Origin of the sequence: Streptomyces longwoodensis (genome assembly GCF_001514125.1) — a bacterium.
In the GTDB taxonomy this organism is placed as follows: domain Bacteria; phylum Actinomycetota; class Actinomycetes; order Streptomycetales; family Streptomycetaceae; genus Streptomyces; species Streptomyces longwoodensis.
Window position 1 is genome coordinate 103535 of sequence record NZ_KQ948559.1, and the last position, 56247, is coordinate 159781.

The window sequence follows — 56247 nt, forward strand, 5'->3', positions numbered from 1 at the left end:
GGGTTGAGCTGGAGCGCCTGCCGGGTCAGCGGGACCACGTCGGCCAGGTCGTGGGCGAGGGAGAACTTCGCCAGGGACGGGTCGGTCTGCCCGGCCGGGACGTCGTCGTAGGTGTAGCCGAAGCGGGCCAGGTCGGACGCGCCCATGGGGTTGCGCAGGAACGACAGGCCGATGCCGTCGGTGGGGGAGAACAGCTTGCGCATGGTGGCGTCCCGGGTGGCCGGGGACAGCGCTCCGCTGCTGTTCATCAGCCAGGCCGCGGTGTCGGTGAAGGACGCGCCGCCGCCGGTGAAGGTCTGGTACCGGGTGTTCTCGTCGACGGTGATGTTCTCGCCGCCGCCCCCGGTGCCGGACTGGAAGGCGAACGGCGCCTGCGCCTGCAGGCCGCGCACCACGTGCCGTCCGGCGTCGTCGTCGGTGGTGGTGAGGTAGGCGGTGACCTGCTCGCCGGAGGCGTGCGCGGCGGGGCCGGTGGCGCTCAGCCCGGCCAGGGCGAGCCCGGCCGCGAGCAGCAGCCGGAGGGTGTGGGGGGATCGTCTCATCGGTGCATGCCCTTCTGACGGGACGTCTTGACGGGTCTGCGGCGGCTTGGTTAAGTCTCGGAGGTTGTTAACTCACGATGTGATCTAAGTCATGAGTGAACTGCTCGAGCCAGAGTGAACCAGAGAGTCGAGGGAAGGTCCATGCCAAGAACCGCCCTGCTCGTCTCCACCGCCCTGTGCGCCGCACTGCTCACCCCGGCCGTGTCCCGGGCGGCCGCCGACCCGCCGTCCGTCGCGGTCGACCGCTTCGAGGGCGAGGTGCCGTTCGCGTCCCAGCCCGCCGAGGGCATCTTCACCTGGGGCGGCGACAGCGACGACCCGCCCGCCCTCCAGCTGACCGCCCGCCCCGACGCCCCCGAGGGCGAGAAGGTCCTCACCGGCACCTACGACATCAGCGGCTACGGCGGCTTCACCCACGACTTCGCCGCGGACCGGCCCGCCCACGACTGGTCCGCCCACCGGGGCGTCCGCCTGTGGTGGGAGGGGCAGGGCACCGGCAGGAAGATCGCCTTCGAGATCAAGGACGGCGGCGCCCACGGCGAGGCCTCCGAGCTGTGGACGACCTCGTTCACCGACGACTTCACCGGCTGGAAACAGGTCGAACTGCCCTTCACCGACTTCGTCTACCGCACCGACTACCAGCCCGTCGGCGGCATCGACCACGTCCTCGGGCTGACGCAGATGTGGGGCTACGCCCTCACCCTGCCCGTCGGCGTCAAGGGCCGGTTCGCCGTGGACGGCGTCGAGCTGTACGGCACCGCCGACCAGTCGCTGCGTGCCGCCGTCACCACCGACGCGGCCGTCCACCCGGTGACCGAGGGCGGCGACGCCACCGTGCAGGTCACGCTCACCACTACCGGCGCGGCCCCCGTCGACCAGCCCGTGACGGTCGCCTACGGGACCGCGGGCGGCACCGCCCGCCCCGGCACGGACTACACCCCCGTCTCCGGCACCCTCACCTTCCCCGCGGGCACGGCCTCGGGCGCCACCCGCACCGTCCGCGTCCACACCCTGAAGGACCGCTCCGCCGAGCCCGCCGAGACGATCCCGCTGAAGCTCACGGTGACCGGCGCCAAGCCGCCGGCCGAGGACCCCGAGGTCGTCGTCGACGCCCACGGACTGCCGTACCTGGACGCCAAGCTGCCCGTGCGGCGGCGCGTCGCCGACCTGCTCTCCCGGATGTCCCTGGAGGAGAAGGCCGGCCAGATGACCCAGGCGGAGCGCGGCGCGATGAGCGCGCCCGGCGACATCGCCGCCTACGGCCTCGGCTCCCTGCTCTCCGGCGGCGGCTCCACGCCCACACCCAACACCCCCGCCGCCTGGGCGAAGATGATCGACGCCTTCCAGCTGCGGACCCGGGCGACCCGCTTCCAGATCCCGCTGGTCTACGGCGTCGACGCCGTCCACGGCCACAACAACCTGGCCGGCGCCACCGTCATGCCGCACAACATCGGCCTCGGCGCCACCCGCGACCCCGCCCTCGTCCAGCGCACCGGCGCGGTGACCGCGGCCGAGGTCCGCGCCACCGGCGTGCCCTGGGACTTCGCGCCCTGCTTGTGCGTCACCCGCGACGAACGCTGGGGCCGCTCCTACGAGTCCTTCGGCGAGGACCCCGCCCTCGTCGAGTCGATGGAGACGATCGTCCAGGGCCTCCAGGGCCGCGCCGACGGCAGCGACCTGGACCGCTCCGACAAGGTCCTCGCCACCGCCAAGCACTTCGTCGGCGACGGCGGCACGACCTACGGCTCCTCCACCACCGGCACCTACACCATCGACCAGGGCGTCACCCACGTCACCCGGCAGCAACTGGAGGCGGTCCACCTCGCGCCGTACCAGGAAGCCGTCGACCGGGGCGTGGGCACCGTGATGCCGTCGTACTCCTCGCTGGACATCACCGGGGACGGCCGGGGCCCGGTCAGGATGCACGCCCGCGGCGACATGATCAACGGCGTGCTCAAGGGCCGGATGGGCTTCGACGGCTTCGTCATCAGCGACTGGAACGCCATCGACCAGCTGCCGGGCGACTACGCGGCGCACGTCCGCAGCGCCGTCACCGCGGGCGTCGACATGATGATGGTCCCCTACGGCTACAAGGACTTCGCCACCACGCTGGCCGGCGAGGTGCGGGCCGGACGCGTCAGCGAGCGGCGCGTCGACGACGCGGTCGCCCGGATCCTCACCCAGAAGTTCCGGCTCGGCCTGTTCGAGCACCCGTACGCCGACACCCGCGGGGCCGCGGCCATCGGCTCCCCGGCGCACCGCGCCGTCGCCCGCCGCGCGGCCGCCGAGTCACAGGTGCTCCTGAAGAACGACGGCGGCCTGCTGCCCCTGCGGACGTCGCAGAAGGTCTACGTCGCCGGCTCCAACGCGGACGACATCGGCAACCAGTCCGGCGGCTGGACCCTCACCTGGCAGGGCTCCTCCGGCGCCATCACCCCCGGCACCACGATCCTTGAGGGCCTGCGCGAGGCCGGCGGCCACGTCACCTACTCCCGGGACGCCTCCGCGCCCACGGCCGGCCACGACGTCGGCGTGGTCGTCGTCGGCGAGACCCCCTACGCCGAGGGCGTCGGCGACGTGGGCAACGGCCACGACCTGCGGCTGTCCGCCGCCGACCAGCAGGCCGTGGACACGGTGTGCGCGGCGATGAAGTGCGTGGTGCTGGTCGTCTCCGGGCGGCCCCAGCTCCTCGGCGACCGGCTCCCCGGCATCGACGCCCTGGTCGCCTCCTGGCTGCCGGGCACCGAGGGCGCGGGCGTGGCCGACGTCCTGTACGGCCGCCGTCCCTTCACCGGGCAGCTCCCCGTCACCTGGCCGAAGTCCGAGGCACAGCTGCCGATCAACGTCGGTGACACCGCCTACGACCCGCAGTTCCCCTACGGCTGGGGCCTGACGACGCTCACCCCCGCACCCCGGGGCGGTGCCGCCACCCTGAAGGCACTGGCCGCGGCCGCCCGGGCCGCCGACCGCGCCGGCGCGGACCGGACCGGGGCCGCACTGGTCGCCCGGGCCCGGCTGATCGTCCAGCAGAAGGCGGGGCAGCACATCACCGCCGCCTTCGCCGGGCCCTTCGCCGAGGCCGACCACCTGCTGCTGACCGGACGGTACGGAGAGGCGGTGGAGAAGCTGACCGCGGCCTACCGGGCCGCGTAGCCGACCGCGCCGGGTCACTTCGCCCGGTTCCGCGCCCTTCGGGTAGCTCCCCGATATCCGGGTAGTCCGGGGTCATGAGGCTCGCGACTCCTGCCCGAAGCGTGGGCGCGCTGCTGGCCGCGCTGGCGCTCGCCGTGCTGACCGTGCTCTCGGCGGGCGCCCCGCGCGCCGGTGCCGCCACCGGCGTCTCGCAGATCGCCGAGGCCCTGCGCGAGAGCCCGGTCTACGTCGACCCGGCCGCGTCCGCCCAGCTGTCCCCGGCGGACGCGCAGGCCCTGCGCAAGCGCATCGAGGACGCCGGCAAGCCGGTCTTCGTCGCCGTCCTGCCCGCCGATCACCCGACCCGGAACCTCTTCACCGACCTGCGCACCGCCACCGGCATCACCGGGGTGTACGCGATCCGCCTGGGCGACCGGTTCGACGCCCGCGCGGACTCCTCGGTGCTGCCGAACGCGGCCGTGCGCAACCTGGTCACCAGCGTCCAGGGCGACGGCGACGCGGCCACCCAGCTCACCGACTTCACCGAGCGGGCCGTGGCCCACATGGGCGGCCGGGCGCCCGCCGGCTGGAGGGGCACCTCCGGCGGCACCGGCATCTCCACCACGGCGCTGGTCACCACCGGCGCGGTCCTGGTCGCGGGCGGCGCGGGCGCGTACGCCCTGGTCAGCCGCAACCGGCGGCGCCGCGCCCAGGAGCAGCGGGCGGCGCTGGAGCGGCTGCGGGTGGTCGTCGACGAGGACATCACCGCGTTCGGCGAGGAACTGGACCGCCTGGAGTTCCACCCCGCCGAGCCGGGCGCCGACGACGCGATGCGCGCCGACTACGAGCGCGCGCTGGACGCCTACGACCAGGCCAAGTCGGCCATGGCCGCCGCGACCCGGCCCGAGGACGTCCGCGCGGTCACCCAGGCGCTGGAGGACGGCCGCTTCTCGCTGGCCCGGCTGGCCGCCCGGCGCGAGCACCGGCCCCTGCCCGAGCGCCGCCCGCCCTGCTTCTTCGACCCCCGGCACGGCCCCTCGGTGACCGACGCGGTGTGGAGCCCGCCCGGCGGCGCGGCCCGCGAGGTCCCGGTGTGCGCGGCGGACGCCGCCCGGCTGGCCGACGGCCGCGACCCGGCCGTGCGCGAGGTGGACAGCGACTTCGGCCGCCGCCCCTACTGGGACGCGGGCCCGGCCTACGGCCCGTGGGCGGGCGGCTACTTCGGCGGCTACGGCGGCGGCCTGCTGCCGGGCCTGCTGGTCGGCACGATGCTGGGCAGCATGATGGCCACGCCGTCCTACGCGGCCGCGTACGGCGCCGGCTACGGCGACTTCGACACCTTCGGCGGCGGCTACCAGGGCGGCGACGTCTCGGGGGCCGACTTCGATCCGGGTGACTTCGGCGATTTCGGCGGCGGGGGCGGCGGCGGGGACTTCGGAGGGGGCGGGGGCGGCGGCGACTTCGGCGGGGGCTTCTGACGCCGGCCCGGCGCTGGCGCGCGCGACGACGAGCGCCCGTCGACCCCGCGGTGCGGGGGACGGGCGCTCGTCGGTGCTGCGGGCGGTGCCGGGCCGGCGTCAGGCGGCGCGGATCGCCGAGATGTCGAAGGTGAGCTTGATCTTGTCGGAGACCAGCACGCCACCCGTCTCCAGCGCGGCGTTCCAGGTCAGGCCCCAGTCGGAGCGCAGGATCTCCGCCTTGCCCTCGAAGCCGACGCGCTCGTTGCCGAACGGGTCCTTGGCGGCGCCGTTGAACTCCAGGTCGATGGTGAGCGGCTTGGTCACGCCGAGCAGGCTGAGCTCGCCGGTGATGCGGTAGTCGTCGCCGCCCAGGGCCTCCGCGCCGGTGGAGCGGAAGGTCATCGTCGGGAACTCCTCGATCTTGAAGAAGTCCGCGCTCTTCAGGTGGCCGTCACGGTCGGCGGACCCGGTGTCGATGCTGTCCATCCGCACGTCGAGGGTGGCGGTCGAGCGCGCGGGGTCGGTGCCGTCCAGGTGCAGCGCGCCGGTGAAGTCGGTGAACTTGCCCTTGACGTTGGTCACCATGGCGTGCCGGGCGACGAAACCGATCGTGGAATGCGCCGGGTCGATCGTGTAGTCACCGGTGAGGGCGGCCAGGTCCGGGTTCACGGCGGTGGCCTCGGGGGTGGCGGTGGTGGTGTCGCTCTTGCGGCCGAAGATGCTCATGGGGTGCTCCTTGGGGACGGGAGGGTGTTCCGTTGAATGTTCAACGACCTCAACGAGAACGACCCTAGACCTATTCCGTTCAAGTTTCAACATCATTCGCAGCGTGTCGTCGGCGTGACGCCGGGTGCCCGTCGGACGGCCCCCGGAGGACCGGATAGGCTCGGGGGATCACTCCACTGGGCGCCGCCCGTTCCCCTCTCATTCTCCCGCGCGCGCGGCCCCCTGCCAGCGGGCGCTTTGTGCCACCCCTACAACCGGCACACCCCCTGAGCAGTCGGAAAGCCTGCATCCCGGCCGAGTTCTGTCCGGTGGTACCAGGAAAACGCTCCGGAGACTGTACGGAGTCGACGGCTCGCTTTCCCCGGTGGGCTTCGTAAGGTCACTACATGACCGTTTTGGAAGAGACGACGGGTGAGCCGACCGGTGAGCCGACCGACGCGCGCGGGCGCGTGGCGGAGCTGCACGAGATCCGTGCGCAAGCACTCGCCGGACCGAGCGAGCGGGCGACCCAGGCGCAGCACGCCAAGGGCAAGCTGACCGCCCGGGAGCGGATCGAGCTGCTGCTGGACCCCGGCTCCTTCCAGGAGGTCGAGCAGCTGCGCCGGCACCGGGCCACCGGCTTCGGCCTGGAGACCAAGAAGCCGTACACCGACGGTGTGATCACCGGCTGGGGCACGGTGGAGGGCCGCACGGTCTTCGTCTACGCCCACGACTTCCGCATCTTCGGCGGCGCGCTCGGCGAGGCCCACGCCACGAAGATCCACAAGATCATGGACATGGCCATCGCGGCCGGTGCCCCGCTGGTCTCCCTCAACGACGGCGCCGGCGCCCGCATCCAGGAGGGCGTCTCCGCCCTCGCCGGGTACGGCGGCATCTTCCAGCGCAACACCAAGGCCTCCGGCGTCATCCCGCAGATCTCGGTGATGCTCGGCCCGTGCGCGGGCGGCGCCGCCTACAGCCCGGCGCTGACCGACTTCGTGTTCATGGTCCGCGAGACCTCGCAGATGTTCATCACCGGCCCCGACGTGGTCAAGGCGGTCACCGGCGAGGAGATCACCCAGAACGGCCTGGGCGGCGCCGACGTGCACGCCGAGACCTCGGGGGTGTGCCACTTCGCCTACGACGACGAGGAGACCTGCATCGCCGAGGTGCGCTACCTCCTGTCGCTGCTCCCGCAGAACAACCGCGAGAACCCGCCGCGGGTGGAGTGCACCGACCCGGTCGACCGCCGCTCCGACGCCCTGCTCGACCTGGTCCCGGCCGACGGCAACCGGCCGTACGACATGACCAAGGTCATCGAGGAGATCGTCGACGACGGCGAGTACCTGGAGGTCCACGAGCGCTGGGCGCGGAACATCATCTGCGCGCTGGCCCGCCTGGACGGCCAGGTCGTCGGCATCATCGCCAACCAGCCGCAGACCCTCGCCGGTGTCCTCGACATCGAGGCCAGCGAGAAGGCCGCGCGCTTCGTGCAGATGTGCGACGCCTTCAACATCCCGATCATCACCCTTTTGGACGTCCCCGGCTTCCTGCCCGGCGTCGACCAGGAGCACGGTGGGATCATCCGGCACGGCGCCAAGCTCCTCTACGCCTACTGCAACGCGACCGTGCCGAGGATCTCGCTGATCCTGCGCAAGGCGTACGGAGGTGCCTACATCGTCATGGACAGCCAGTCCATCGGGGCGGACCTCACGTACGCCTGGCCGACGAACGAGATCGCCGTGATGGGCGCCGAGGGCGCCGCCAACGTCATCTTCCGCCGGCAGATCGCCGACGCGGAGGACCCCGAGGCGATGCGGGCGCGGATGGTCAAGGAGTACAAGTCCGAGCTGATGCACCCGTACTACGCGGCCGAGCGCGGCCTGGTCGACGACGTCATCGACCCCGCCGGGACCCGCGAGGTCCTGGTGAAGTCCCTGGCGATGCTGCACACCAAGCACGCCGACCTGCCCTCCCGCAAGCACGGCAACCCCCCGCAGTAACCGGGCGGACCCGCCGCGGCAACCCCGCGGACCCCTCTCTCACGGAGACTGACACCCATGAGCACCCCTGACATCCGCGTCGAGAAGGGCCACGCCGAGCCCGAGGAGGTCGCCGCCATCACGGCCGTCCTCCTGGCCCGCGCCGCGGCCCGTCCCTCCGAGATCCCGGCCCACCGCGGCCGCGTCAAGGCCGGCTGGCGCCGCCTGGAGCGCGAGCCCGGCTTCCGCGCCCCGCACAGCTGGCGCTGAGCCCCCTGCGGCACACCGCAGAACGACGGAAAGGGCCCCTCTCCACCGGGAGAGGGGCCCTTTCCGTCGTCCGTCGTCCTGCCGCGGCGCGCCGTCCTACCGCAGGCGCGCCATCAGCGCGTGCTCGACCAGCGTGATCAGCGTCGACTTGGCGTCCGCGCGGTGGCGGGCGTCCGTCGTGATGATCGGGGTGTCGGGGCCGATCTGGAGGGCCTCGCGCACCTCGTCGGGGTTGTAGGGCTGCTGTCCGTCGAAGCCGTTGAGGGCGATGACGAACGGCAGGCCGCTGTTCTCGAAGTAGTCCACCGCGGGGAAGCAGTCCGCGAGCCGGCGGGTGTCCACCAGGACCACCGCGCCGATGGCGCCGCGCACCAGGTCGTCCCACATGAACCAGAAGCGGTCCTGGCCGGGCGTGCCGAACAGGTACAGGATCAGGTCCTGGTCCAGGGTGATGCGGCCGAAGTCCATGGCGACCGTGGTGGTCGTCTTGTCCCCGGTGTGGGTGAGGTCGTCGATGCCCGCCGAAGCAGACGTCATGACGGCTTCCGTGCGCAGCGGGTTGATCTCCGAGACGGCGCCGACGAACGTGGTCTTGCCCACGCCGAAGCCGCCCGCCACCACGATCTTCGCGGATGTGGTGGAGCGACTACCGGAAATCGACCCGCCGCTAGAGCTTGCGAAGTCCACTGAGCACCCTTTCGAGCAGTGTCACGGCTGGCTGGCCGCCGGCGTTCTCGTCGCCGCCGGGCTGATGGATGGCGACCAGGCCCGCCTCCGCCAAGTCGGCGACGAGGATCCTGGCCACGCCGAGGGGGATCGTGAGCAGGGCCGAGACCTCGGCCACCGACTTGATCTCACGGCACAGGTTGCAGATCCGCTGATGCTCGGGCAGCTGGCCCTGCATCTGGTGCGGAGCCGCGGTGGTGTGCACCAGCGCCTCGATGGCGAGCTGGTACCGCGGGCGGGTCCGGCCGCCGGTCATGGCGTACGGACGCACCAGGGGATTGCTGGCGCCCCCGGCGGGCGCCGGCTCAGGGGTACGGCGGTGCGGCTGCACGGGCTGGATGCGCGGTGCCTGCGGCTGGTCGTACGGGGACGGGCCGGGGCCCTGGGGCGCGTACGGCTGCCGGTGGCTCGGCGTGGAGGGGAAGTTGTACGGGTTCGCCGAGCCGTCGTTCGGGCCCTGGGCGGGACCGTACGACCAGTTGCCCGAAGACGGACCGCCTGGGGGTGTTGCCACTGTCTTTCCTCCTCCGACTGTGCCTGGCACCCGTCGTGGGGTAGCCGCGTCCCGAAACCCTACGGCCTCGGGACGCCAAAACGCACCGTACGTCTGTCAGTTGAGCAGGCTGCCTTGGAGCTCCGCACGAAGGTCGGGCGTCAGGACCGTGCCGGCACGGTCCACCAGGAGGGCCATCTCGTACCCGATGAGGCCGATGTCCGCCTCCGGGTGGGCCAGGACCGCGAGCGACGATCCGTCGGAGATGGACATGATGAAGAGGAATCCCCGCTCCATCTCCACAACGGTCTGGTTCACGGCGCCGCCCTCGAAGATGCGGGACGCGCCTGCCGTGAGGGACGTCAGACCGGAGGCGACGGCCGCGAGCTGGTCGGCGCGGTCGCGGGGAAAGCCTTCGGACATCGCCAGAAGGAGTCCGTCGGCGGAGACCACCACCGTGTGGGACACCCCCGGGGTGTTGTCCACGAAGTTGGTGATCAACCAGTTCAGGTTCTGTGCCGCCTGGCTCATCGGGCTCACACTAACGCTCCTGGTTGTAGGTGCTGTCAGGACCGAAGCCCTGGCCGTTCGTTTCACTGCCTGCGGTGCGGCCTCGCTGGACGCCGCGCCGCAGGTTGCTCAGCCTGCCCCGGACGTCCTCCGGGGCGCGGGAGACCTGTGGGCCTCCCTGGGGGGTGTTCTCGGCGGCGCCCTCGACCAGGTTGGCCTTGGGCACCCGCCGCGGCAGGCCGGAGGAGGTGACCCCGCCCGCCTTGGGCTTGCGCAGCTGCGCGGCCTGCTGCCAGCGCTCGTCGTTCGCCGAACGCCAGTCGTCGTTGCCGCTGTTGCCGTCGGGAACCGGAGCCGGCGTCTCCCGGTGCACGGGCCGCTGGGCGCCGTTCGTACCGTTCGCCGCGAAGCCTCCGCGGCGGGGAAGTCCGGCGTCGGTCAGCTCGTGGCCGGCGGGGGCAGCCGGTCCCGGACGGTCGAAGCCTACGCGGTCCTGCTCGCCCGCGTCAGCGGCCTGCGCGGATTCCGCTTCCGGAGCGTACTGGTCCGGGTAGCCGTTCTGGTAGCCGGTCTGCTGCGGCCAGTCGTCCTGGTAGGACCGCTCGTCGTAGCCGTTCGCGCCGTCCTGGGTGTTCGCCGCCTGCGCGGCCTGCTCCTCCTGCGCCGGCTCCGCATAGCCCTGCTCGGGATAGCCGCCGTTCGCAGCGAAGGCGTCGCCGTGGGAGGAGAAGGTGTCGCCGCGGCCACCCGTGCCGTCGCCGGCGAACGGGTCGGAGAAGGACTCGTTCTGCGGCAGGCCGCCGTTGGGCGCGTAGTACTGCTCGTCGTACGACGTCTGCTGGTCGTAGCCGTGCTGCGGGGCGGGCGGTTCGGCGTAGCCGGTGGCGCCGCCCTCGTAGGAGGCGTTCTGCGGGGCGTCGTAGCCGTTCTGCGCATTCTCGTAGCCGCCGCGGGCACCGTCGTAGGGCGAGGCGTGGCCGTCGAAGCCGTCGTCGAAGCCGTCGCCGTACGCGGGCCGCTCCTGCTCCTGGCGGTCCGGCTCGCCGGGCGACGGGGACTCCAGGGCCGCGCGGCGCTCCTCGCGCATCAGCGAGCGGCCCACCGGGTCCAGGTCGCGCAGGTCGTCGGGCACCTCGGTGTAGCGGCTGTCGTCGAAGCCGAGCTCGGCGGCCGTGCGCATCGGCTGGGCGAAGTTCTCGCCGCCGTAGTTCTGCTCCGGGATGATCTGCGAGACGGTGAACTCGTCGCGCTGGGTCGCCGGTTCGCCGCCGCCGCCGTGGGTGATCGCGTCCGGCAGCATGACCAGCGAGGTGGTGCCGGCCTGCTCGCCGGAGGGGCGCAGCTGGACGCGGATGCCGTGCCGGTCGGACAGCCGGCCGACCACGAACAGGCCCATGCGCTGCGAGATCGCGGCGTCCACGGTCGGCGGGTTGGCCAGCTTGTGGTTGATGTCCGCGAAGTCCTCGGCGGTCAGGCCGATGCCCTTGTCGTGGATCTCGATCATGACGCGGCCGTCGGGCAGCCGGGTCGCGGTGACGCGGACCTTGGTCTGCGGCGAGGAGAACGTGGTGGCGTTCTCCAGCAGCTCGGCCAGCAGGTGCACGAGGTCGGTCACGGCACGGCCGTGGATCTCGGCCTCCGGGACACCGGACAGCTCGATGCGCTCGTACTGCTCCACCTCGGAGGAGGCGGCGCGCAGCACGTCGACCAGCGGGACCGGCTGGTCCCAGCGGCGGCCGGGCTCCTCGCCGGCGAGGACCAGCAGGTTCTCGCCGTTGCGGCGCATACGGGTCGCGAGGTGGTCCAGCTTGAAGAGGTTCTCCAGCTGGTCCGGGTCGGCCTCGTTGTTCTCCAGGTCCGTGATCAGGGTCAGCTGGCCCTCGATCAGCGACTGGTTGCGGCGCGAGAGGTTGGTGAAGATCGCGTTGATGTTGCCCCGCAGCAGGGCCTGCTCGGCGGCCAGCCGGACGGCCTCGCGGTGGACCTGGTCGAAGGCGCGGGCGACTTCGCCGATCTCGTCCGTGGTGGTGATCGGGATGGGCGCGACCCGGGTGTCGACCCGGCCGGGGTCGGTGCGCGAGAGCTGGTCGACCAGCATCGGCAGGCGCTGCTCGGCGATGCCGAACGCGGCGTTGCGCAGCTGGCGCATGGACCGGGACATCTGCCGCGCGACCGCGCCGGCCAGGATGAACGCCAGCAGCAGCGCGACCACGACGGCCGCACCGGTGATGATCGCGGAGGTCTTGGCGTCGGCGGCGATGTCCGAGGCCTCGGTCACCGCCTTGTCGGCCATGTCCGACTCGATCTGCCGGTAGGCCGTGTACTTGAGGGTGGTGACCGCCCACCAGTTCTCGGGCGTGATGCCCTGGGTGGCGAGCGCGGCACGCTCCGAGCTGTCGGTGCTGGTCAGCCCCGACATGCCGGCGACCATCAGGGCCGGGTCCGAGGGCGGCGGCACGTAGTCCGGGTCCTTGGACTTGGCCTCCTGGGCCTGGGCCGCGGCCTGCGTCTTCGTCTTGGCCTGCAGGTCGGCGAGCTTCTGCGCGTCCTGCTCGGTACCGCCGCCGATGTACTCCTCGACGGCGATGCCCTCGAGGTAGGCGTACGAGGAGAGCGCCACCCGCTGCTTGGCGAGGTCGGCCTTGGTGGGGCCGGGGTTGACCAGCAGGTGCGTGCCGATCGCGCGGTCCAGGGAGAGCGCGGCCTTGGTCAGCGAGATCGCGTAGACGGTACGGCCGTAGGAGGTGATGTTGCCGGTGCCGAGACCGAGTTCGTTGGCGAACTCCATCAGCGGGTGGGCGACCTGGACGTAGCCCTCCTCGGTCTGCACGCCCTTGAGGTTGGTGGTGTAGGCGGCGGTGCGCAGCGCCTGCAGCTTGGGCTCGACCTCGCGGAAGAGCTTCAGGCGGCGCTCCAGGCCCGGCTTGGAGGGCATGTTCTGCGCGGCCACGTTGAAGGCGTCCGCCGCCTTGTCGGTGGCGTCGCGGGCGCCCTTCACGGTCGAGTCGTCCTTGCCGGCGCCCTTGAGCAGCGGGGCGGCGGTGGTGTCACGCTCGTTGTAGAGGGCATCGGCGTAGGTGAGGGAGGCCTGCACCAGGCGCGCGGTGTTCTCCGCGTCCTCCGCCTCCTGCCAGGTGTCGATCGAGTTCTTCACCTGGAAGCCGCCCATGACCAGGCCGACCACCACGGGTATGAGCAGGATCGCGTTCAGCCGGGTGGGCACCCGCCAGTTGCGCGGGGACAGCCGGCCGCCGCTCGGTGCGGGCGCGGCCGACGGCTCCGAACCGGGCACGGGGGCGGGCGCCGCTCCGCGCGACGGCGGGGTGAAGTTGCCCCGGGCCGCGGGCTCGGGACTTTTCTTGCTTCGCCTCACTCGACCAACAACCTCTCGGCGGTCGGCACCATCGTCGTGCCGCAGTCTCTCAGAGCCCGGTCAGCCATCGACCATGAGTACGTCATTGACTATTGGGCAGTTCAGGCATTCCAGCACGTCAACCAGTGCTGTTCCAAACACTCGGATGAGTCGATTCCGCGTGATGTAAGTCCCAGATAAAACGGTCATAAAGAGCGAGCCCCGCCAAAAGACGGGGCCTTCGTGCGCGCAGCGAGACCAACCGACCGCACGGTGTGTCGGTGCCGGTCGATTCCTCTGCCGAAACGTTATGAACACCGGAGCCGACCGTGTCAAACGCCACAGTCGGCTCCGATTTGTCTACGGCAACTGCCGTACGCGAGGGACGACTTGAGCGTTACCTCAGCCGGGCCATCAGGGCGTGTTCCACCAGCGTGATCAGCGCACTCTTCGCGTCGGCACGGTGCCGGGCGTCCGTCGTGATGATCGGGGTGTCCGGTCCGATCTGCAGCGCCTCGCGCACCTCGTCGGGCGAGTAGGGCTGCTGTCCGTCGAAGCCGTTGAGGGCGATGACGAACGGCAGGCCGCTGTTCTCGAAGTAGTCCACCGCCGGGAAGCAGTCCGCCAGGCGCCGGGTGTCCACGAGCACCACCGCGCCGATGGCGCCGCGCACCAGGTCGTCCCACATGAACCAGAAGCGGTCCTGGCCGGGCGTGCCGAACAGGTACAGGATCAGGTCCTGGTCCAGGGTGATGCGGCCGAAGTCCATGGCCACCGTGGTGGTGGTCTTGTCCCCGGTGTGGGTGAGGTCGTCGATCCCCGCGCTGGCGGAGGTCATGACGGCCTCCGTGCGCAGCGGGTTGATCTCCGAGACGGCGCCCACGAACGTGGTCTTGCCGACGCCGAAGCCGCCCGCCACCACGATCTTCGCGGAGGTGGTGGCCCGCCCTCCGTCAGAGCTTGCGAAGTCCACTGAGCACCCTTTCGAGCAGCGTCACGTCCGGTGCGCCGCCGTTGTTCTCGTCGCCACCCGGCTGGTGGATGGCGACCAGGCCGGCCTCGGCGAGGTCCGCGACCAGGATCCGCGCCACGCCGAGCGGCATGGCGAGCAGCGCCGACACCTCGGCCACCGACTTGACCTCACGGCACAGGTGGCAGATGCGCTGGTGCTCGGGAAGCAGTCCCATGAGCGCTGCCGGGTCGGCCGTGGTGCTGATCAGCGCCTCGATGGCGAGCTGGTAGCGCGGCCGGGTCCGGCCACCGGTCATCGCGTACGGACGCACCAGCGGCTGGTCGCCCTCGTCCCCGTACGGCTCGGCGTACGGATCATGATGGGCGGTGGGCGGGGTCATGAATCCTCCGGGCGGGACAGCAAGTCTCGGTCAGTCGTGCCGTCTGACGGGGCCGTGGGGGGATTGTGGCGGCCGGACGGTGATTTGGTGAGGCGGGTGGATCCGGAAGCGGTCAGTGGAGCAGACTGCCTTGCAGTTCGGCGCGCAGGTCGGGCGTGAGCACCGCGCCCGCGCGGTCGACGAGCAGCGCCATCTCGTAGCCGACGAGGCCGATGTCGCACTCGGGGTGCGCGAGGACGGCGAGGGACGAGCCGTCCGAGACGGACATGAGGAAGAGGAATCCCCGTTCCATCTCGACGACGGTCTGCGCCACGCTGCCGCCCTCGAAGATCCGGGAGGCCCCGGCCGTCAGCGACGTGAGGCCGGAGGCCACCGCCGCCAGCTGGTCTGCGCGGTCGCGGGGGAAGCCCTCCGACATCGCCAGCAGCAGACCGTCGGCGGACACGACGACGGTGTGGGACACCCCCGGGGTGTTGTCCACGAAGTTCGTGATCAACCAGTTGAGGTTCTGTGCCGCCTGGCTCATCTGGCTCAACTAACGCTCCTGCTGGTGAGTGGGGCTGGGGAAGCTGCCCGTCTGGCCGTTGCCGGCCTGACGACCCTGCGCGATGCCCCGACGGAGATTGGTCAGCCGCCCGCGCACGTCGTCAGGCGCACGCGAGACCTGCGGACCGGCTTGGTGCTGTTGCTGCTGAGCCGTCCCCGGGACGAGGTTCGCCCGGGGCACCCGGCGTGGCAGGCCGGAGGTGGTCACGCCACCCGCGGCCGGCTGCCGGACCCGCTCCGCCTGCCGCACGAGCTCGTCGTTGGGCGAGGTGCGCCAGGAGGCCGAAGCGGAACGCTGGGGGGCAGCCGGAGCCGGAGCCTGCGGCTGCTGCTGGGGGGCCTGCGGGGCCTGGGGACCCGCGGCGGGGGCGTCGCCCTGCTGCCCACCGTGGAACCAGTTGGTCTCCAGGGTGTCGTACAGCGGGGTACGGCCGTCGCCCGGGCCCTGGGCCGGGGGCAGCGCCTCCGGCTCGGGACGGGCCGGCCGCTGCGGGGCGTAGCCGCCCGGCCCCTGGGGCCGCTCGAACTGGCCCGTGGCGGACGGGTCCTGGCGCTCGGGCAGGACGTGCCGGCCGGTGGCCGACGGGTCCTGGCCCGGCACGGGGAACTGTCCGGTGGAGCCGTTGTCGTACGCCTGCGGGGCGGTGAACCGGCCCGGGCCCGCGGGGGCGTTCGGCGCCGAGGTGCCGAAGACGTCCGAGCGGACGAACCCGTTGTCCGACCGGTCGGTGCGACCGGGGGCCTGCGGGGCGTGACCCGCGTCCTGACGGCCGCCCGGGACCGGGAACTGCCCGGTCTGCTGCGGTCCGCCCACCGGCGGGAACTGCCCGGTGTCCTGGGGACGGGGGAACTGGCCCGTGTTCTGGCCGCCGTTGGCGCCCGGGCGGCCGTAGTCGCCCTGGGGAACCTGGCGGTCGTCGATCCGGGGGATCTCCGAGGTGGACCCGGGACCCTGGCGGTCGTCGACGCGCGGCAGCTGCGAGGTGCGGGCGACGTCCGGCTCGTCATGGCCGCGCGGGGCGTCCAGCGCACCGCGGCCGACCTGCGGCTGGGCGTTCTCGTCACCCCAGCTCGGCACGCGCTGCTGGGCGTTGCCGCCGGGCAGCTCGGCCCGGGGACCGCCCGGCAGCTGCGGCCGGCGGCCGCGGCCGGGACGCCCGGCGCCCTCGGTGCCGCGCTGCGGCGGCACCGGGGCACGGCCGCCGAACATGTCCTGACCCTGACCCTGACCGTTCTGGCCCGCCGGACCACCCTGGCCGGACGCCTGGAGGCCCTGCGGGGCGGCCGGGGCCTGCCCGCCGAAGCCGGCACCCGCGCCGGCCGGGGCCGGACGGCCCTGCTGCGGACCCTGCGGACCGCGGCCGTTGCCCTGGCCCGCGCCGGGGGCACCGTCGCGGCCGGGTAGCGCGGCCCGGGGACCCTGGCCGGCGGCCAGCCGGCCCGCGCCCGCGGGACCGGCGCCGAGGGCACCGCCCTGCGCGGGGGCGCCCCCGAGGGCACCACCGGACTGGGCCTGGCGGCGCGCCGCGGCGGCACCGGCGGCGGCCTGCGCGGCGGCGGGGCCGCCGGAGACACCGCCCTGGCCCGGCTTGGGCTGCGGCTTCTTGCCGCCCTGGGCGACGTCCACGGGCAGCATGACCAGCGCGGTCGTACCACCGGAGTCGGACGGGCGCAGCTGGATGCGGATGCCGTGGCGCTGCGACAGACGACCGACCACGAACAGACCCATGCGGCGGGAGACCGAGACGTCCACGGTGGGCGGCGACGCCAGCCGCTCGTTGATCGCGGCGAGGTCCTCGGGGGAGAGGCCGATGCCGGTGTCGTGGATCTCGATCAGGACGCGGCCGTCGGGCAGGGCGTGACCGGTGACCTTGACCTTGGTCTGCGGCGAGGAGAACGACGTCGCGTTCTCCAGCAGCTCGGCGAGCAGGTGCACGAGGTCGTTGACCACGCGGCCGGCGACCTCGGTCGTCGGCACGGAGGCCAGCTCGATGCGCTCGTACTGCTCCACCTCGGACGCGGCGGCGCGGAGCACGTCGACCAGCGGGACCGGACGGGTCCACCGACGGCCGGGCTCCTCACCCGCGAGGACGAGGAGGTTCTCACCGTTACGGCGCATGCGGGTCGCGAGGTGGTCGAGCTTGAACAGCGAGGACAGCTGGTCCGGGTCGGCCTCGCGCGACTCCAGCTCGGAGATGAGCGAGAGCTGGCGCTGGATGAGGCCCTGGGAGCGGCGCGAGAGGTTGGTGAACATCGCGTTGACGTTGCCCCGCAGCAGGGCCTGCTCGGCGGCGAGGCGGACCGCCTCGCGGTGCACGTCGTCGAAGGCCGCGGCCACCTGGCCGATCTCGTCGCGGGAGTGCACACCGACCGACTCCACGGAGGTGTCCACGTCCTGGGGGTCGGTCTCGGACAGCTGCTTGACCAGCTCGGGCAGGCGGTCCTGGGCGACCTTGGTGGCGGTCTCCTGGAGCCGGCGCAGCGAGCGGATCATGGACCGGGCGACGATGAAGGCGCCGACCAGCGAGACACCGAGCACGAGCAGGATCAGCGCACCGGAGATGATGGCCTCGCGCTCCGACTCGGCGCGCAGCTGACGGGCCTTCTGCTCCATGTCCTCGAGCAGCGTGTGCTCGATGTTCTTCATCTGGCTGATCTTGGTGCCGCTGGCGTCGAGCCAGTCCTTCCAGGACCGGCGGTCCAGCGACTGCAGACCGCTGGCCGAGGCGAACGCGCGGTTGGCGTACTTGTCGGCCTGCAGGATGGTCGCGTTGTTCTGCAGGATCGGGCGCAGCAGTTCCTCGGCGCCGGAGTCGCCGTAGATGCTGCGGAAGATGGCGAGCTCGGAGTCCTCGCTCTCGAGCGCCATCTCGCCGTAGGTGCGGTCGTTGTCGGAGAGCTTGCCGGCCGTCTCGTCGTTGGACGGCAGCGCCGAGGCGAGCACGGCCCGCTGCATCGACGAGTACTCCTTGGCGGCGGAGAAGGCCGCCAGGGCGCGGGTGCGCTGGATCATGTCCGGGTTGCTGGTGGCCTCGGCCATGTCCTGGGAGAGGTCGACCAGCCGGCTGATCAGACGGTGGTAGCCCTCGACCGTCTGCATCGCGTTGCCGTCGGCGGCGTACGCGGTGCTGCGGATCTTCGCCAGGGTGCCGAGGTCGCTGACCAGGCCGACGATGTTGTCGCGGACGCCCTGGAGGTTGCCGTCCTTGCTGGAGGTGTCGATCGCCTCGGAGGCGTCGACGAAGGCGGCCAGGGTCTGGTCGGTCTGGTCGCGCACGCCCTTGACGTCGGCCAGGCGGTCGCTGTGCGACAGCACACCGGCCGACTGGTCGCGCTCGGTCTGCAGCGCGGTGGCCAGTTCGGTGGCCTGCTTGGTCATCTCCGTCAGCAGCTTCATGTTGTCGAGCTGCTGGATGTCTTCCATCGACTGGTCGATGCGCAGCGCGCCCAGCGAGGTGGCCGCGACCACGGGGAGGGTCAGCAGCGCCACCAGGCGCGTGGAGATGCGCCAGTTGCGCAGCGCGACCCGGGGGCCGGGGTCGGTGGCACCCTTGGGCGGCTTGACCGGGGGTATGGGGGCGGTGGGGCCCGGGGACCCCGCGCCGGCGGTTCCGCCGGAGCGGCCCGAGGACCCGGAGGTGGCCGACGAGGCGGTCGCGCCGGGGCGCCCGGGGCGGTCACCACCGTCACCGGACGGTGCCGGGCCCGGGTTCTGGGCGTGCTGGGGCGAGGAGCTGACGGCCATGGGGCCAGTCCCGCCGCGCGGCTCCGGCTCCGCCGAAGCGCTGCCATCCCTCTTGAAACGTCCCTGCACTAGCGTCGCAACCTCTGGACCAGGCGCCCCTCCGCGTGAACGGAAGGACGGTGTCGGCGTCTTGAGGGGCGTCCTGAATACGCCCCCCGGTGGTCGTGAGTGACCTGGCGCAGGTTCCCCCTTCTCGCCGCCACTCGGCGCTGGTGTGCGCCCCTGCGCGCCGGCTCGATCCTGCGGCGGTCCGTGGAATTCCAGCACAGTGCCGGATCTCCAACAAGGTGTGTTGGCCGGGCTGTGACATGTGTGACACGCCGTGAGGGGCGCGTCACCGCTCGTGGAAAGTCTTCGGGCAGATAGCGGACAGAGCTGGGCGTTTCGGTGGGGCGCGCCTCGTGTCCCAGTCGCCATGATCAGGAGCGGAATGATGGCTTCAGGGGCTCAATGTCCGTTTGGTGAAGGTCGATTGTCCGTCTGAATTTGCCTGTTTGAACACGAGTAAGTGAGGAAACTCACACGCGCCCGGTGGCACTCCGTGCCGTGCGGGGGGAATCGGATGTCTAGCCTGACGCTTTACAGACCTGGCAGGACCGACAACCGGCGCCCCTGCGTGAGGCCGTCCGCGTCCTCCGCCGCGCCCCGAGACGAACAGGGTCAGTCAACAGTGGAGACCACGACGATGTTCCGCAAGATCGCCAACCCGCGGCGCACCACCCTGGCGCACCTCGAGGGTGCCGACGACCTCCAGACCCCGCCGCAGCCGGAGCACCCCGTCGACCTGCCCGCCCAGACCGCGAACCCCCGGCGCACCATCCTGATGGAGGTCCCGGAGCCGGCCGCCGCCGAGTAGGGCGCGGCAGCGCCGACGCGAGCCGCAGCACGGCCGCCGCTCCACCGGCCGGCGTCCACCGTCGATCATGCAGCGCGGCAGCCCACGGATGTCAAGGGCGCCCCCGGCCGGGGGCGCCCTTCCGCGTTAGCCTGGAGCGTCAGACTCCAGCAGCGAACAGATCAGGGGCCAACCAACCCGTGCGCATCGCCAGGTTCTCCATCGACGGGAACGTCGCCTTCGGCGCGGTCGAGGGCGACAAGCCGGACGAGCTCGTCCTCGACATCATCAAGGGCATCCCGTTCGCGGAACACGAGCTCTCCGGCACCAAGGTGCCGCTGAGCAAGGTCCGGCTCCTGCCGCCCGTGCTCCCCAACAAGGTCGTGGCCTTCGGCCGCAACTACGCCCAGCACGCGCGCGAGCTGGGCAACGAGGTGCCGGACGCCCCGTTCGCCTTCTTCAAGCCGTCCACCTCGGTGATCGGCTCCGGCGACGCCATCCAGTACCCGTCCTTCTCCGCCGACCTGCACCACGAGGCGGAACTCGCCGTGGTCATCGGGCGGATGTGCCGCGAGGTCCCGCGCGAGCGCGTGCAGGACGTGATCTTCGGCTACACCTGCGCCAACGACGTCACCGCGCGCGACGTGCAGAAGCGCGAGAAGCAGTGGGCCCGGGCCAAGGGCTTCGACACCTCCTGCCCGCTCGGCCCCTGGGTGGAGACCGGGCTGGACCTCGCGACCGCCTCGGACCTCACCGTCCAGCTCACCGTCAACGGCGAGCAGCGCCAGCTCGGCCGGACGAGCGAGATGATCCACTCGATCGAGGACCTGATCGTCAACATCACCGAGGCCATGACGCTGCTCCCGGGCGACGTCGTCCTCACCGGCACCCCGGCTGGGGTCGGCCCCCTCACCGTCGGCGACGAGGTCGCCGTCACCATCGAAGGCATCGGCACTCTCACCAACAAGGTTGTCAAGCGTGGCTAGCGCACCCTCCCCTGTACGCGTCCGTTTCTGTCCGTCGCCCACCGGCAACCCGCACGTGGGCCTGGTGCGCACCGCCCTGTTCAACTGGGCGTTCGCCCGCCACCACCAGGGCACCCTCGTCTTCCGCATCGAGGACACCGACGCGGCCCGCGACTCGGAGGAGTCGTACCAGCAGCTGCTGGAGGCGATGCGCTGGCTCGGCTTCGACTGGGACGAGGGCCCCGAGGTCGGCGGTCCGCACGCGCCGTACCGCCAGTCGCAGCGCATGGACCTGTACGCGGACGTCGCCCGCAAGCTGCTGGACGGCGGGTACGCCTACCACTGCTACTGCTCCCAGGAGGAGCTGGACACCCGCCGCGAGGCCGCCCGCGCGGCCGGCCGGCCCTCCGGCTACGACGGCCACTGCCGCGACCTGTCCGAGGCGCAGGTCGAGGAGTACCGGGCGCAGGGCCGCGCGCCCATCGTCCGGTTCCGGATGCCGGACGAGACGATCACCTTCACCGACCTGGTCCGCGGCGAGCTGACCTTCACCCCGGAGAACGTGCCGGACTACGGCATCGTCCGCGCCAACGGTGCCCCGCTGTACACGCTGGTCAACCCGGTCGACGACGCGCTGATGGAGATCACGCACGTCCTGCGCGGCGAGGACCTGCTCTCCTCCACCCCGCGCCAGATCGCCCTGTACAAGGCGCTGATCGAGCTGGGCGTCGCCAAGGGCGTCCCCGAGTTCGGCCACCTGCCCTACGTCATGGGCGAGGGCAACAAGAAGCTCTCCAAGCGCGACCCGCAGGCCTCGCTCAACCTCTACCGCGAGCAGGGCTTCCTGCCCGAGGGCCTGCTCAACTACCTCTCGCTGCTCGGCTGGTCCCTCTCCGCCGACCAGGACATCTTCACGCGCGAGGAGCTGGTCGCGGCCTTCGACGTCAAGGACGTCAACCCCAACCCGGCGCGCTTCGACCTGAAGAAGTGCGAGGCCATCAACGGCGACCACATCCGGCTGCTGGACGTGAAGGACTTCACCGAGCGCTGCCGCCCTTGGCTCCAGGCCCCGTTCGCCCCCTGGTCGCCGGAGGACTTCGACGAGGCCAAGTGGCAGGCGATCGCCCCGCACGCCCAGACCCGGCTGAAGGTGCTGTCCGAGATCACCGACAACGTCGACTTCCTCTTCCTGGCCGAGCCGGCCGTCGACGAGGCGAGCTGGGCGAAGGCGATGAAGGAGGGCAGTGACGCGCTGCTGCGCACCGCCCGCGAGAAGCTGGAGGCGGCCGACTGGACCTCCCCGGAGTCGCTGAAGGAGGCCGTCCTGGCCGCCGGTGAGGCCCACGGCCTCAAGCTCGGCAAGGCGCAGGCCCCGGTCCGCGTCGCCGTCACCGGCCGCACGGTCGGCCTGCCGCTGTTCGAGTCCCTCGAGGTGCTGGGCAAGGAGAAGTCCCTGGCCCGCATCGACGCGGCCCTGGCGCGGCTGACCGCGTAACCGTCCGCGGGACACACGCCGAGGGGCGGCACCGGGTGCACCGGTGCCGCCCCTTCGCCGTCTCCCGGACACCGGGGTGCGGCGCGGGTTACGGTCGGTGCATGAGGAACATACGCGCCGTGGTCTGGGACGTGGACGACACCCTCTTCGACTACACGACCGCCGACCGGGAGGGCATGCGGGCCCACCTGGCCGCCGAGGGGCTGCTCGCCGGGTACGGCAGCGCCGAGGAGGCGCTGACCCGCTGGCGCGAGGCCACCGACCAGCAGTGGGCGCGGTTCGCCGCGGGGGAGATCGGCTTCCAGGCGCAGCGCCGCGAGCGCGTCAGGGTGTTCCTGGGCGCGGGGCTGACCGACGACGAGGCCGACGTCTGGTTCCAGCGTTACGTCGGTCACTACGAGGCCGCCTGGTCGCTCTTCCCGGACGTCTTGCCCGTGCTGGACGCGCTGGCCGCCAGCCACCGGCACGCGGTGCTCTCCAACTCCAGCCTGCACGTCCAGAACCGCAAGCTGCGCGTCCTGGGCGTCCACGACCGCTTCGAGACCATCCTGTGCGCGGCCGAGCTGGGCGTCTCCAAACCGGAGGCCGCCGCCTTCCTCGCGGCCTGCGCGTCCCTGGACCTGCCGCCGCACGAGGTGGCCTACGTCGGCGACCACCCGGAGATCGACGGCCGGGGCGCGGCGGACGCCGGACTGCTGTCCGTGTGGATCGACCGCCGCGGCGGCCGGGCCGTCGTCGAGGCGCCGTCCGGCCGGCACCGGATCGCCTCGCTCGCCGAACTGCCCGCGCTCCTCGGCGCCGATACCCGTTTTGGAGCCCCGTCCACCTTCGGGTAATGTTCTTCCTGCGCCGCCGGGGAGCGGGCCGAAAGGCCACAGACCCGGGGGAGCGAACGAGAACAAGATCCCCTACGGGGCTTGCGTTCCGATGGCCTATGGTGTAATTGGCAGCACGACTGATTCTGGTTCAGTTAGTCTTGGTTCGAGTCCAGGTAGGCCAGCTCGCAGAGCTCATCTGCACCAGCGGATCACATCCGCGAGCCCCCGTTGTGTAGCGGCCTAGCACGCTGCCCTCTCAAGGCAGTAGCGCCGGTTCGAATCCGGTCGGGGGTACAGATCCTTCCCACGAAGGCGACCGGGTCGCTCCCGTCGCCGTCGATGCAGGATCGCTAGGGCCCCCGTTGTGTAGCGGCCTAGCACGCCGCCCTCTCAAGGCGGTAGCGCCGGTTCGAATCCGGTCGGGGGTACTGACTGGTCTAAACCACATTGGTCTATGGTGTAATTGGCAGCACGACTGATTCTGGTTCAGTTAGTCTTGGTTCGAGTCCAGGTAGACCAGCTCGGGCCTGCGGCAACGCAGTGTCCACGCCCCCGTTGTGTAGCGGCCTAGCACGCCGCCCTCTCAAGGCGGTAGCGCCGGTTCGAATCCGGTCGGGGGTACAGCAGGAGGCCCTCCGCTCACGCGGGGGGCCTTCGTCGTGCCCGGCCCCCCGCCGGGCCGCGACCTACCCGAAGCCGTACCTCCGGGCCGACTCCTCCTCCTGGGCCAGCCGGTGCAGGGCCTGGAGCATCGGCTCCACCAGGATCGCGCCCAGCACGGCCGCCTCCACCCGCTCCGCCTCCGAGGGCTGCCGCTCCACGTAGTCCAGGTCGAGCTCCGCCGCGCGGTGCATCAACCGGGCGTACGACGCGAGCAGTTCGGCGTCCCAGTCGTAGCCGAGCCGGCGGAACGCGGCCACCGCCACCACCAGCGAGCGGTACGCGGGCGAGATCGTCGTCAGCAGCCGGGCGTTGGACCAGCCCAGCGTGTCCAGCAGGGCGTCCGCCTCCTCGCGGGCCGCGCGCACGTGCTCGTCGTCCGCGTCCGGCCCGGGGACCTGGGGGAGCGCCCACAGGGCGGCGCCCAGCCGGATCGTGCGGCCGAGGGAGTCGTCGTCGACGTGGCCCAGCACCTCGCGCACCGTCGCCACGGGCAGCCGGCCCACCTGGACCATCGCCCGCACCAGGCGCAGTCGGCGCAAGTGCTCCTCGTCGTACTCGGCGGTGGTCGCGTTGACCTGCCGGCCGGGCGGCAACAGGCGCTCGCGCAGGTAGTACTTGATCGTCGCGGTGGACACACCGCTGCGCCCGCTCAGTTCGGCCAGCCGCATCTCTTGTGCCCTCCCTTGGACAACGGCACTATCCAAGCATGGACGGGAAACGTGTCGGTGCACGTCGTACCACCGCTGACGCCCACGGGGACGTGGTCGTCCTGTTGATCGGCATGCGGATCAACCGCTTCTGGGCGGTGCACCAGTGGCTGCCGGTCATGCGCGCGATGTTCCGGATGCTCGCGGAGTTGAAGGCGGCACCGGAGCGCGGACTGCTCTCCCGGGTGCTGCTGACCGCGTCGCCGCGGACGTACTACGTCGTCCAGTACTGGGAGTCCAAGGAGAAGCTGTACGCGTACGCCAGCGCGCCCGACGCCTTCCACCACGAGGTGTGGGCGCGGATCAACGGCAAGGAGCGCGCGGGCAAGGTGCGCGGCCACGTCGGGATCTGGCACGAGGCGTACGTCGTGCCCGAGGGGCGCTACGAGTCGATCTACGGCGACATGCCGGCCTTCGGGCTCGCCGCGGCGCACGGACAGGTGCCGCTCGCCGAGCGGGGACGGTACGCCAGGGACCGCCTGGCCTGGCGGGCGCCGGCCTCCTGAGGGAACCCGGTCTGCCTGGTCCGGCGGACGTGGGTCACGCCCTCCGGGGGGACCTGCCGCGGCGTTGGGGCCGGTGCTCCCGGGAGGGCGGGGGTGTGCGTCGGGTCAGCCGGTGCGGCGCAGGGCCTCCGACAGCCGGGCCGCCGCGTCGATGACGGCCTGGGCGTGCATGCGGCCGGGGTGCCGCGTGAGGCGCTCGATGGGGCCGGAGACGGACACCGCGGCCACCACCCGGTTCGACGGGCCGCGCACCGGCGCGGAGACCGACGCGACGCCCGGCTCGCGCTCGCCGATGGACTGGGCCCAGCCGCGGCGCCGCACGCCCGACAGGGCCGTCGCCGTGAAGCGGGCGCCCTGCAGCCCGCGGTGCAGGCGCTCGGGCTCCTCCCAGGCCATGAGGATCTGCGCCGAGGAACCGGCCTTCATCGTCAGCGTCGAGCCGACCGGGACCGTGTCCCGCAGGCCCGACAGCCGCTCCGCCGCGGCGACGCAGATGCGCATGTCGCCCTGGCGGCGGTAGAGCTGGGCACTCTCGCCCGTCACGTCCCGCAGGTGGGTGAGCACCGGGCCGGCCGTCGCGAGGAGCCGGTCCTCGCCCGCCGCTGCGGCCAGTTCCGCCAGGCGCGGGCCGAGGATGAAACGGCCCTGCATGTCACGTGCCACCATGCGGTGGTGTTCCAGGGCCACGGCCAGCCGGTGGGCCGTGGGTCGTGCCAGTCCGGTCGCGGTGACCAGCCCCGCGAGGGTGGCCGGACCGGACTCCAGGGCGCTCAGGACAAGGGCCGCCTTGTCCAGCACGCCTACGCCGCTACTGTTGTCCATGCAACGATACTCCCGTCTCACTCTGTGAAACGCAAGTTCATTTTTCCGTGAGACGCGCAACCCTTGGACGCAGACGGCCCGCGCACCGAACGGGCCCGGCGGCGGGTGCCCGGAACACGGGGTGCGGGCGCCGTCTCCCCAAGATCTCTAGTTGGGTCGGTGGACGTTCGCCGGCCGGAGGGAAAGCGATGGGTAGGACACTCGCGGAGAAGGTCTGGGACGACCACGTCGTCCGGCGCGCCGAGGGCGAGCCCGACCTCCTCTTCATCGACTTGCACCTGCTGCACGAGGTGACCAGCCCGCAGGCCTTCGACGGGCTGCGCAAGAGCGGCCGGCAGGTGCGGCGCCTCGACCTCACCATCGCCACCGAGGACCACAACACCCCCACCCTGGACATCGACAAGCCGATCGCCGACCCGGTCTCCCGCGCCCAGCTGGAGACGCTGCGCAAGAACTGCGCCGAGTTCGGGGTGCGCCTGCACCCGCTCGGGGACGTCGAGCAGGGCGTCGTCCACGTCGTGGGACCCCAGCTGGGCCTGACCCAGCCGGGCACCACCGTGGTCTGCGGTGACTCGCACACCTCCACCCACGGCGCCTTCGGCGCGCTGGCGTTCGGCATCGGCACCTCCCAGGTGGAGCACGTGCTGGCCACCCAGACGCTGCCGCTGGCCCGCCCGAAGACCATGGCGATCACGGTCGACGGCGAGCTGCCCGACGACGTCACCGCCAAGGACCTGATCCTGGCGATCATCGCGCGGATCGGCACCGGCGGCGGCCAGGGCTACATCCTGGAGTACCGCGGCGAGGCCATCGAGAAGCTCTCGATGGAGGCCCGCATGACCATCTGCAACATGTCGATCGAGGCCGGCGCCCGCGCGGGCATGATCGCCCCCGACGAGACGACCTTCGCCTACCTCAAGGGCCGCCCGCACGCCCCCGAGGGCGCCGACTGGGACGCCGCCGTCGCGTACTGGAAGACGCTGCGCACCGACGACGACGCCGAGTTCGACGCCGAGGTCGTGATCGACGCCGCCGCGCTCTCGCCGTTCGTCACCTGGGGCACCAACCCGGGCCAGGGCGCGCCGCTTTCGGCGTCGGTCCCCGACCCGGCTTCGTACGAAGACGCTTCGGAGCGCCTGGCCGCCGAAAAGGCCCTGGAGTACATGGGGTTGGAGGCCGGACAGCCGCTGCGCTCCATCGGTGTGGACACCGTCTTCGTAGGCTCCTGCACCAACGGCCGCATCGAGGACCTGCGCGCCGCCGCCGACATCCTGCGCGGCCGCAAAGTCGCCGACGGCGTACGGATGCTGGTCGTCCCGGGCTCCGCGCGGGTGGGTCTGCAGGCCGTCTCCGAGGGCCTGGACGTGGTCTTCAAGGAGGCCGGCGCCGAGTGGCGGCACGCGGGCTGCTCGATGTGCCTGGGCATGAACCCCGACCAGCTGGCCCCGGGCGAGCGCTCCGCCTCGACCTCCAACCGCAACTTCGAGGGCCGGCAGGGCAAGGGCGGTCGCACCCACCTGGTGTCGCCGCAGGTCGCGGCCGCCACGGCCGTCCTGGGCCACCTGGCCTCCCCGGCCGACCTGTCCGCCGAGACCCGTACGCCCGCTGGAGTCTGATCAGCCATGGAAGCATTCACCACGCACACCGGCCGGGCGGTCCCGCTGCGCCGCTCCAACGTCGACACCGACCAGATCATCCCTGCTCACTGGCTCAAGAAGGTGACCCGGGACGGCTTCGAGGACGGGCTGTTCGAGGCCTGGCGCAAGGACCCGGAGTTCGTCCTCAACCGCCCCGAGCGGCAGGGCGCGACGGTCCTGGTGGCCGGCCCCGACTTCGGCACCGGCTCCTCCCGGGAGCACGCCGTCTGGGCGCTGCAGAACTACGGCTTCAAGGCCGTGATCTCCTCCCGCTTCGCCGACATCTTCCGCGGCAACTCGCTGAAGAACGGCCTGCTCACGGTGGTGCTCGACCAGAAGGTCGTGGACGCCCTGTGGGACCTGGTGGAGGACGACCCGCAGGCCGAGGTCACGGTCGACCTCGAGGCCCGCGAGGTGCGCGCCGAGGGGATCACCGCCGCCTTCGAGCTGGACGAGAACTCCCGCTGGCGGCTGCTGAACGGCCTGGACGACATCTCCATCACCCTGCAGAACGAGGCGGACATCGCCGCCTACGAGGAGAAGCGGCCGTCGTACAAGCCGCGGACGCTGCCCGTCTAGATCACCCGGCCCGCACCCCTCGGCACCCGACGGGTTTCGGCCACCCGCACCCCCGCCGTACCCCCGATCGACTCCGATCGGGGGTACGGCTGTTTCTGTACCCGTTCGGCCCCGTCATCCCCGCGGAACCTCCTCAACTTCCCACGTTAATCGGCTCGTTGCCCGGGTACGCGGCTGCCGTGAAGGGGTCGTCCCGCCGTGCCGGGACGGCCCGTTGGGGCGGCAGTTGCACCCTGGGCGGGCGACAACTCGCCCCAGATGGCACAATCTGTGCATGGAACACGACGGCCAACTCGAGCTCTATGCGGCGGTCGCGGACCAACTCAAGGAAGCGCACGCAAGGGTGCGCGCACTGCAAGTCCCGGAGGGCGTACGGATGGCGCTGACCCGGAAGCTGCTGGTCATTACGGCCGCGGCCAAGCACGATCTCGCCGACGCGACAAGGCGGCTGGACCGGTTCACGGCGGACCTGGACGCGGGGCGCGTCCCCGACGAGGAACGCTGAACGGGCCACGGCGGTCGAGTCCGTTGCGGCACAAGGGTGATAAGCCCGTTTCGTGTTTGATTTGCGGTATATATCTGCCTAACGTGCGAAAAAGCTTGAACACTTTCGTTCTGGCAATGTCTCCGAAGGGGAAGACGTGAACAAGGCGCAGCTCGTAGAAGCGATTGCCGACAAGATGGGCGGCCGCCAGCAGGCCGCCGATGCTGTCGACGCGGTCCTGGACGCCATCGTCCGCGCGGTCGTCGGGGGCGACCGGGTCTCGGTCACCGGCTTCGGTTCGTTCGAGAAGGTCGACCGGCCCGCCCGCTACGCCCGCAACCCGCAGACGGGCGAGCGGGTTCGGGTCAAGAAGACCTCGGTGCCGCGCTTCCGCGCCGGTCAGGGCTTCAAGGACCTGGTCAGCGGCTCGAAGAAGCTCCCGAAGAACGACATCGCGGTCAAGAAGGCGCCCAAGGGCAGCCTGTCCGGCCCGCCCCCCACCATCGCCAAGACGGCGGGCAAGAAGGCCGCGGCCAAGAAGACCACCGCCGCCGCCGCGAAGAAGTCGGCCGCGAAGAAGACGACGACCGCCCGCAAGACCACGACGGCCGCCGCCAAGAAGTCCACCGCGAAGAAGGCGACCCCGCAGAAGACCTCCGCGGCCGCCAAGAAGACCTCCACGGCGAAGACCGCGACCGCCAAGAAGACGGCGGCCAAGAAGGCCCCGGCGAAGAAGGCGACCGCCACCAAGGCCCCCGCCAAGAAGTCGACCGCGCGCAAGACCACCGCCAAGAAGGCCACCGCCCGCCAGGCATAAGGCGACGAGGGTGTTCACGTGCCGGGCCGGACTCCCCAGGGAGTCCGGCCCGCGGCGTGTCCGGGACCGGCCGCGCGACGCAACACCGGTGGTTCAGAAGGTGTGCAGCGTGACCAGCGTGACGCGGGGGGCGTCCGCGGGGCCCTCCGTCTCGATCCGCACCCGCTGACCGGGCCGCAGCAGCCGCAGCCCGCCCGCGTCGAACGCCGCCGCGTCGAAGGGCACCGGCGTCCCGTCGTCGAGCAGCACCTGCCCGCTGCGCGTCGCCGGGTCGTACGTGTATGCGGTCGCCTGCATGACGGCAGCCTACTGCCCGGCCGTCAGCAGCCGCGCGGCCGCCGCCGCCGTCCGGGGGCCCACCCCCAGGGCCAGCGCCGCGCGCAGGTCCTCCCCGGTGTCCACGTCCTGCCGTACGGACGCCACCTGGGGCAGGCCGAGTTCCCGCGCTCCCGAGGCGCGGTGACGGGCCCGGGAATCCACGCCGAATGCGGGGAGCAATTCCCGCCCGGGAACGGCCGTCAGCACCGTGGTGCCGATACCGGCCGCGTCCGCCAGAAAAGCGCGGGGGAATTCCGCGGCCGCGTCCAGGACCCGGGCCAATTCGTGCGGGCGCAGCGCCGGCAGGTCGGCGTTCACCGCCGCGAGCGCGCACCGCGGGTCCACGGCGCGCGCGGCGCCGGCCGCGTGCGTCAGCGCGGCGTTCAGGCCGGCCCGCGGGGCGTCGGGCACGATCCGCGCGCCGAGCGCCGCCAGTTCCCGCCCGGCCAGCGTGTCGTCCGTGACGACCACCACATCCCGTACGGCCGCCGAGGCCAGCGCGGCCCCCACCGTGTCCTGCGCGAACGCCAGCGCCAGCCCCGGGCGCAGGCCCTCCGACGCGGTGTCCGCCAGCCTGCTCTTGGCCTGCGCCAAGGGCTTCAGGGGTATGACCAACGTCCACTGCACCGGCGTACCGTCCCTTGCTCGTCACGGTCATTGTCACCCGGCCCGTGCCCCGGCCCCTCCGGCACTCCGGTGACCGGGGCGTACGGTGTTCTCGACAGACCGGCGGCCCGGGGCGACACTTGTGCGGCCCCAGGCCCCGCAGCAGGCCCTGGGAAGTCCTAGAGGAAGGTGTCCGCGTGCCCCGCCGCAGAATCGGCTTCTGGTACCGCTTCGCCGCGGTGATCTGCAAACCGCCGCTGGTGGCTCTGATCAAGCGGGACTGGCGCGGAATGGAGCACATTCCGGCCGAGGGCGGATTCATCACCGCGGTGAACCACAATTCCCACCTCGACCCCTTCGCGTACGCGCACTACCAGTACAACACCGGGCGCGTGCCGCGATTCCTGGCGAAGAGCGGGCTCTTCAGGAAGGGCTTCGTCGGCGCCGCCATGCGCGGCACCGGGCAGATCCCGGTCTACCGCGAGTCCACCGACGCGCTCAGCGCCTTCCGTGCGGCCATCGACGCCGTCGAGCGCGGCGAGTGCGTCGCCTTCTACCCCGAGGGCACCCTCACCCGCGACCCGGACGGCTGGCCGATGACCGCCAAGACGGGCGCCGCGCGCGTGGCGCTGCAGACCAAGTGCCCGGTGGTGCCGGTCGCCCAGTGGGGCTGCAACGAGATCCTGCCGCCCTACGCCAAGAAGCCCCGGCTGCTGCCGCGCAAGACCCACCACGTCCTCGCCGGACCGCCCGTGGACCTGTCGCGCTTCTACGGCAAGGAGATGACCGCGGACGTCCTCAAGGAGGCCACCGAGGTCATCATGGCCGCCATCACCCGCCAGCTGGAGGAGATCCGCGGCGAGAAGGCGCCCGATACGCCCTACGACCCGCGCCGTGAGCGGATCGAGCAGCGGCGCCGGACCGAGGCCCAGACGGGCCGTGAAGGGGAGAGCGTCACGTGAGCGAGTCCGTCAGGGCGGCTGTCTTCGGGACCGGGTCCTGGGGCACCGCGTTCGGCATGGTCCTCGCCGACGCGGGCTGCGAGGTGACGCTCTGGGCGCGCCGCGCCGAGCTCGCCGACGCGGTCAACTCCACGCGGACCAACCCCGACTACCTTCCCGGCGTCGAACTCCCGGAGAACCTCCGGGCCACCGCCGACCCCGCCGAGGCCGCCCGCGACGCCGACTTCACCGTCCTCGCCGTGCCCTCGCAGACGCTGCGCGCCAACCTGGCCGCGTGGGCGCCGCTGCTCGCGCCGGACACCGTGCTGGTGTCCCTGATGAAGGGCGTCGAACTCGGCACCACCATGCGGATGAGCGAGGTCGTCGAGGACGTCGCCAAGGTCGGCCGGGACCGGGTCGCCGTGGTCACCGGACCCAACCTGGCCCGGGAGATCGCCTCCCGCCGGCCGGCCGCCGCGGTGGTCGCCTGCACCGACGAGGCGGTCGCCCGGCGCCTCCAGGCCGCCTGCCACACGCCGTACTTCCGCCCGTACACCAACACCGACGTCGTCGGCTGCGAGCTCGGCGGCGCGGTGAAGAACGTCATCGGGCTCGCCGTGGGCATCGCCGACGGCATGGGCCTCGGCGACAACGCCAAGGGCTCCCTGATCACCCGCGGCCTCGCCGAGACCACCCGGCTGGGCCTGGCCATGGGCGCCGACCCGCTGACCTTCGCCGGACTCGCGGGCCTGGGCGACCTGGTGGCGACCTGCTCCTCGCCGCTGTCGCGCAACCACACCTTCGGCACCAACCTGGGCCGCGGCATGACCCTCCAGGAGACCATCGCGGTCACCAAGCAGACCGCCGAGGGCGTCAAGTCCTGCGAGTCCGTGCTGGATCTGGCCCGCCGCCACGGCGTCGACATGCCCATCACCGAGACGGTCGTCGCGATCGTCCACGAGGGCAAGCCTCCCGTGGTCGCCGTGAAGGAACTCATGTCGCGCAGCGCGAAGCCGGAACGACACTGAGCGACGCCCCTCGTTCGGCCGCGCACCGACGCTGGGACGCGGCCCTACCACCGGGTACTCTCAACCCGATATGAGCACCGAGAACCTCCCCCAGAGCCCTGAGCAGCCGTCCCGCAAGCCGCGCGTGGCCGTCGTGTTCGGCGGGCGCAGCTCCGAACACGGGATCTCCGTGGTCACCGCCGGAGCCGTCCTCAAGGCCGTCGACCGGACGAAGTACGACGTCCTGCCGATCGGCATCACCCAGGACGGCCGCTGGGCGCTCACCGCGGACGAACCCGAGCGCATGGCGATCACCGAGCGCCGTACGCCGAACGTGGAGGAGCTCGCCGAGTCGGCCGAGGGCGCGGTGGTCCTGCCCGTCGACCCGGCCAACCGCGAAGTCGTCTACAGCGAGCCGGGGTCGGTGCCCAAGGCGCTGGGCGAGGTCGACGTCGTCTTCCCCGTCCTGCACGGGCCCTACGGCGAGGACGGCACCCTGCAGGGCCTGCTGGAGCTCTCCGGCGTGCCGTACGTGGGGGCGGGCGTGCTGGCCTCGGCCGTGGGCCAGGACAAGGAGTACATGAAGCGGGTGTTCACCTCCTTCGGGCTGAAGGTGGGCCCGTACGTGGTGATCCGGCCCCGCGAGTGGGCCCGCGACGAGTCGGCGGCCCGCCGGAAGATCGTGGACTTCGCCGGGGAGCACGGCTGGCCGCTGTTCGTGAAGCCCGCCCGCGCGGGCTCGTCCATCGGCATCACCAAGGTCGACGACCTGTCCGGGCTGGACGAGGCGATCGCCGCGGCCCAGGCCCACGACCCCAAGATCCTCGTCGAGGCGGCGCTGCGCGGCCGCGAGATCGAGTGCGGAGTCCTGGAGTTCGAGGACGGCCCGCGCGCCTCGGTGCCCGCCGAGATCCCCCCGCCGGACACGCACGCGTACTACGACTTCGAGGCCAAGTACATCGACTCCACCCCGGGCCTGGTGCCGGCGCCGCTGACGCCCGAGGAGACCGCCGAGGTGCAGCGGCTCGCGGTGGACGCCTTCGAGGCGGCGAGCTGCGAGGGCCTGGTGCGCGCGGACTTCTTCCTCACCGAGGACGGGGAGTTCGTGATCAACGAGATCAACACGATGCCGGGCTTCACGCCCATCTCGATGTACCCGCAGATGTGGCAGGCGAGCGGGGTCGGCTACCCGGAGCTGGTGGACCGGCTGATCCAGGCCGCGCTGCGGCGTCCCACCGGTCTGCGCTGACACCGGCCGGCCCGGACCGGCGCGCGGCACTCAGTCGGCGATCCCCTCGGGGATCGCCTTCTTGATGGCCGGGGCCAGGTCGATCAGCGCCGCGGAGCTGTCCCGCCCAGCGGGCACCGTCACTTCGACATAGGCGAGGCGGCTCGCGGTCGTGTACCGGTACGCCCCGCCGTCCGCCTTCTCCATGAGCCAGTTCACGCCGTCGACCCCACCGGCGACGGCGTCCGGATCGCCGCCCTGGGCCACCGAGGGATCGACCATCTTCGGCGGCCGGGGCACACCGCACCGCAGTATGATCGCCGGGTTCCCCCAGCCCGCGGTCAGTCCGGACGCGGGCTCGGGATCCTCGCGGCTCTCGTCGTCCACCGCGGCCGGCAGCACTCCGTCCAGCTTCTGGCACAGTGCGGCTGCTTTCGCGTCCGGGCTGGGAACCGCCGCCGACGCACCGTCGTCTGCCGAGGAGCAGCCGACGGTGATCAGCAGCAGGGCGAGCGCGGGCAGGCCGAGCAGCCGGTGACGCAAGGAGTTCACCGGCCAAGGGTAGACGGGGGCTACAGATGCACGACCGGGCAGGTCAGGGTTCGGGTGATCCCGTCCACTTGCTGGACCTTGGCGACCACCATGCGGCCGAGGTCGTCGACCGTGTCGGCCTGGGCCCGCACGATCACGTCGTAGGGACCGGTGACGTCCTCGGCCTGGACGACACCGGGAATCTTGCCGATCGTCTCGGCGACGGTCGACGCCTTGCCGACCTCCGTCTGGATCAGGATGTACGCCTGTACCACGGAACCTCCAGGGCGGCCACGAGGATCATGTGGGGAAAAGGAACGCCACGGTATCGCGTCGTCGCGCGCCGCGGGGAGACCCGGGGGGAGCACGGCGTGCGTGCCGGGGTGCGGGCAGGGCCGCAGGGCACGGTCAGGACGACCGTATCGAGCAGACCGGTCCCGCGCGACCGGGCACGGACAGGGACAGAAGGGGCGTAAGGGCAATGAAGGGCACTGTTGGTGAGCTCGGCGAGTTCGGGCTCATCAGGGAGCTCACCTCCCGGCTCACCACCACCCCGGCGGTGCGGGTCGGGCCCGGTGACGACGCCGCGGTGGTCTCCGCGCCCGACCGCCGGGTCGTGGCCAGCACCGACATCCTCCTGGAGGGCCGGCACTTCCGGCGCGACTGGTCCACCGCCTACGACGTCGGCCGCAAGGCCGCCGCCCAGAACCTCGCCGACATCGCCGCCATGGGCGCCGTGCCGACCGCCCTGCTGCTCGGCCTGGTCGTGCCCGCCGAACTCCCGGTTGCCTGGCCGACGGAGCTGATGGACGGGCTGCGCGACGAGTGCCAGGTGGCCGGCGCCTCCGTGGTCGGCGGCGACGTCGTGCGCGGCGACACGATCATGGTGTCGATCACCGCGCTCGGCGACCTGCGCAACCACGAGCCCGTCACCCGGGGCGGCGCCCGGCCCGGCGACCTGGTCGCCGTCACCGGCTGGCTGGGCTGGTCCGCGGCCGGGTACGCGGTGCTCTCCCGCGGCTTCCGCTCGCCGCGCGCCTTCGTCGAGGCCCACCGCCGCCCCGAGCCGCCGTACCACGCGGGCCCGGCGGCCGCCTCGCTCGGCGCCACCGCGATGTGCGACGTCAGCGACGGGCTGATCGCCGACCTCGGGCACATCGCCGAGGCCAGCAAGGTGCGCATCGACGTCCGCTCCGGCGCCATCGACATCCCCACGCAGATGAACGACATCGGGCAGGCCGTCGGCGTCGACCCCATGCAGTGGGTGCTGACCGGGGGAGAGGACCACGCCATCGTGGCGACCTTCCCGCCGGACGTGAAGCTGCCGGCCCGCTGGAAGGTCATCGGCGAGGTCCTCAACCCCTCGGCGCTGCCCCACGTGACCGTCGACGGGGCGCCCTGGACCAGCAAGGGCGGCTGGGACCACTTCGGCGGGGACATCGAGTCATGAGGCCCGCGGTCCTCACGGTGGCCGGCTCCGACTCCGGCGGCGGGGCGGGGATCCAGGCCGACCTGAAGACGATGCTCGCCCTCGGCGTGCACGGCATGAGCGTCGTCACCGCGGTCACCGCGCAGAACTCCCTGGGCGTCCAGGGCGCCTGGGAACTGCCCGTGGAGGCGGTGCGCGCCCAGTACCGCAGCGTCGTCGACGACATCGGCGTACGGGCCGTGAAGACCGGCATGCTGTCCTCCGCCCGACTCGTGGAGGCCGTCGCCGAGTTGATCGCCGGGACGGACGCGCCCGCGGTCGTCGACCCGGTCGGCGTCTCCAAGCACGGCGACCCGCTGCTCGCCGCGTCCGCGCTCGACTCGGTGCGCACCCGGCTGCTCCCGGTCGCCACCGTCGCCACGCCCAACCTGGACGAGGTCGCCCAACTCACCGGCATCCGGGTCGGGTCGGAGGCCGGGATGCGGGAAGCGGCCGCCGCGGTACTCGCGTTCGGGCCGCGCTGGGCGCTCATCAAGGGCGGCCACCTCCCCGGTGAGGCCGTGGACCTGCTCACCGACGGCACCGAGGAGCACTGGCTGCGCGCCCCCCGGTACGACAACCGGCACACCCACGGCACCGGGTGCACCCTCGCCTCCGCGATCGCGGCGCAGCTGGCCAAGGGCCGGTCCGTGCCGGAGGCGGTGACCACGGCCAAGGAGTACGTCACCGGGGCGATCGCCGCCGGGTTCGCCCTCGGCGCCGGCATCGGACCCGTGGACCACGGGTGGGCGCTCACACGGGGTGCTCCCGGGGCCTGAGGCCGGACGCGGCCGTTTGCGGGTACAGCAAAAAGCCGGTCCACCTGGGTGGACCGGCTCGATGCAGCGAACCGGCAGTGGCCGCGCGCTCAGCTGAGCGTCAGCGCGAGACCTTGCCGGCCTTGATGCACGAGGTGCAAGCGTTCACGCGCTTCGGCGTCCCGCCGACCACGGTACGCACGCGCTGGATGTTCGGGTTCCAGCGACGGGGCGTACGGCGGTGCGAGTGCGAGATGTTGTTGCCGAAGCCCGGCCCCTTGCCGCAGACGTCGCAGTTGGCAGCCACGGGTCACTCCAAAGACTTCAGATGCACTTACGGTTGATCCCGGCAGGCCGGGACCACGGTCCGGGGACCGACGATCTCGAGTGGCGTTGCCAGGGGGAGAGCCCGATCGGATCGGGCAACCGGAGCAGCATACAACGACTGCGCCCGTGCAACGAAACTACCATGGTCGGCCGACGGCCCGTCCCCGGCCCGTCGCCCTCCGGCCCCCTTGGGGCAGGGACCCGTTCACGGTCTACGCTGCCTCCCACGTCCAGCAGCTCAAGGAGAGGCGCAGGTGGCGCAGGTGCCGCAGACATTCCTCGATGCTCTCGCGGTGCGCACCTGGTGCGGTCTCGCGCTCCGGGCGCTGGGACGCGCGCGTGAGGAGATCGACGCGATCAACGTCTACCCGGTCGCGGACGGGGACACCGGCACCAACCTCTACCTGACCGTCGAGTCGGCGGCGACGGCGGTGGAGGCGGTGTTCGCCGGACACGAGGTGGGCGGCGCGGCCGGCGGGGGAGCACTCGTCGCCCCCGCGGTCCCGGGCGGTGGCGCGGCGGGGGGTCCCGTCGCGAGCGCGTCCTCGGTGCCCTCGCTCGCCGACGCCGTGCGGGCCATGGCGCACGGCGCGCTCATAGGCGCCCGCGGGAACTCGGGGACGATCCTCGCGCAGCTGCTGCGCGGCATGGCCCAGGTGCTCGCCGAGGAAGCCGGGGAACCGGACCGCCCCCACACCGACGGCAAGGGCCTCGGCCTGGCCCTGCGGCACGCGGCCGACTCCGCCCGGCAGGCCGTCGCCCACCCCGTGGAGGGCACCGTGCTGTCCGTCGCCTCCGCCGCCGCCGACGCGGCCCGGACGGCCGACGGCGACTGCGGGGCGGTCGCCCGGGCCGCCTACGGGGGCGCGTGCGCGGCCCTCGCGCGGACACCGGCCCAGCTGCCCGTCCTGGAGCGGTCCGGCGTGGTCGACGCGGGCGGGCGCGGGCTGGTCGCGGTGCTGGGGGCCCTGGTGGAGACGCTGACGGGGGAGGTGCCGGCGGCGGTGGGGGCGGCCGGGGCGGCCGGGGCGGCCTTCGTGCCGGAGGGGGCCGCACGCGGCGGGACGGCGCTCGACACGAACGCCGACACCGACACGAACACGGACACCGACAGCGACAGCGACACGGACACCGGCACCGGCGCCGACCCCGACGCAGGCACCGTGATCGACCCGTGCGAGCCGCCGGACGGCGAGGAGGGCGACGGGCCCGCCTACGAGGTCATCTACCTCCTGGAGGCCCAGGACACCGCCGTGGCCCGGCTGCGGGAGCGCCTGGACGCCCTCGGCGACTCCCTGGTCGTGGTCGGCGGTGACGGTCTGTGGAACGTCCACGTGCACGTCGACGACGCCGGCGCCGCCGTCGAGGCCGGACTGGAGGCCGGGCGGCCGCACCGCATCCGGATCACCCACTTCGGGGCGGACGACGTGCACACCGCGCGCGGTGAGCGCGCGCCCCGCGAGCGCGTCCAGCGGGGCGTCGTCGCCGTCGTCCCCGGGGAGGGCCTGGCCTGCCTGTACGCGGAGGCCGGCGCGACCACCGTGCTCGCCCGCCCCGGCGAGCCGCCCGCCAGCGGGGAGCTCGTCCAGGCGGTACGACGGGCCCACGCGCGCGAGGTGGTGCTGCTGCCCAACGACGCCGAGCTGCGCCACACCGCCGCCGCGGCGGCCGAGCAGGCCCGCGCCGAGGGCATCAGGGTGGCGCTCATCCCCACCCGGTCCGCGGTGCAGGGCCTGGCCGCGCTCGCCGTGCACGAGCCGGACCGCCGTTTCGACGAGGACGTCGTCGCGATGACCTCGGCGGCCGGCGCCACCCGCCACGCCGAGGTCACCGTCGCCGAGCACCAGTCGTGGACCATGGCGGGCATCTGCCAGGCCGGTGACGTCCTCGGCCTGATCGACGGGGACGTGGCGGTGATCGGCGCGGACGTCACCGACACCGCCCGCACCGTCCTGGACCGCATGCTCGCGGCGGGCGGCGAGCTGGTCACCCTGGTGCTCGGCGACGAGGTGCCCGACGAGGTCGCCGAGCACCTGCGGGCCCGGGTGCGGGAGGCGTACCTCGCCGTCGACACGGTGGTCTACCGGGGCGGCCGGCAGGGCGCGCTGCTGCTCATCGGCGTGGAGTAGCCCGCCGGCCCGGGGGGCACCGTCGTCCGCCGGAGGTCGGCTCGTCGGCAGCCCTCCGCTGCCGCGGTCAGCCGGCCGGCTGTTCCGTCGCCACCTGGATGAGCTGCTCCGCCTCCGCCCGGCGCGCCCGCACCGTCTCCTCGTCCCGGTCCCCGTCGTCGCCGTCCCCGGACGGGTCCCCGGCCACGGCGTCATACGCCGCCAGCACCGCACGCGCGCGTGCCGCCGCGTCGGACGGGCGGCCCAGGTCGGTCTCCAGCCAACCCGCGGCCAGTTCCGCGCCGGTCCGCGCGTGCAGCGCGGCGTCGCCCAGCGGAGCGAAGACGGCCACGGCCCGCGTCATCTGCGTCAGCGCCTCCTCCAGCGCGGCGCCGATCGACGCGTCGTCGTCGTCCTCCGCCACCGAGCGGGCGAGCAGGTCGCCGAACTGGCGGTGGGTGTGGCCCAGTTCCTCGACGAGCCGCTGCCGGGCCGCCACCGCCTCGGCCGCCTCCTGCGCGCTCCCGGCGCTCCCGGCGTCCGCGGGGTCCGCCGCGTCCAGGGCGCCCAGCGCGTCCGCGCACTCCTCGACCGCGTCGGCCATCAGCGTGCGCGCGGTCCCCGGCCCTTCCTGCGTGCGCAGCGCCAGCCACGCGCGGGCGCGCAGGGAGCGCACCAGGCCGTGCACGTTGCCCAGGGACCGCCACAGCTCACCGGCGCGCGCGTACGCCCGGTCCGCCTCGGCGGGCAGCCCCGCCTGGCCCAGGGACTCGGCGGCGAGGTGGGCGAGGGTGGCGTGGTCGTGCTGCTCGGGCCAGTGCCGGGCGATCTCGGCGGCCTGGAGCCGGCGTTCGGCGGCCTCCCGGTGCTCCCCGAGCTCGCTCAGGCAGTCCCCGAGCCACCACTGGGTCTGGACGACCGTGCCGTCGCCGTGCGTCTCGACGCCCAGGTCGGCGAGCGCCGACTCCAGGACCTCGGCGGCCTCCGCCCAGCGGCCCCGGCGCACCAGGTGTCCGCCGAGCTGGTGCCGGGCCCAGGCGCCGAGCGTCGGGCCCTCGCCCGCCACGTCGGCCCAGTGGGCCGCCTCCAAGGCGTGCTCGGCGGCCTCGTCGGCCTGCCCCCGGCCCCCGACCACCTCGGCGAGCTGGAGGTGCAACTGCGCCCGCCCGACGGGCTCCAGGTGCTCGCCGCCGTGCTCCAGGGCCGCCCGCAGCGCCCGTTCCGCCCCGGCCGGGTCGCCCAGGTGGTGCGCCAGGGCGGCCAGCCGGGCCTCGTACTCCACCGCGAACCAGGGCAGGCCCGCCGCGACGAACTCCGCGGACGCCCGCGCGAACAGCTCCGCGCCGGTGCGGGGGTCCCCGGACCGGGTGGCCAGTTCGGCGAGCAGGGCGTGGCCCTCCGCGACCCGCGCGGCCAGCCGCACGTCGTCCTCCGCGCGGCCCTCGACGAGGGCCAGCACCTCCCGCGCGGCCGCCTCGGCGTCGGCGAGGACGCCGGGCGCCACCGGGCCCTCCGCCTCGTGCACGGGCCGCATGAGGACGCGGGCGCGGCTCATCAGCACCCCCGCCGTCTGGCGCAGCCCGGTGCCCCCGTCGGCGTACAGCGCGAGGACCCTGTCGTACGGCTCCGCGACCGCCGCGCGGGCCTCCTCCAGCTCACCGCCCAGCGCCCGGACGTACGCCGCACGCGCGCGGGCCGCCAGGGCCTCCCCGGGGTCGCCGGCCTGCTCGTACAGGGCGGCGGCCCGCTCGAAGGACGCGACGCCCTCGGGGCCCAGTGACATCCCCTCGTGGTCGGCGATCTCCGCCCGGTCGCGCGCGTCCAGCACCGTGCCCGCGGCGCCTTCCGCGTCCTCGGCGGCCCGGGCGACGGCGGCCCACGCCTCCACCGCGTGCGGCCGCAGCGCGTCCGACAGCTGCCGGGCCCGGGCCAGCAGCGCCGCCAGGTCGTCCGGCTCCCCGGCCGGCTCCGCCGGCGCGACGGGCACCGGAGCCGGAGCGACGGCGGCGGGCCGCGCCGCGCGCACGCCCAGCGGCAGCCGCTCCACCAGCGGGCGACGCGCCATCCGCTCGCGCAGCCGCTCGCTGACGTACGAGGTGCCGTTGCGCGCGTCGAAGCGGGCGGCCAGCGCCAGGGCCTCCCCGCGCGCGTGCGCCGACAGCTCGGCGGCCGTCCAGGTGCGCCCGGCCGGGCCCGGCACCGTCTGCCCGCCCAGCCCCCGCTCCACCAGCCGGTCCATCAGCAGGGCCACCACGCCTAGGAAGTCCAGCTTGCTCTGCGGCTGGCCGTCGTCCGTGAAGTACGCCGGGCGCTCCGCGAGCAGTTCGAGCCCCCGGGCCTCGTTGCCGGTCAGGGCGCAGAACTCCACGTGGTCGGCGTACGCGCCGCGCATGCTCTCCATCGCCCGCACCAGCCGGAAGCCCCGCAGGTGGTGCGCGCGGGCCTCCTCCACGCGGTCCAGGCGCAGCAGCGGCAGCAGCGACGACGCCAGCGCGGTGTGCGGCTCGTGCGCGCACGTGTACGCGCCCTCCAGCACCGGCCCCCACAGCTCCAGGGCCTCCTCGTCGCGGCCCAGCTCCGCGTGCCACCAGCCCTGCCCGTGCAGCTCGCACGCGTGGCAGTCGGCCATGGCGTCCCGGTCCGCCGCCAGCCAGGCGGCGAAGGCCCGCTCGGCGCGGGCCCGGTCCCCGATGTGCGCGGCGACGCTGAACTCCGCGCTGCGCAGCGCCCGTTCGGAGTGCCCGGCGAGCCGGTAGCGGTGCTCCATCTCGCCGAGCCACTTCTCGATCGAGGCGAGCGGGATGTGCGGCTGGTCCAGCATCCCCGCCGACATCCACTTGAACACCCAGTGCAGCGAGTGCGTCTCGTAGGCGTCGAAGTCCTCCGGGCGCTCGTCCCACATGCGCAGCAGCCGCGCGAAGGGGACGAACATCTTCGCCTTCTCGGAGCTGTAGTTGTAGACCTTCAGCTGGTGCCCGAGCGCCTCGATCACGGCGAGCGGTACGCCCAGCTTCTCGGCCTCGGCGAGCAGTTGCTCCGCGCGCGCGTTGCGGGCCGGCCCCTCCGGCTGCTCGGAGTTGTCCGCCATCGCCCGGCGGAGCGAGTCGAAGTCCGTGATCCCGCTCATCCGCGCCCCTCCTCGCCGTGGGTGGCCCACTCCAGCAGGCCGATGAACGCCCGGTTCAGCAGTGCCGAGTCCGCGGGCCTGAGCGGTCGTTGCGCCATCAGCAGCGCCTGTCCGTACAGCGACTCCGTCGCGGTGCCGATCAGTTCCGGCTCCGGCAGCGAACTGATGCGCCGCACCAGCGGGTTGAGGTGGTTGAGCACCAGGCGCGAGCGGGGCGCGCTGCCGCGCAGCGAGCCGAGGATGCCCGCCCACAGGTCGTCCGCCTGCGCCTCGGCCTGTGCCCGCGCCTGCTCGTGCCGGGCCGCCCGGTCGTCCAGGTGCAGCGCGGGCACCGACAGCGGGTGGAACGCCCGCAGCACCACGTCGCAGCCCAGCGGGTCCAGCGTGGCCCGCGCCGCCGCGAGGAACCCCGCCAGCGCCAGCTCTTCCGCCGGGTCCACGGCGTCCAGGTGCGCGGTCACCGTGTCCGCGTCCAGCTCGGCGACCACCGTGCCCGGCCGCACCGACGGCAGCGCCTCGACCAGTTCGCTGTCGTAGGTGTAGCCGCCGTTGATCACGCCGATGCCCTGCGCGGAGGCGATCGGCGCGACCTGGCGGTACTCCTCCACCGTGCGCGTGAAGTGCACGACGCGGTGGCGCTGGGCGAACTCCTCCAGTGACAGCCGCCCGTCCGTCGTCTCGAACGGCAGCCACGGCAGCATCGTGCGCAGCATCTCCGGGTCGTGCCGCGCCAGCGACTTCACGCCCAGGTGGTGCACCGCCAGGAACGCCTCCAGCCGCTCCGGGTCGCCCGCCGCGAGTCCGGTCAGCCAGGACCGGATCCGCTCGCCGAGCGCGTCCCGCACGGCGGCCAGCGTCTCGTCCTCGTACAGCGCCTCGCGCGACGCGGTGGGCCGCAGGCTGTCGGTGTCCAGGACGCAGCGCACGAAGAACGCCCAGTCGGGCAGCAGCTGTTCGGCCCGCTCGGTGAGCAGCATGCCCTTCAGGTGCACCCGGTGCCCGGCGCGCTGGGCCGGACTGACCGCCGACGGCAGCACGTACGCCACCCCGCGGATCCCGGCCACCGGCACCGACAGGTCGATCGAGTCCAGCGGCGTGAAGCCGAGCAGCCCCTGGCAGTGCCGGGCCAGCGCCACCCGTCGGTTCGCGGGCGAGGCGTACGGCCGGTCCCAGGGCGCGGGCAGGTCGGTGACCTCGTCCTCTCCCACCCGCACGTCGTACGGCAGCAGCGAGCCGAAGTCCCGCGCCAGCGACAGCACCCGCTCCGGCGCCAGCCACTCGGCGGCACCGGCCCGCGCCACCAGGTGCACGGTCGTACCGGGTTCGGGGCGGGCCTCGTCCGGGAGCGTGCGCACGGTGTACGAGCCGTCGTCGCGCGCCGTCCACTCCACCGGCGGCGCCTGCGGGGTCCGCGCGCTGCGGCTGACCACCCGGATCCGCTCGGCGACCACGAAGCAGGCCAGCAGCCCGATGCCGAACTGGCCGAGGAAGTCCGACCGCGCCTCCTGCAGGCCCTCGGCCCGCTTGGAGCTGCGTCCGATGGTCGCCAGCAGCTCGTGCACGTCGGACTCGGTCAGCCCGATCCCGGAGTCCTCCACGCGCAGCGCGGCACCGCCCGCGCCGTCCGCGCCGTTCGCGTACAGGCGCACCCGGGCCGGGGCACCGGGCTCCACGGCCCGCCGGGCGGTGACCGCGTCCACCGCGTTCTGCAGGAGCTCGCGCAGGTAGACCTTGGGACTGGAGTAGAGGTGATGGGAGAGCAGGTCCACCAGACCACGCAGGTCGACCTGGAACGTACGGGGCGGCTCGGGGGCCGGGGATGACTGTGAGGTCTGGGAGTCCATCGTCGCTGCGCCGGTGGGGGGACTCGCGACGGCGCGGGGTCGGGCGGTCCCGGTGAGGCGGTGACCGCGGGGGATGGCCGGAGCGCGTCATCCTAAGTCCCGAACGACGCGCCTGACCAGGGGTTTCGAGACACGTATACGGCGATGTCAGTGCGGTGGTGTGCAATGGATCTCGTGCCCGCACTGGAACGACCCCTGAAGAACGTGCTCGGCGCCGCCACCGCGAAGGTGATGGCCGAGCACCTCGGCCTGCACACCGTCGGCGACCTCCTGCACCACTACCCGCGCCGGTACGAGGAGCGCGGCCAGCTCACCCACCTCGCCGACCTGCCCATGGACGAGCACGTGACCGTGGTCGCCCAGGTGGCCGACGCCCGCCTGCACACCTTCGCCTCCGCCCGGGCGCCCCGCGGCAAGGGGCAGCGCCTGGAGGTCACCATCACGGACGGCAGCGGCCGCCTCCAGCTGGTCTTCTTCGGCAACGGCGTGCACAAGCCGCACAAGGAACTCCTGCCGGGCACCCGCGCGATGTTCGCCGGCAAGGTCTCCGTCTTCAACCGCCGCCTGCAACTCGCCCACCCTGCCTACGAGCTGCTGAACGGCGATCCTGATGAGCAGGGGGAGCCGGGGGAGGCGGTGGAGAGCTGGGCGGGCGCCCTGATCCCGCTGTACCCGGCCACCGCCAAGCTGGAGTCATGGAAGATCGGCAAGGCCGTGCAGACGGTGCTGCCCGGCGTGCAGGAGGCGCTCGACCCGCTGCCGGACGCCCTGCGCGAGGGCCGCGGCCTGGTCCCCCTGCCCGAGGCCCTGGTCAAGATCCACCGACCGCAGACCAAGGCCGACATCGCCGACGCCCGCGCCCGCCTGAAGTGGGACGAGGCGTTCGTCCTCCAGGTCGCCCTGGCCCGCCGCCGGCACACCGACGCCCAGCTCGCCGCCGTCCCGCGCGTGCCGCGCCCCGACGGCCTGCTGACCGCGTTCGACGAGCGGCTGCCCTTCACCCTCACCGAGGGCCAGCAGCGGGTCTCCCGGGAGATCTTCGACGACCTGGCCACCGCGCACCCGATGCACCGGCTGCTGCAGGGCGAGGTCGGCAGCGGGAAGACCATGGTCGCCCTGCGGGCCATGCTCGCCGTGGTCGACGCCGGCGGGCAGGCCGCCCTGCTCGCCCCCACCGAGGTCCTGGCCCAGCAGCACCACCGCTCGGTCACCGAGATGATGGGCGAGCTCGCCGAGGGCGGGATGCTCGGCGGCTCCGAGCACGCCACCAAGGTCGTGCTGCTCACCGGGTCGATGGGCGCGGCCGCCCGCCGCCGGGCCCTGCTGGACCTCGTCACCGGCGAGGCCGGCATCGTCATCGGCACGCACGCGCTGATCGAGGACAAGGTCCAGTTCCACGACCTGGGCCTGGTCGTCGTGGACGAACAGCACCGCTTCGGCGTCGAGCAGCGCGACGCCCTGCGCGGCAAGGGCAAGCAGCCCCCGCACCTGCTCGTGATGACGGCCACGCCCATCCCGCGCACGGTCGCCATGACGGTCTTCGGCGACCTGGAGACCTCGGTCCTGGACCAGCTCCCGGCCGGCCGCTCGCCCATCGCCAGCCACGTCGTCCCGGCGGCCGACAAGCCCCACTTCCTGGCCCGCGCCTGGGAGCGGGTGCGCGAGGAGGTGGCGGCCGGCCACCAGGCGTACGTGGTGTGCCCCCGCATCGGCGACGAAGAGGAGGGCACGGCCAAGCGCCCACCGGCGGAGGACGACGCCGGGAAGCGGCCCCCGCTGGCCGTCCTGGACGTCGCCGACCAGCTCGCCAAGGGCCCGCTGCAGGGCCTGCGCGTCGAGGTGCTGCACGGCCGGATGGCACCCGACGACAAGGACGCCGTCATGCGCCGCTTCGCCGCGGGCGACGCCGACGTGCTGGTCGCCACCACCGTCATCGAGGTCGGCGTCAACGTCCCGAACGCCACCGCCATGGTGATCATGGACGCCGACCGCTTCGGCGTCTCCCAGCTCCACCAGCTGCGCGGCCGCGTCGGCCGTGGCGCGGCCCCCGGCGTGTGCCTCCTCGTCACCGAGATGCCGGAGGCGAGCCCGGCCCGCCAGCGGCTGGGCGCGGTCGCCGCCACGCTCGACGGCTTCGAGCTGTCCCGCATCGACCTCGAACAGCGCCGCGAGGGCGACGTCCTCGGCCAGGCCCAGTCCGGCTCCCGTTCCTCCCTGCGGGTGCTGGCGGTCATCGAGGACGAGGAGATCATCGCGGAGGCCCGCCAGGAGGCGACGGCCCTGGTGGCGGCCGACCCGGAGCTGACCGGCCTCCCCGGCCTGCGCACCGCGCTGGACGCCCTCCTGGACGAGGAGAGGGAGCAGTACCTGGAGAAGGGGTGAGGAGAGTCGAGAACAGGGGTGCGGGACCTCGCCCCGCGGCCTCCCGGGGACGCGGGCGACCGCGCCACCGGCCACACTGGAACCCACAGCTGACCCAGGCAGGGAACCCCCGGCCGCCCACCACCGAGGAAGCAAGATGACCCGCGTGATCGCCGGCGCCGCCGGCGGCCGTCGACTGGCCGTCCCCCCGGGCAACGGCACCCGCCCCACCTCCGACCGCGCGCGCGAGGGTCTCTTCTCCACCTGGCAGTCCCTGCTGGGCGGCCCCCTGGACGGCGAGCGCGTCCTCGACCTGTACGCCGGCTCCGGCGCCGTCGGCCTGGAGGCGCTGTCCCGGGGCGCGGCCCACACCCTGCTCGTGGAGGCCGACGCCCGCGCCGCCCGCACCGTGCGGGAGAACGTGCGCGCGCTGGGCCTGCCGGGCGCCGAGGTCCGCGCGGGCAAGGCCGAGCAGGTCATCCGTACGGCGCCCCCGGCCGAGCCGTACGACCTGGTCTTCCTCGACCCCCCGTACGCCGTCACCGACGACGATCTTCGGGAGATCCTCCTCACACTCCGCTCGGAGGGCTGGCTCACGGCCGACGCGCTCGTCACCGTGGAGCGCAGCACCAGAGGTGGCGAATTCCGCTGGCCGGACGGCTTCGCGGCACTCCGGTCCCGTCGCTACGGCGAGGGAACGTTTTGGTACGGTCGCGCCGCCTCACCGTGCGAAGACGCACGATGACCGGACCCGAGAGCGAGGGAACTCCAGTGCGCCGCGCCGTCTGTCCCGGATCGTTCGACCCGATCACCAACGGTCACCTCGACATCATCTCCCGTGCCTCACGCCTCTACGACGAGGTCTACGTCGCGGTGATGATCAACAAGTCCAAGAAGGGCCTGTTCGAGATCGACGAGCGGATCGGCCTGATACGCGAGGTCACCGCCGAGTACGGCAACGTGGTCGTGGAGTCCTTCCACGGACTCCTCGTCGACTACTGCAAGGAGCGGGACATCCCCGCCATCGTCAAGGGCCTCAGGGCGGTCAGCGACTTCGACTACGAGCTCCAGATGGCCCAGATGAACAACGGCCTCTCCGGCGTCGAAACGCTGTTCGTGCCCACCAACCCCACCTACAGCTTCCTGTCCTCCTCGCTGGTCAAGGAGGTCGCGACCTGGGGCGGCGACGTCTCCCACCTGGTCCCGCCGGCCGTCCTGACCGCCCTCGACGAGCGCCTGCGCGCGGACTGATGGGGCTACAGTCGTCCCGTCCGTCTCCATCACAGCTGTAGAGAGTGGCGAGCCCCCGGTGGACGTACAGAAGAAGCTCGACGAGATCGTGGCGGCGGTCTCCAGCGCCCGCTCGATGCCGATGTCGGCCTCGTGCGTGGTCAACCGCGCCGAACTGCTCTCCCTGCTGGAGGAGGTGCGCGCGGCGCTGCCCGACTCCCTCGCCCAGGCCCGGGAGCTGATCGGCGACCGCGAGCAGATGGTCGAGGAGGCCCGCCAGGAGGCCGAGCGGATCATCTCCCACGCGCACGCCGAGCGCGGCTCGCTGATCTCCGACACCGAGGTCGCCCGCCGCTCCCAGGCCGAGGCCGACCGGATCCTCGCCGAGGCCCGCCAGGAGGCCGAGGAGATCCGCGCCGAGGCCGACGAGTACGTCGACTCCAAGCTCGCCAACTTCGAGGTCGTCCTCACCAAGACGCTCGGCTCGGTCGGCCGCGGCCGCGAGAAGCTCCTCGGCACCGGCCCGGGCACCGACGAGAACGGCTACGAGGACGAGGACGCCCCCGAGCGCAGCCACGACCCCGAGGTCCTGCGCCGCGACGCCGACGCGTACGTGGACGCCAAGCTGGGCGCCTTCGAGGCGGTCCTCGCCAAGACCCTGGACGCGGTGGGCCGCGGCCGGCAGAAGCTGCACGGCCGGATCGCCACCGACGACCTCGGCGCCCTCGCCGACGACACGACGACCTACCAGCACTCCTCGGACGCCGACTACCTCGCCGACCTGGCCGCCCTCGCGGAGCGGGACGCCCCGGCCGAGCAGCAGCAGGCGCAGCAGCCGTCGTACGACCAGCAGGGCGCGTACGCCTACCAGCAGCCGGACCCCTACGGCTACCCGCAGCAGCAGACCTACGCCGGCCAGCAGGACCCCTACGGCTACCAGCAGGCCGACCCGTACGCCTACCAGGGCTACGACCCCCAGCACCCCGCCTACGACCACCAGCACCAGCAGCACCAGGCCCAGCAGCCGGAGCAGGCGCAGCAGTCGTACGCGCTCGACGAGACCAGCCTGTTCGACACCGGCATGATCAGCGCCGAGCAGCTGCGCGCCTACGAGCAGGGCCGCGGCCAGTAGCGCGGCACCGGATTGGGTCCTGGGGGAAAGCTCAAGTATCCTGGCTCTTCGGTCGCGCCCACCTTCGCGATCCGCGCTGCCCCCGTACACCCCGGGTGGCGTCCCCCCAGCTCCGCACAGGAAAGCAGGAACGGCCCTGAACGCCCGCCTCGACCACCGCAACCCCCTCGTGTTCGACACGCACGAGCTGGGGCGGCGTCCTGGTGCGCTGCAGCGCCTGACCCGCACGGTCGACGCCCCCCGGGACCTCGGTATCCAGGGCGTCGTCGGAGTGCCGCAAGGCACCCCGGTGGAGCTCGAACTGCGGCTCGAGTCGGTCATGGAAGGGGTGCTCGTCACAGGCACCGCCCGTGCACGGGCCGAGGGGGAGTGCGTAAGGTGTCTGGAGCCGCTTCAGCTGGACGTGGAAGCGGACTTCCAGGAACTGTTCTCGTACCCTGACGCCGACGACCGGGGCCGTGTGATCGCGGAACCGGGCGACGACGCCGAGGACGACGAGGACAGGTTCCACCTCGAGGACGGACTCTTCGACCTCGAGCCTGTGCTGCGTGATGCGGTGGTGCTCGCACTGCCGATGCAGCCGGTGTGCCAGGAAGACTGCCCGGGTCTGTGCTCCGAGTGCGGAGAGCGGCTCGCGGACGACCCGGACCACCACCACGACGCCGTCGACATCCGTTGGGCGGCTTTGCAGGGACTCGCCGGCACCATGTCGGACGGCGAGAAGGACGAGATGAGCGGCGACGCGACTCGATCAGCGCGCGTCGACGAGAAGCAGGAGAAGTAGCCGTGGCTGTTCCGAAGCGGAAGATGTCGCGCAGCAACACGCGCCACCGCCGGTCGCAGTGGAAGGCTGCGGTCCCCACCCTGGTCGCGTGCGAGCGCTGCCACGAGCCCAAGCAGCAGCACATCGCGTGCCCGTCGTGCGGCACCTACAACAAGCGCCAGGTCCTCGAGGTCTGAGCGGCTGGTGAGAGGCTTCATGTCTGACGCCAAGGCGGAATCAGTCGCCAGGAAGAAGGCGGACACGGCCTCGTCCCACACGCTTCTGGAAGGGCGGCTCGGCTACCACGTCGAGTCCGCCCTTCTGGTGCGAGCGCTGACCCACCGTTCCTACGCGTACGAGAACGGCGGCCTGCCGACGAACGAGCGGCTGGAGTTCCTCGGGGACTCCGTGCTCGGCCTCGTCGTCACGGACACGCTGTACCGGACCCACCCCGACCTGCCCGAGGGCCAGCTGGCCAAGCTGCGGGCCGCGGTGGTCAACTCGCGTGCGCTGGCGGAGGTCGGTCGCGGACTCGACCTGGGGTCCTTCATCCGGCTCGGCCGCGGTGAAGAGGGCACGGGCGGGCGGGACAAGGCATCCATCCTCGCCGACACCCTGGAAGCGGTGATCGGCGCGGTCTATCTCGACCAGGGCCTCGAGGCGGCCTCCGAACTGGTGCACCGCCTGTTCGACCCGCTGATCGAGAAGTCCTCCAACCTCGGTGCCGGCCTGGACTGGAAGACCAGTCTCCAGGAGCTCACCGCGACCGAGGGACTCGGCGTGCCCGAGTACCTGGTCACGGAGACCGGCCCCGACCACGAGAAGACCTTCACTGCTGCCGCCCGCGTCGGAGGCGTCTCGTACGGCACCGGCACCGGCCGCAGCAAGAAGGAGGCGGAGCAGCAGGCCGCGGAGTCCGCCTGGCGGGCCATCCGCGCGGCCGCGGACGAACGTGCCAAGGCGGCGGAGGCGGCGAGGACGGCGGAAGCCGTCCACGACACCGACGCCACCGACCCGGCCGGCGCCGCGGACGAGGCACCGGCCTCCGCCTGACCGCAGCAGCACACAGCGGTACCCGCAGTACACGCAGTACCCGTAGTACAGCAGCACACAGCACGTCAGCAGCGAACCGGGCGTCCCGCCCCCGGCCCTCCGCCGGGGCGGGGCGCCCGGCTCGTACACCGGTAGTCCACGGGGGATCCCATGCCCGAGTTGCCCGAGGTCGAGGTCGTACGACGGGGACTGGAGCGGTGGGTCGCCCACCGGACGGTCGCCGCGGCCGAGGTGCTGCACCCACGTGCCGTACGGCGCCACGTGCTCGGCGCCGACGACTTCACGCACCGCCTCACGGGCCACCGCGTCGGCACGCCCAGCCGGCGCGGCAAGTACCTGTGGCTGCCGCTGGAGGACACGCCCCAGGCGGTCCTCGCGCACCTGGGGATGAGCGGCCAGCTGCTGGTCCAGCCGCACACCGCGCCCGACGAGAAGCACCTGCGCATCCGGGTCCGCTTCGCCGATGAGCAGGGCACCGAGCTGCGCTTCGTCGACCAGCGCACCTTCGGCGGGCTGTCGCTGCACGACACCACGCCCGACGGGCTGCCCGACGTCATCGCGCACATCGCCCGCGACCCCCTCGACCCGCTCTTCGACGACGAGGCGTTCCACCGGGCGCTGCGCCGCAAGCGCACCACGATCAAGCGGGCCCTGCTGGACCAGTCGCTGATCAGCGGCATCGGCAACATCTACGCGGACGAGGCGCTGTGGCGCTCCCGCCTGCACTACGAGCGCCCCACCGCGACCCTCACCCGCCCGCGCACCGCCGAACTCCTCGGCCACGTCCGGGAGGTCATGGGGGCCGCGCTCGAAGTGGGGGGCACCAGCTTCGACAGCCTCTACGTCAACGTCAACGGCGAGTCGGGCTACTTCGACCGGTCCCTGGACGCCTACGGGCGCGAGGGGCTGCCGTGCAGGCGGTGCGGTACGCCGATGCGCCGACGGCCGTGGATGAACCGGTCGAGCTACTTCTGCCCGACGTGTCAGAGGGCGCCGCGCGCCGTGTCGTAGTGCGCGCGGGCGGCGAGGACGTCGTCCATCCGGCCCTCCACGAAGTGGATGAGCGACAGCAGCCGCTCGGCGACGTCACGGCCGAGGGGCGTCAGCTCGTAGTCCACGCGGGGCGGGTTGGTCGGCTGGGCCTCGCGGTGCACCAGCCCGTCGCGCTCCAGCGCGTGCAGCGTCTGGGACAGCATCTTCTCGCTCACGCCGTCGACGCGGCGGCGCAGCTCGTTGAAGCGCAGCGGGCCTTCGTACAGCGCGCCGAGGGTGAGTCCGCCCCAGCGGCCCGTGACGTGCTCCAGCGTGCCGCGCGAGGGGCAGGCCTTGGCGAACACGTTGTAGGGGAGCTCCTGCTCCGCCGTGCGCTCCTGAATGCCGTCCATGGCCCCAGCCTACGCGAAAGCAGCGCTAACCAACAGGTTGCACTTTCCAAAAGTTAGTGCTTTCCTTTCGTCACTGCTTTCGACCTGCGCTGTGAGGAGCCTTCCCATGACGAACCCTGTTGTCTCCATCGCCTACCACTCTGGCTACGGCCACACCGCCGTCCTCGCCGAGGCCGTGCGGGCCGGCGCCGTCGAGGCGGGCGCCGAGGTGCACCTGATCAAGGTCGACGGGATCACCGAGGAGCAGTGGGCGCTGCTGGACGCCTCGGACGCGATCGTGTTCGGCTCGCCGACCTACATGGGCACCGCGTCCGGCGCCTTCCACGTCTTCGCCGAGGCGACCGCCAAGCGCTGGTCCGGCCAGGACTGGAAGGACAAGCTGGCGGCCGGCTTCACCAACTCCGGCTCCAAGAGCGGCGACAAGCTGCACACACTGCAGTTCTTCCAGATCCTCGCCGCCCAGCACGGCATGCACTGGGTGAACCTCGGCCTGCACCCCGGCTGGAACAGCAGCGAGGCCTCCGAGAACGACCTCAACCGCCTCGGCGTCTTCGCCGGCGCGGCCGCCCAGACCAACGTCGACGAGGGCCCGGAGGCCGTCCACAAGGCCGACATCGCCACGGCCGAACACCTGGGCCACCGCATCGCCCGCACGGCGGCCACGTTCCGCGCGGGGGCGGCGGCAGCCTAGGGAAACCACGTCGCGAGGGCGGCCGGAGGTGAGGGCGACGGCGAGCGCGAGGTCGTCGGAGACATGACGGACGCCTGACCCCCCGTGCTCGGGTCAGGCGTCCACGTCGTGGGACCGGTGTCTCAGTAGCCGAAGTCCTGGGTCCACCACGGGCCGCCCGGGCCCATGTGGACGCCCACTCCGAGGGTCTTGAAGTCGCAGTTCAGTATGTTGGCGCGATGGCCGGGGCTGTTCATCCAGGCCTTCATCACGGCGGCCGCGTCGGTCTGGCCGCGCGCTATGTTCTCGCCGCCCAGGTCGGATATCCCGGCCGCCGAGGCGCGGTCCCAGGGGGTCTTGCCGTCGGGGTCGGTGTGGTCGAAGAAGCCGCGTGCGGCCATGTCGTCGCTGAACCGCGCCGCGAGGTCGGCCAGCGCGCTGTTCGCGGCCACCGGGCTGCACCCGACCTTGGCCCGCTCCTCGTTGACGAGGTTCAGCACCTGGGCCGCGGCCTGCGCCTCGGCCGAGACGGTGACCGGGGCGCCGGTGCGCTGCGGTGCCCTCGTGGCCGACCGGGACGGGGCCTTGGCCGACGGTGCCGGCTTCTTCGTGGACGGTGTCACCGACGGCTTCGCGGGCGCCGTCCGGGTGGGCGACGCGGAGGGCGGGGTCGAGGGTGAGGCCGAGGCCGGGGCCGACGTGGACGCCGAGGCGGACGGCGACACCGAGCGGCCCGTGCCGCCACGGCTGGTCGGGGTGCCGTCGCGGCTCTCGGTCGCGGCGCCGGACGTGCCGCCCTGCTCGGAGGCCGAGTTGGTCGGCGCACCGCCCGCCTGGACCTTGTCGCCGGTGCTGGTGCCCCCGCCGAGCTGGTAGTTCTCCAGGCCCGGCACCACACCGGTGGCCACCGCCACCGTGCCGAGGGCCACCGCGGCGGACACACCGAGCAGACCGGTCTTCACCGGCGTCGCGGCCCGCTTCCTGCGGCGGTGCCCGCGCCCGGCCCCGCGGTCGGGCGTGAAGCCGTCGTCGCCGTGGCCGCCCGTCGCGTGACCGCCCTCACCGCCGCCGAACCCGTCGCTCGCGAACACCGCGGTCCGCGGGCCGTCGTCGCCGTACCCCTCACCACCGCGGACGTCGTCCACGGCGTACAGGTACTCGTGGCTCCTGGCGTACTCCTCGGCGTACGCCTCCGGGTTCAGGTAGGGCGCGATGCCCAGTGTGGGGCCCTCGCTCCCGTACGAGTCCCCCCGGGAGTGGCCCCGCGTGAAGGGGCCCTTCGGCTGTGCGACCCCCGTGGCGCGGCCCGTGGCGGCGCGGCCGGCGTCGGAGCGTCGGTGGCGTCCCATGTCCTGGCCTTCCTCGTCCCTGCTGGCGACCCGAGCCTCACGGTCAGTGACTCCTGCGGTCAATGACTCCTCGTGGCCGACCAGACCCACTCGATCGAGTGAGTTTCATATGAGATTCATTGGGTCGGGACGGTACCGCATGACGCGCGGGGAGGATGTGTCCCGCGTGACACCGGCCGGTTAGGTTGCACCCATGAGCGAGGACGTACGGCTGGTCGCCTGGGTGCGGGGACGGGTCCAAGGGGTGGGTTTCCGCTGGTTCACGCGGGCCAAGGCGCTGGAGATCGGCGGGCTGAGTGGCTTTGCTCTCAATCTGGCCGACGGCCGCGTCCAGGTGGTCGCCGAGGGGCCCTGCGAGGGCTGTGAGGGCCTGCTGGCCTGGCTCCAGGGTGACGACACGCCCGGGCGCGTGGAGGGCGTCACCGAGATCTGGGACACACCCCGCGGCGGCTACGACGGCTTCGCCATCCGCTGAGCCGCCCGCCCGGCCCGCGCCCCGCGGCCGCCCGGACACCCTCCGCGCACGGCCGGCTCCGGGAAAAGGAGCAGGTGAGTGCCGAGGGAGGCTTGCGCCGCCGGGCCCCGCACGCCAGGATGATCGCCACGCCCCGAGGGGCCCGCAGCAGACGTCACGCCGCCGTTCCAGGCCGCGCACGCCGGGTCGCCCGCCAATACGGGGTGTGATCGTGTTGACCGTCAAACTTTTTGGTGAGAACCTGAAAGCACCCCGCGCACCCAGCTGTTTGGCATGGATGAACGGCAGCAGCAACATGATCCTGCCAGGCACCGCGGGTGCATATCCCTCACGACCCACACCGCTTCGGTCGGTCACTCATTGTGGAGGACCATCCATCATGGCAAAGGCGCTTCTCGGTTACGTCGGCGGCTCCGACCCTCGACTCCTCGCCGAGATGCGACGGCTGCAGCAGCGCGTCCAGGACCTGGAATCCGAGCTCGGACGGATCCAGGCGGAGAAGGACGCCCTGCAGGCTGCCGCTTCTCACGACAGGATCGTGCAGAGCATCGACGCACACCAGGCGGAGCCTGCGCTCACCTGATCGCTGCACCCGCTCCACAACAGCATGCGCAGCGGTTGGGGTGTCCGTCATCAACCGCGTCGGACCGCTTCGTTGTCAGAGTTGCAAGGGACGCTTCGGCGTCCCTTCTTTCTGCCCCCGTCCTCCGCTCGAGCCGTCCGCCGCACCCCCGCCGGACTTCGCTGCTCCACACACCCTTCAACTTCGCTAACGAAGGGTGTGCCCTGCGCGTTCACGCGTGAAACCGCGGGTTCATGGAGTGAGACACCCCCGGGAGGTAGAGTCCGGCGGCGTGCACCTCAAGGCCCTGACCCTCCGCGGCTTCAAGTCGTTCGCGTCGGCGACCACGCTCCGGTTCGAGCCGGGGATCACCTGCGTCGTCGGACCCAACGGCTCGGGCAAGTCCAACGTCGTGGACGCGCTGAGCTGGGTCATGGGCGAGCAGGGCGCCAAGTCGCTGCGCGGCGGCAAGATGGAGGACGTCATCTTCGCCGGCACCACCGGCCGCCCCCCGCTGGGCCGCGCCGAGGTGTCCCTGACCATCGACAACTCCGACGGCGCGCTGCCCATCGAGTACGCCGAGGTCACCATCACGCGGATCATGTTCCGCAACGGCGGCAGCGAGTACCAGATCAACGGCGACACCTGCCGCCTGCTGGACATCCAGGAACTGCTCTCCGACTCCGGCATCGGCCGCGAGATGCACGTCATCGTCGGACAGGGCCAGCTCGACTCCGTCCTGCACGCCGACCCCATGGGCCGCCGGGCGTTCATCGAGGAGGCGGCCGGCGTCCTCAAGCACCGCCGGCGCAAGGAGAAGGCGCTGCGCAAGCTGGACGCGATGCAGGCCAACCTCGCGCGCGTGCAGGACCTCACCGACGAGCTGCGCCGCCAGCTCAAGCCGCTGGGCCGCCAGGCCGCGGTGGCCCGCCGGGCGGCCGTCATCCAGGCCGACCTGCGCGACGCCCGCCTGCGCCTGCTCGCCGACGACCTCGTACGGCTGCGCGAGGCGCTGCGGGCCGAGGTGGCCGACGAGGCCGCGCTGAAGGAGCGCAAGGAGGCCGCCGAGCAAGAGCTGCGCAAGGCGCTCCAGCGCGAGGCGCTGCTGGAGGACGAGGTGCGCCGGCTCACACCGCGGCTGCAGCGCGCCCAGCAGACCTGGTACGAGCTGTCCCAGCTGGCCGAGCGGGTGCGCGGCACGGTCTCGCTGGCCGACGCGCGCGTGCAGAGCGCCACCTCCGCCCCGCCCGAGGAGCGGCGCGGCCGCGACCCCGAGGACCTGGAGCGCGAGGCCGCCCGGGTCCGGGAGCAGGAGGCCGAGCTGGAGACCGCCCTGGAGGCGGCGCAGCGGGCACTGGACGACACGGTCGCCCACCGCGCCGAGCTGGAGGGCGCGCTGGCGGCCGAGGAACGGCGCCTGAAGGACGCGGCCCGGGCCCTCGCCGACCGCCGCGAAGGGCTGGCCCGCCTCGGCGGGCAGGTCAACGCGGCCCGCTCCCGCGCCGCCTCCGCGCAGGCCGAGATCGAGCGGCTGGCCGCCGCCCGCGACGAGGCGCAGGACCGTGCCGTCCGCGCCCAGGAGGAGTACGAGGCGCTGCAGGCCGAGGTCGACGGCCTCGACGCGGACGACGCGGAACTGGCGGAACACCACGAGGACGCCAAGCGGCGGCTGGCCGAGGCCGAGGCCGCACTGACGGCCGCCCGCGAGGCGGTCACGGCGGCCGAACGCCGGCGCGCGGCGACCCAGGCCCGGCATGAGGCACTGGCCCTGGGCCTGCGGCGCAAGGACGGCTCCGGCGCGCTGCTCGGCGCCCGGGACCGCCTCACCGGACTGCTGGGCCCGGCCGCTGAGCTGCTGACC

Annotated in this window: 52 protein-coding genes and 5 tRNA genes (2 of these 57 only partly in view); 36 read left to right on the forward strand and 21 right to left on the reverse strand. The window is 72.6% G+C overall.

Translation table 11 applies throughout. From position 1 onward, the window contains the following. Positions 1–542, reverse strand: the start of a protein-coding gene (locus tag AQJ30_RS26360; RefSeq protein ID WP_067238917.1) for a ricin-type beta-trefoil lectin domain protein. The gene continues 1324 nt to the left of window position 1, outside the view; only the first 542 of its 1866 coding nucleotides appear in the window; its start codon is at positions 540–542; the stop codon falls past the left edge of the window. A 141-nt stretch (positions 543–683) separates the two neighbouring features. Between AQJ30_RS26360 and AQJ30_RS26365 the strand changes: the two genes are divergently transcribed. After that, complete coding sequence (locus AQJ30_RS26365; RefSeq protein ID WP_067238919.1) at positions 684–3695, forward strand: glycoside hydrolase family 3 protein; 3012 nt, start codon at positions 684–686, stop codon at positions 3693–3695. A 74-nt stretch (positions 3696–3769) separates the two neighbouring features. Continuing rightward, positions 3770–5152: a hypothetical protein gene (locus AQJ30_RS26370; RefSeq protein ID WP_067238922.1), complete on the forward strand. Its 1383-nt coding sequence runs from the start codon at positions 3770–3772 to the stop codon at positions 5150–5152. A gap of 99 nt (positions 5153–5251) precedes the next feature. On the opposite strand, the gene AQJ30_RS26375 is transcribed toward AQJ30_RS26370, so the two are convergent. Then, entirely contained in the window at positions 5252–5860 is a 609-nt protein-coding gene (locus AQJ30_RS26375) for a YceI family protein (RefSeq protein WP_067238925.1), read from the reverse strand. A 386-nt stretch (positions 5861–6246) separates the two neighbouring features. On the opposite strand from AQJ30_RS26375, the gene AQJ30_RS26380 reads away from it, so the two are divergent. Together AQJ30_RS26380 and AQJ30_RS26385 are read left to right on the forward strand one after the other, a co-directional pair. Next, complete coding sequence (locus AQJ30_RS26380; RefSeq protein ID WP_067238926.1) at positions 6247–7842, forward strand: acyl-CoA carboxylase subunit beta; 1596 nt, start codon at positions 6247–6249, stop codon at positions 7840–7842. 57 nt (positions 7843–7899) lie between these two features. Then, positions 7900–8091, forward strand: a complete 192-nt coding sequence (locus tag AQJ30_RS26385) for an acyl-CoA carboxylase subunit epsilon (protein WP_067238929.1) — start codon at positions 7900–7902, stop codon at positions 8089–8091. A 96-nt stretch (positions 8092–8187) separates the two neighbouring features. On the opposite strand, the gene AQJ30_RS26390 is transcribed toward AQJ30_RS26385, so the two are convergent. The 8 genes from AQJ30_RS26390 to AQJ30_RS26425 all read right to left on the reverse strand — a co-directional run bounded on the left by AQJ30_RS26390 (position 8188) and on the right by AQJ30_RS26425 (position 18884). Further along, positions 8188–8778: a GTP-binding protein gene (locus AQJ30_RS26390; RefSeq protein WP_067238932.1), complete on the reverse strand. Its 591-nt coding sequence runs from the start codon at positions 8776–8778 to the stop codon at positions 8188–8190. Next, positions 8759–9331, reverse strand: coding sequence for a DUF742 domain-containing protein (locus tag AQJ30_RS26395; protein WP_067238934.1), 573 nt, complete (start codon positions 9329–9331; stop codon positions 8759–8761). Before AQJ30_RS26395 ends, AQJ30_RS26390 begins: the two co-directional genes overlap by 20 nt. 96 nt (positions 9332–9427) lie before the next feature. Continuing rightward, positions 9428–9841, reverse strand: a complete 414-nt coding sequence (locus AQJ30_RS26400) for a roadblock/LC7 domain-containing protein (RefSeq protein ID WP_067239279.1) — start codon at positions 9839–9841, stop codon at positions 9428–9430. Positions 9842–9851: 10 nt separating this feature from the next. Beyond that, entirely contained in the window at positions 9852–13193 is a 3342-nt protein-coding gene (locus AQJ30_RS26405; protein ID WP_067238937.1) for a nitrate- and nitrite sensing domain-containing protein, read from the reverse strand. 376 nt (positions 13194–13569) lie between these two features. Beyond that, positions 13570–14145, reverse strand: a complete 576-nt coding sequence (locus AQJ30_RS26410; protein WP_009190815.1) for a GTP-binding protein — start codon at positions 14143–14145, stop codon at positions 13570–13572. Continuing rightward, on the reverse strand, positions 14126–14524 hold the full coding sequence (locus tag AQJ30_RS26415; protein ID WP_009190816.1) for a DUF742 domain-containing protein: 399 nt from the start codon (positions 14522–14524) through the stop codon (positions 14126–14128). Before AQJ30_RS26415 ends, AQJ30_RS26410 begins: the two co-directional genes overlap by 20 nt. Before the next feature lie 112 nt (positions 14525–14636). Further along, positions 14637–15050, reverse strand: a complete 414-nt coding sequence (locus tag AQJ30_RS26420) for a roadblock/LC7 domain-containing protein (RefSeq protein ID WP_003993189.1) — start codon at positions 15048–15050, stop codon at positions 14637–14639. Between the two features lie 9 nt (positions 15051–15059). Continuing rightward, positions 15060–18884: a sensor histidine kinase gene (locus AQJ30_RS26425; protein ID WP_067238940.1), complete on the reverse strand. Its 3825-nt coding sequence runs from the start codon at positions 18882–18884 to the stop codon at positions 15060–15062. 601 nt (positions 18885–19485) lie between these two features. Here AQJ30_RS26425 and AQJ30_RS26430 point away from each other — a divergent pair. The 9 genes from AQJ30_RS26430 to AQJ30_RS26470 all read left to right on the forward strand — a co-directional run bounded on the left by AQJ30_RS26430 (position 19486) and on the right by AQJ30_RS26470 (position 23549). Continuing rightward, positions 19486–19671 (forward strand): hypothetical protein, encoded by a 186-nt coding sequence (locus tag AQJ30_RS26430; protein ID WP_067238942.1) that lies wholly within the window; start codon positions 19486–19488, stop codon positions 19669–19671. A 179-nt stretch (positions 19672–19850) separates the two neighbouring features. Next, positions 19851–20636, forward strand: a complete 786-nt coding sequence (locus tag AQJ30_RS26435) for a fumarylacetoacetate hydrolase family protein (RefSeq protein WP_067238944.1) — start codon at positions 19851–19853, stop codon at positions 20634–20636. Next, the gene (gltX, locus tag AQJ30_RS26440; RefSeq protein ID WP_079084319.1) at positions 20629–22110 is read left to right on the forward strand and encodes a glutamate--tRNA ligase; all 1482 of its coding nucleotides are present in this window, start codon (positions 20629–20631) and stop codon (positions 22108–22110) included. Before AQJ30_RS26435 ends, gltX begins: the two co-directional genes overlap by 8 nt. Before the next feature lie 101 nt (positions 22111–22211). After that, positions 22212–22946 (forward strand): HAD family hydrolase, encoded by a 735-nt coding sequence (locus AQJ30_RS26445; RefSeq protein WP_067238949.1) that lies wholly within the window; start codon positions 22212–22214, stop codon positions 22944–22946. Positions 22947–23038: 92 nt separating this feature from the next. After that, positions 23039–23110: transfer RNA gene (locus AQJ30_RS26450), tRNA-Gln, on the forward strand. A 39-nt stretch (positions 23111–23149) separates the two neighbouring features. Continuing rightward, positions 23150–23222 (forward strand) — tRNA-Glu (locus tag AQJ30_RS26455). A gap of 61 nt (positions 23223–23283) precedes the next feature. Next, positions 23284–23356: transfer RNA gene (locus AQJ30_RS26460), tRNA-Glu, on the forward strand. A gap of 20 nt (positions 23357–23376) precedes the next feature. Further along, a tRNA-Gln gene (locus tag AQJ30_RS26465) sits at positions 23377–23448 on the forward strand. Between the two features lie 28 nt (positions 23449–23476). Then, positions 23477–23549, forward strand: a tRNA-Glu gene (locus tag AQJ30_RS26470). Between the two features lie 65 nt (positions 23550–23614). Here AQJ30_RS26470 and AQJ30_RS26475 read toward each other — a convergent pair. Beyond that, positions 23615–24259: a MerR family transcriptional regulator gene (locus AQJ30_RS26475; RefSeq protein WP_067238952.1), complete on the reverse strand. Its 645-nt coding sequence runs from the start codon at positions 24257–24259 to the stop codon at positions 23615–23617. Between the two features lie 38 nt (positions 24260–24297). Between AQJ30_RS26475 and AQJ30_RS26480 the strand changes: the two genes are divergently transcribed. Next, on the forward strand, positions 24298–24804 hold the full coding sequence (locus AQJ30_RS26480) for a DUF4188 domain-containing protein (RefSeq protein WP_067238955.1): 507 nt from the start codon (positions 24298–24300) through the stop codon (positions 24802–24804). 105 nt (positions 24805–24909) lie between these two features. On the opposite strand, the gene ndgR is transcribed toward AQJ30_RS26480, so the two are convergent. Then, a complete protein-coding gene (gene ndgR, locus AQJ30_RS26485) occupies positions 24910–25626 on the reverse strand; it encodes an IclR family transcriptional regulator NdgR (RefSeq protein ID WP_067238957.1) in 717 nt (238 codons plus the stop codon). 188 nt (positions 25627–25814) lie between these two features. On the opposite strand from ndgR, the gene leuC reads away from it, so the two are divergent. From leuC to AQJ30_RS26505, 4 genes are all read left to right on the forward strand, one after another. Beyond that, a complete protein-coding gene (gene leuC, locus AQJ30_RS26490) occupies positions 25815–27242 on the forward strand; it encodes a 3-isopropylmalate dehydratase large subunit (protein ID WP_067238960.1) in 1428 nt (475 codons plus the stop codon). Between the two features lie 6 nt (positions 27243–27248). Further along, positions 27249–27842, forward strand: coding sequence for a 3-isopropylmalate dehydratase small subunit (gene leuD, locus AQJ30_RS26495; RefSeq protein WP_067238961.1), 594 nt, complete (start codon positions 27249–27251; stop codon positions 27840–27842). Positions 27843–28116: 274 nt separating this feature from the next. Further along, positions 28117–28347: an SCO5555 family protein gene (locus tag AQJ30_RS26500; protein WP_067238964.1), complete on the forward strand. Its 231-nt coding sequence runs from the start codon at positions 28117–28119 to the stop codon at positions 28345–28347. A gap of 136 nt (positions 28348–28483) precedes the next feature. Beyond that, positions 28484–29143 (forward strand): HU family DNA-binding protein, encoded by a 660-nt coding sequence (locus tag AQJ30_RS26505; protein ID WP_067238966.1) that lies wholly within the window; start codon positions 28484–28486, stop codon positions 29141–29143. A gap of 93 nt (positions 29144–29236) precedes the next feature. Here the strand turns inward: AQJ30_RS26505 and AQJ30_RS26510 are convergent, their stop codons facing one another. Together AQJ30_RS26510 and cofC are read right to left on the reverse strand one after the other, a co-directional pair. Continuing rightward, entirely contained in the window at positions 29237–29440 is a 204-nt protein-coding gene (locus AQJ30_RS26510) for a hypothetical protein (protein WP_067238968.1), read from the reverse strand. 9 nt (positions 29441–29449) lie between these two features. Beyond that, entirely contained in the window at positions 29450–30088 is a 639-nt protein-coding gene (cofC, locus tag AQJ30_RS26515) for a 2-phospho-L-lactate guanylyltransferase (protein WP_067238971.1), read from the reverse strand. A gap of 176 nt (positions 30089–30264) precedes the next feature. On the opposite strand from cofC, the gene AQJ30_RS26520 reads away from it, so the two are divergent. From AQJ30_RS26520 to AQJ30_RS26530, 3 genes are all read left to right on the forward strand, one after another. Then, entirely contained in the window at positions 30265–31029 is a 765-nt protein-coding gene (locus AQJ30_RS26520) for a lysophospholipid acyltransferase family protein (protein WP_067238974.1), read from the forward strand. Further along, a complete protein-coding gene (locus AQJ30_RS26525) occupies positions 31026–32036 on the forward strand; it encodes an NAD(P)H-dependent glycerol-3-phosphate dehydrogenase (protein WP_067238977.1) in 1011 nt (336 codons plus the stop codon). The genes AQJ30_RS26520 and AQJ30_RS26525 overlap by 4 nt, the downstream gene beginning before the upstream one ends. Positions 32037–32106: 70 nt before the next feature. Continuing rightward, positions 32107–33264: a D-alanine--D-alanine ligase family protein gene (locus AQJ30_RS26530; RefSeq protein ID WP_067238978.1), complete on the forward strand. Its 1158-nt coding sequence runs from the start codon at positions 32107–32109 to the stop codon at positions 33262–33264. 30 nt (positions 33265–33294) lie between these two features. On the opposite strand, the gene AQJ30_RS26535 is transcribed toward AQJ30_RS26530, so the two are convergent. Both AQJ30_RS26535 and AQJ30_RS26540 read right to left on the reverse strand, forming a co-directional pair. Further along, positions 33295–33795 (reverse strand): DUF3515 domain-containing protein, encoded by a 501-nt coding sequence (locus tag AQJ30_RS26535; RefSeq protein ID WP_067238981.1) that lies wholly within the window; start codon positions 33793–33795, stop codon positions 33295–33297. A gap of 20 nt (positions 33796–33815) precedes the next feature. Continuing rightward, complete coding sequence (locus tag AQJ30_RS26540) at positions 33816–34049, reverse strand: Lrp/AsnC family transcriptional regulator (protein ID WP_067238984.1); 234 nt, start codon at positions 34047–34049, stop codon at positions 33816–33818. A 206-nt stretch (positions 34050–34255) separates the two neighbouring features. Here AQJ30_RS26540 and AQJ30_RS26545 point away from each other — a divergent pair, with 206 nt between their 5' ends. Together AQJ30_RS26545 and thiD are read left to right on the forward strand one after the other, a co-directional pair. Then, on the forward strand, positions 34256–35224 hold the full coding sequence (locus AQJ30_RS26545; RefSeq protein WP_067238986.1) for a thiamine-phosphate kinase: 969 nt from the start codon (positions 34256–34258) through the stop codon (positions 35222–35224). Next, entirely contained in the window at positions 35221–36021 is an 801-nt protein-coding gene (gene thiD / locus AQJ30_RS26550; RefSeq protein WP_067238989.1) for a bifunctional hydroxymethylpyrimidine kinase/phosphomethylpyrimidine kinase, read from the forward strand. The genes AQJ30_RS26545 and thiD overlap by 4 nt, the downstream gene beginning before the upstream one ends. 100 nt (positions 36022–36121) lie before the next feature. Here thiD and rpmB read toward each other — a convergent pair whose 3' ends face one another. After that, on the reverse strand, positions 36122–36307 hold the full coding sequence (rpmB, locus tag AQJ30_RS37325) for a 50S ribosomal protein L28 (RefSeq protein WP_004924906.1): 186 nt from the start codon (positions 36305–36307) through the stop codon (positions 36122–36124). A gap of 274 nt (positions 36308–36581) precedes the next feature. On the opposite strand from rpmB, the gene AQJ30_RS26560 reads away from it, so the two are divergent. Beyond that, positions 36582–38456 (forward strand): DAK2 domain-containing protein, encoded by a 1875-nt coding sequence (locus AQJ30_RS26560; RefSeq protein ID WP_067238993.1) that lies wholly within the window; start codon positions 36582–36584, stop codon positions 38454–38456. Positions 38457–38523: 67 nt separating this feature from the next. On the opposite strand, the gene AQJ30_RS26565 is transcribed toward AQJ30_RS26560, so the two are convergent. Then, positions 38524–41562 carry a hypothetical protein gene (locus AQJ30_RS26565; protein ID WP_067238994.1) on the reverse strand — a complete coding sequence of 1013 codons (3039 nt, stop codon included), beginning with the start codon at positions 41560–41562 and terminating at the stop codon, positions 38524–38526. Beyond that, on the reverse strand, positions 41559–43406 hold the full coding sequence (locus tag AQJ30_RS26570; protein WP_067238997.1) for an HSP90 family protein: 1848 nt from the start codon (positions 43404–43406) through the stop codon (positions 41559–41561). Before AQJ30_RS26570 ends, AQJ30_RS26565 begins: the two co-directional genes overlap by 4 nt. Positions 43407–43571: 165 nt before the next feature. On the opposite strand from AQJ30_RS26570, the gene recG reads away from it, so the two are divergent. From recG to mutM, 8 genes are all read left to right on the forward strand, one after another. Beyond that, positions 43572–45788 carry an ATP-dependent DNA helicase RecG gene (gene recG / locus AQJ30_RS26575; RefSeq protein WP_067238999.1) on the forward strand — a complete coding sequence of 739 codons (2217 nt, stop codon included), beginning with the start codon at positions 43572–43574 and terminating at the stop codon, positions 45786–45788. 76 nt (positions 45789–45864) lie between these two features. After that, positions 45865–46512 carry a 16S rRNA (guanine(966)-N(2))-methyltransferase RsmD gene (rsmD, locus tag AQJ30_RS26580; protein ID WP_281200969.1) on the forward strand — a complete coding sequence of 216 codons (648 nt, stop codon included), beginning with the start codon at positions 45865–45867 and terminating at the stop codon, positions 46510–46512. Next, a complete protein-coding gene (gene coaD, locus AQJ30_RS26585; RefSeq protein WP_079084320.1) occupies positions 46509–47018 on the forward strand; it encodes a pantetheine-phosphate adenylyltransferase in 510 nt (169 codons plus the stop codon). Before rsmD ends, coaD begins: the two co-directional genes overlap by 4 nt. Before the next feature lie 58 nt (positions 47019–47076). Then, positions 47077–48129 (forward strand): F0F1 ATP synthase subunit B, encoded by a 1053-nt coding sequence (locus tag AQJ30_RS26590; RefSeq protein ID WP_067239007.1) that lies wholly within the window; start codon positions 47077–47079, stop codon positions 48127–48129. Positions 48130–48265: 136 nt separating this feature from the next. Next, positions 48266–48913 (forward strand): YceD family protein, encoded by a 648-nt coding sequence (locus tag AQJ30_RS26595; protein ID WP_107119711.1) that lies wholly within the window; start codon positions 48266–48268, stop codon positions 48911–48913. 2 nt (positions 48914–48915) lie between these two features. Continuing rightward, entirely contained in the window at positions 48916–49089 is a 174-nt protein-coding gene (gene rpmF, locus AQJ30_RS26600) for a 50S ribosomal protein L32 (RefSeq protein ID WP_003951102.1), read from the forward strand. Positions 49090–49108: 19 nt separating this feature from the next. Beyond that, a complete protein-coding gene (gene rnc, locus AQJ30_RS26605) occupies positions 49109–49945 on the forward strand; it encodes a ribonuclease III (protein ID WP_067239012.1) in 837 nt (278 codons plus the stop codon). A gap of 150 nt (positions 49946–50095) precedes the next feature. Further along, complete coding sequence (mutM, locus tag AQJ30_RS26610; RefSeq protein ID WP_067239014.1) at positions 50096–50956, forward strand: bifunctional DNA-formamidopyrimidine glycosylase/DNA-(apurinic or apyrimidinic site) lyase; 861 nt, start codon at positions 50096–50098, stop codon at positions 50954–50956. On the opposite strand, the gene AQJ30_RS26615 is transcribed toward mutM, so the two are convergent. Then, entirely contained in the window at positions 50929–51330 is a 402-nt protein-coding gene (locus AQJ30_RS26615) for a winged helix-turn-helix transcriptional regulator (protein WP_067239017.1), read from the reverse strand. The two genes, mutM and AQJ30_RS26615, sit on opposite strands and share 28 nt — an antisense overlap. 106 nt (positions 51331–51436) lie before the next feature. Between AQJ30_RS26615 and AQJ30_RS26620 the strand changes: the two genes are divergently transcribed. Then, a complete protein-coding gene (locus tag AQJ30_RS26620; RefSeq protein WP_067239020.1) occupies positions 51437–52021 on the forward strand; it encodes a flavodoxin family protein in 585 nt (194 codons plus the stop codon). 122 nt (positions 52022–52143) lie between these two features. Here AQJ30_RS26620 and AQJ30_RS26625 read toward each other — a convergent pair whose 3' ends face one another. Beyond that, a complete protein-coding gene (locus AQJ30_RS26625; RefSeq protein WP_067239022.1) occupies positions 52144–53349 on the reverse strand; it encodes a CAP domain-containing protein in 1206 nt (401 codons plus the stop codon). Between the two features lie 193 nt (positions 53350–53542). Between AQJ30_RS26625 and AQJ30_RS26630 the strand changes: the two genes are divergently transcribed. From AQJ30_RS26630 to smc, 3 genes are all read left to right on the forward strand, one after another. Then, a complete protein-coding gene (locus tag AQJ30_RS26630) occupies positions 53543–53824 on the forward strand; it encodes an acylphosphatase (RefSeq protein WP_067239024.1) in 282 nt (93 codons plus the stop codon). Positions 53825–54203: 379 nt separating this feature from the next. Further along, positions 54204–54407, forward strand: coding sequence for a hypothetical protein (locus AQJ30_RS26635; protein ID WP_067239026.1), 204 nt, complete (start codon positions 54204–54206; stop codon positions 54405–54407). A 271-nt stretch (positions 54408–54678) separates the two neighbouring features. Then, positions 54679–56247: the beginning of a chromosome segregation protein SMC gene (gene smc / locus AQJ30_RS26640; protein WP_067239029.1), read on the forward strand. Its footprint extends 1998 nt past the window's final position; the window shows 1569 of its 3567 coding nt (coding positions 1–1569); it begins with the start codon at positions 54679–54681; its stop codon lies beyond the right edge, outside the window.

What these genes read in the sequence shown, in the direction of transcription:
- AQJ30_RS26365 (WP_067238919.1), top strand. Translation starts at nt 684, where the DNA reads ATGCCAAGAACCGCCCTGCTCGTCTCCACCGCCCTGTGCGCCGCACTG.
- AQJ30_RS26370 (WP_067238922.1), top strand. Translation starts at nt 3,770, where the DNA reads ATGAGGCTCGCGACTCCTGCCCGAAGCGTGGGCGCGCTGCTGGCCGCG.
- AQJ30_RS26375 (WP_067238925.1), bottom strand. Translation starts at nt 5,860, where the DNA reads ATGAGCATCTTCGGCCGCAAGAGCGACACCACCACCGCCACCCCCGAG.
- AQJ30_RS26380 (WP_067238926.1), top strand. Translation starts at nt 6,247, where the DNA reads ATGACCGTTTTGGAAGAGACGACGGGTGAGCCGACCGGTGAGCCGACC.
- AQJ30_RS26385 (WP_067238929.1), top strand. Translation starts at nt 7,900, where the DNA reads ATGAGCACCCCTGACATCCGCGTCGAGAAGGGCCACGCCGAGCCCGAG.
- AQJ30_RS26400 (WP_067239279.1), bottom strand. Translation starts at nt 9,841, where the DNA reads ATGAGCCAGGCGGCACAGAACCTGAACTGGTTGATCACCAACTTCGTG.
- AQJ30_RS26415 (WP_009190816.1), bottom strand. Translation starts at nt 14,524, where the DNA reads ATGACCCCGCCCACCGCCCATCATGATCCGTACGCCGAGCCGTACGGG.
- AQJ30_RS26420 (WP_003993189.1), bottom strand. Translation starts at nt 15,050, where the DNA reads ATGAGCCAGGCGGCACAGAACCTCAACTGGTTGATCACGAACTTCGTG.
- AQJ30_RS26445 (WP_067238949.1), top strand. Translation starts at nt 22,212, where the DNA reads ATGAGGAACATACGCGCCGTGGTCTGGGACGTGGACGACACCCTCTTC.
- AQJ30_RS26475 (WP_067238952.1), bottom strand. Translation starts at nt 24,259, where the DNA reads ATGCGGCTGGCCGAACTGAGCGGGCGCAGCGGTGTGTCCACCGCGACG.
- AQJ30_RS26480 (WP_067238955.1), top strand. Translation starts at nt 24,298, where the DNA reads ATGGACGGGAAACGTGTCGGTGCACGTCGTACCACCGCTGACGCCCAC.
- ndgR (WP_067238957.1), bottom strand. Translation starts at nt 25,626, where the DNA reads ATGGACAACAGTAGCGGCGTAGGCGTGCTGGACAAGGCGGCCCTTGTC.
- leuC (WP_067238960.1), top strand. Translation starts at nt 25,815, where the DNA reads ATGGGTAGGACACTCGCGGAGAAGGTCTGGGACGACCACGTCGTCCGG.
- leuD (WP_067238961.1), top strand. Translation starts at nt 27,249, where the DNA reads ATGGAAGCATTCACCACGCACACCGGCCGGGCGGTCCCGCTGCGCCGC.
- AQJ30_RS26500 (WP_067238964.1), top strand. Translation starts at nt 28,117, where the DNA reads ATGGAACACGACGGCCAACTCGAGCTCTATGCGGCGGTCGCGGACCAA.
- AQJ30_RS26510 (WP_067238968.1), bottom strand. Translation starts at nt 29,440, where the DNA reads ATGCAGGCGACCGCATACACGTACGACCCGGCGACGCGCAGCGGGCAG.
- AQJ30_RS26530 (WP_067238978.1), top strand. Translation starts at nt 32,107, where the DNA reads ATGAGCACCGAGAACCTCCCCCAGAGCCCTGAGCAGCCGTCCCGCAAG.
- AQJ30_RS26545 (WP_067238986.1), top strand. Translation starts at nt 34,256, where the DNA reads ATGAAGGGCACTGTTGGTGAGCTCGGCGAGTTCGGGCTCATCAGGGAG.
- thiD (WP_067238989.1), top strand. Translation starts at nt 35,221, where the DNA reads ATGAGGCCCGCGGTCCTCACGGTGGCCGGCTCCGACTCCGGCGGCGGG.
- AQJ30_RS26565 (WP_067238994.1), bottom strand. Translation starts at nt 41,562, where the DNA reads ATGAGCGGGATCACGGACTTCGACTCGCTCCGCCGGGCGATGGCGGAC.
- AQJ30_RS26570 (WP_067238997.1), bottom strand. Translation starts at nt 43,406, where the DNA reads ATGGACTCCCAGACCTCACAGTCATCCCCGGCCCCCGAGCCGCCCCGT.
- recG (WP_067238999.1), top strand. Translation starts at nt 43,572, where the DNA reads ATGGATCTCGTGCCCGCACTGGAACGACCCCTGAAGAACGTGCTCGGC.
- coaD (WP_079084320.1), top strand. Translation starts at nt 46,509, where the DNA reads ATGACCGGACCCGAGAGCGAGGGAACTCCAGTGCGCCGCGCCGTCTGT.
- rnc (WP_067239012.1), top strand. Translation starts at nt 49,109, where the DNA reads ATGTCTGACGCCAAGGCGGAATCAGTCGCCAGGAAGAAGGCGGACACG.
- mutM (WP_067239014.1), top strand. Translation starts at nt 50,096, where the DNA reads ATGCCCGAGTTGCCCGAGGTCGAGGTCGTACGACGGGGACTGGAGCGG.
- AQJ30_RS26615 (WP_067239017.1), bottom strand. Translation starts at nt 51,330, where the DNA reads ATGGACGGCATTCAGGAGCGCACGGCGGAGCAGGAGCTCCCCTACAAC.
- AQJ30_RS26620 (WP_067239020.1), top strand. Translation starts at nt 51,437, where the DNA reads ATGACGAACCCTGTTGTCTCCATCGCCTACCACTCTGGCTACGGCCAC.
- AQJ30_RS26625 (WP_067239022.1), bottom strand. Translation starts at nt 53,349, where the DNA reads ATGGGACGCCACCGACGCTCCGACGCCGGCCGCGCCGCCACGGGCCGC.
- AQJ30_RS26630 (WP_067239024.1), top strand. Translation starts at nt 53,543, where the DNA reads ATGAGCGAGGACGTACGGCTGGTCGCCTGGGTGCGGGGACGGGTCCAA.
- AQJ30_RS26635 (WP_067239026.1), top strand. Translation starts at nt 54,204, where the DNA reads ATGGCAAAGGCGCTTCTCGGTTACGTCGGCGGCTCCGACCCTCGACTC.